The sequence below is a fragment of the Hydrogenophaga sp. FW305-3-2-15-A-LB1 genome (assembly GCF_058787875.1).
On record NZ_JBYTAE010000048.1, the window covers coordinates 1 to 46,597 of the forward strand.

The window sequence follows — 46,597 nt, forward strand, 5'->3', positions numbered from 1 at the left end:
GACCACCCCCATCAATTCCCCCGCCAGCCCCTTGGAGCTGATCCAGCCCGACATGCAGCGGGTGGACCAAGTCATCAGCGAACGCCTGACCACCGAGGTACCGCTGGTCCGGGAAGTTGCCCAGTACATCATCTCGGCGGGCGGCAAGCGCTTGCGCCCGGCCTTGCTGCTGCTGGTCAGCGGCGCGATCAACAGCCAGAACCCTCAGCGCCACACGCTGGCGGCCGTGGTGGAGTTCATTCACACCGCGACCCTGCTGCACGACGACGTGGTGGACGAGTCCACCTTGCGCCGGGGGCGCGAGACCGCCAACGAGCGGTTTGGCAATGCCGCCAGTGTGCTGGTGGGTGACTTTCTTTACTCCCGCGCCTTTCAGATGATGGTGGACATCAACGACATGCGCGTGATGCAGGTGCTGTCCGACGCCACCAACGTGATCGCCGAAGGCGAAGTGCTTCAACTCATGAACATGCACGACGCCACCATCGACGAGGCCGCGTACCTGCGCGTGATCCGCTCCAAAACGGCCAAGCTGTTCGAAGCCAGCGCCCGCTTGGCGCCCATCCTGGCGGGCGCGGATGCCCATACCGAGGCCCTGTGCGCGGAGTACGGGCAGGCCCTGGGCACCGCCTTTCAGGTGATCGATGACGTGCTCGACTACGAGGGCAGCGCAGACGAATTGGGCAAGAACCTGGGGGACGACCTGCGCGAAGGCAAGGTCACCCTGCCCATCATTTGCGCCCTGCGTTCCGGCTCCGAGGCGCAGAAGGCGCTGCTGCGTCAGGCCATCGAACAGGGCGACGTGGCGCACCTCGATGCCATCAGGGACATCATTCTTCAAACGGGTGCCCTGGATGCGGCTCGGGTCAGTGCACACGCGGAGGCCCAACGGGCGATCGAGGCCGCCAAGCAACTGCCGGTCAATGCCTACAGCGCAGCTTTGCTACAATTGGCGGCTGGCCTGCTTGAGCGACGATCTTGAGCAGCCACGGAAGGCCAACGGCCTTCAGACGATCGACCACTTTCGGTCCATCGGGGTGTAGCTTAGCCAGGTAGAGCGCTACGTTCGGGACGTAGAGGCCGGAGGTTCGAATCCTCTCACCCCGACCAGTTTCCCCCTTTCAGACATTGCCGTTCAGACCGGGCCAACGACCGGCCGGTCGGATTTCGCGTCCTCGATACAACGGCCAGCGGGGGAATCCGCATTTCCGACACAAGTTGCCTCAATAATGGCGGGCAAGTCCTTGATTTACGATAAATAGAAATCTATGGCGTCCGTCGAAACCGTCCCCCAGGAGACCCCGTCCATGGCCTTGCCAGGCCTGGGCCGTGCGCTCGTGTCTGCGGGGAAGCTTGGCCAGAAGGCGGCTGAAGATCTTTATCGCAAAGCACAAAGCGGCCGCTCCAGCTTCATCGCAGAGCTGACCGGCTCAGGGGCTGTGTCCGCTTCGGATCTGGCCCACACCATGTCGGTGGCTTTTGCCGCGCCACTGCTCGATCTGGACGCGATCGACGTGCAACGCCTGCCCGCCGGCCTGCTCGATCCCAAGATCTGCAGCGACTACCGCATCGTCGTCCTGAGCAAACGCAACAACCGCTTGATGGTGGCCACGGCCGATCCAGCCGACCAACAGGCCGCCGAGAAGATCAAGTTCGCGACCCAGATGGGCGTGGACTGGGTGATTGCCGAGTACGACAAGCTCAGCAAACTGGTGGAGACCCAGACCACCAGCGTCAACGACACGATGGACAACATCATCGGTGGCGAGTTCGAGTTCGACGAGGCGGCCACCGAGACGAGTGTGAGCGACGTGACCGACAAGGCGTCGGAGGTCGACGACGCGCCCGTGGTCAAGTTCCTGCACAAGATGCTGATCGACGCATTCAACATGCGGGCATCCGACTTGCACTTTGAGCCTTACGAGCACAACTACCGGGTCCGTTTTCGGGTGGACGGCGAACTGCGTGAAATTGCGTCGCCGCCGATCGTGATCAAGGACAAGCTGGCGTCGCGGATCAAGGTGATCTCCCGCATGGACATCTCGGAGAAACGTGTGCCCCAGGACGGGCGCATGAAACTCAAGATCGGACCGGACCGCGTGATCGACTTTCGGGTCAGCACCCTGCCCACCTTGTTCGGCGAGAAGATCGTGATCCGTATTCTGGACCCGAGCAGCGCCAAGGTCGGCATCGATGCCCTAGGCTACGAACCCGAGGAAAAAGAGCGGCTGTTGAACGCGATCAGCCGGCCATACGGCATGGTGCTGGTCACCGGCCCCACGGGGTCGGGGAAAACTGTGTCGCTGTACACCTGCCTGAACATCCTGAACAAGCCAGGCATCAACATTTCCACGGCGGAAGATCCGTCGGAAATCAACCTGCCGGGTGTCAATCAGGTCAACGTCAACGAGAAGGCGGGCCTGACCTTCGCGGCGGCCCTCAAGGCATTTCTGCGCCAGGATCCCGACGTGATCATGGTGGGTGAGATTCGCGATCTCGAAACGGCTGACATCTCGATCAAGGCCGCACAAACCGGTCACATGGTGCTGTCCACCCTGCACACGAACGACGCGCCGACCACACTGACGCGGATGATGAACATGGGCATTCCCACGTTCAACATCGCCTCCAGCGTGATCCTGATCACCGCCCAGCGGCTGGCCCGCCGCCTGTGCGCCACCTGCAAGGCGCCGCTGGACGTACCGCGCAAGGCCCTGGTGGACGCAGGATTCAAGCCGGAAGACCTTGATGGCACCTGGACGCCCTACAAGCCCGTGGGGTGCTCGGCCTGCAACAACGGCTACAAGGGCCGCGTCGGCATCTACCAGGTGATGCCCATTTCGGAAGAAATCCAACGCATCATCCTGCGTGGTGGCAGCGCGCTCGACATTGCCCAGCAGGCCGGCAAGGAGGGCGTTCGCACGCTGCGCGAATCGGGTCTGCTCAAGGTGAAGCTGGGCATGACTTCGCTGGAAGAAGTGCTCAGCGTGACCAACGAGTGATGCAGTTCCAGACACAAGGCTCAGAGGGATAGAGGGACACCATGGCAACCGCAGTATCCAAGAACGTCAAGGACGCCGTCTTCGAGTGGGAGGGCAAAGACCGCAACGGCAAGACCGTGCGTGGAGAAACACGGGCCGCGGGAGAAAACCAGGTATTGGCTGCGCTGCGGCGCCAGGGCATCGTGCCCGGCAAGGTCAAGAAGCGCCGCATGAGTTCGGGCAAGCGCATCAAGCCCAAGGACATTGCCATCTTCACGCGCCAGCTGGCCACCATGATGAAAGCCGGTGTGCCCCTGCTCCAGGCGTTCGACATCGTCGGCCGGGGCAACGCCAACCCCAGCGTCACCAAGCTGCTCAACGACATCCGCACCGATGTGGAAACCGGCACTTCGCTGAGTTCGGCGTTTCGCAAACACCCGCTGTACTTTGACAGCCTGTACTGCAACCTCGTGGAAGCCGGTGAAGCCGCAGGTATTCTGGAGGAGTTGCTGGACCGCCTGGCCACTTACATGGAGAAGACCGAGGCGCTCAAGTCCAAGATCAAGTCGGCGCTGATGTACCCGATCGCCGTGATCATCGTGGCCTTCGTGGTGGTGACCATCATCATGATCTTCGTGATCCCCTCGTTCAAGGAGGTGTTCTCCTCCTTCGGCGCCGATCTGCCCGCGCCGACCCTGTTCGTGATCGCGATAAGCGAGTTCTTCACCGAGTACTGGTGGTTGATCTTTGGCGTCCTCGGTGGCGGCTTCTACTTTTTCATGCAGGCCTGGCGGCGCAATGAGAAGGTGCAGCGGTTCATGGACCGCCTGCTGCTCAAGCTGCCGATCTTTGGTCCATTGATCGAAAAATCGGTCATCGCCCGCTGGACGCGCACGCTGGCGACAATGTTCGCGGCGGGCGTGCCCCTGGTGGAAGCGCTGGACTCGGTGGGTGGTGCATCGGGCAACTCGGTCTACGCCATCGCCACCGAACGGATCCAGCAGGAGGTGTCGACCGGCACCAGCCTGACCAACGCCATGACCAATGCCAACATCTTCCCATCCATGGTGCTGCAGATGTGCGCCATCGGTGAGGAGTCGGGCTCCATCGACCACATGCTGGGCAAGGCCGCCGACTTCTATGAAGCCGAGGTCGACGACATGGTGGCGGGCATCTCCAGCCTGATGGAGCCCATCATCATCGTTGTGCTGGGGACCGTCATTGGCGGTATCGTGGTGTCGATGTACCTTCCCATCTTCAAGCTGGGCCAGGTGGTTTGATGCTGGCGGAAGCGGGCGTGCCGGGCGCGGCGCTGCTGGGCTTGCTCGGCTTGTTGGTGGGCAGCTTTCTCAATGTGGTGATTCACCGCCTGCCCAAGATGATGGAACTGCGCTGGGCGGCCGAATGCGCGGATCTTCAGAACACGGTAGAGAATCCGGCAGCGGCCTCACCAGAAGCTGAAACATTCAACCTGATGGTGCCGCGCTCGCGCTGCCCGCATTGCGGACATCAGATCCGCTGGTTCGAGAACATCCCGGTGTTCAGCTACCTCGCGTTGCGCGGCCAATGCAGCCAGTGCAACGCGCCGATCAGCGCACGCTATCCGGCGGTAGAGTTGACGGCCGCGGTCCTGTTCGCCTGGTGCGGGTGGCAATGGGGGCTGGGCTGGGAGGCCCTGGCCTGGTGCGGCTTTTCTGCGGCGGTGCTAGCACTCGCGTGCATCGACTGGGACACCACGCTGCTGCCCGACGACATCACCCTTCCCTTGCTGTGGGCCGGCCTGTGCGCAGCAGGTCTGCGACTGACAGACACCGCGCTCCCGGACGCTCTCTGGGGGGCTGTGGCAGGCTACCTGTCGCTCTGGCTGGTGTACTGGGCCTTCAAGCTGATCACGGGCAAGGAAGGCATGGGCTACGGTGACTTCAAGCTCTTCGCCGCCTTCGGCGCGTGGTTCGGCTGGCAAGCGTTGATCCCGGTGATCCTGATGGCCTCGGTGATCGGTGCCGTGGTGGGCATCGCCATCAAACTCAAAGGCAACCTGCGCGAGGGAGGCTATGTGCCTTTCGGCCCCTTCCTGGCATTGGCCGGCTTGACCTCGATGGTCTTTGGCCCTTCGGCCATTCTGGCCGCCATCGGCCTGTGAGCCAGACGCCTCACAGGCCGCCCCTGCGGCTGGGACTCACCGGTGGCATTGGCAGTGGCAAGAGCACGCTGGCGCGCCTGCTGCAGGCCCGTGGCGCCGGTGTGATCGATGCCGACGCCATCTCCCGCCGCAGCACCGAAGCCGGCGGCGCCGCGATGCCCGCCATCGCACACACCTTTGGCCCGGCATTCCTGGCTCCAGATGGCGCCCTCGACCGGCAGCGCATGCGCGATCACGTGTTCGCACACCCCGAAGCCCGCCACACGTTGGAGCACATCATCCATCCGCTGGTGGGCGCGGAAATCCAGCGCCAGGCCCAGGCATCGGCCTCTGCCTGTCTGGTGTTCGATGTGCCTCTGCTCGTCGAGTCCCCACGCTGGCGGCCTCAGCTGGACCGCGTGCTGGTGGTCGACTGCTCGCCCACCACGCAGATCCGCCGCGTGAACGCTCGCAGTGGATGGGACGCCACCACCACCGAAGCCGTGATGCGCAACCAGAGTCCGCGTGCCTTGCGCCTGGCCGCGGCCGACCTCGTGGTCTTCAACGACGCCGACGACCTGGCCCTGCTGGAGCGCGCCGCTGAGGCCCTGGCCAAGCGGTTCGGGCTATGATGAACCCCCACCCGCCGCTCCGTCCCGCGACCGCCCCGCTGCCGTGATCCTGTACGACTACCCCTTCAACGAACGCATTCGCACCTACCTGCGGCTTGAACAGCTGTTTCGTCGCATGGTGGAACTGGTGCCCCGCAGCCACCCGCTGGATCACCACTATGCGATCCAGACCATCTTCGAGATCATGGACGTGGCGGCCCGGGCCGACATGAAGTCGGATGTGCTCAAGGATCTGGACCGGCACAAGCAGCAACTCATCGGTTTTCGCGGCAATCCGATGATCGCGGAGCAGGCCCTGGAAGAGGTCATCCAGAAGCTGGAAGACTGCTTCACGCAACTGAGCGAAATGACCGGCAAGACCGGCCAGGCCCTGACTGAGAACGACTGGCTGATGAGCATCCGCAGCCGCATCGGCATTCCAGGCGGCACCTGCGAGTTTGATCTGCCCGGCTACTACCACTGGCAGCACCGGAGCGCGGAGGAACGCCGGGCCGATCTGCATCGCTGGTCGGTACCGCTGGCGCCCTTGGCCGAGTCCATCGTGCAGTTGCTCAAGATGCTGCGCGAATCGGGTTCGGCCCAGAAGGTGGTCGCGCCGGGTGGCCAGTTCCAGCTGACCCTGCCGCAGGGCCGCAGCTTCCAGCTGCTGCGCTTGCGCATCGACCCGTCCACGGGGCTCATCCCCGAAATCAGCGGCAACCGGCTGATGCTGTCGGTGCGCCTGATGCGCCACGGCGAAGACGACCGCCTGCATCCAGCGCAGGAGGACGCCGCGTTTGAACTGACCCTGTGCGCCTGAGGTCGGCCGTGAGCGACAAAGCCACCCACACATCCGTCAGAACCGTCCGCTGCCCGAATTGCGGCGGGCCCAGCATCTACGCGCCGAGCAACGCGTACCGTCCGTTCTGCAGCGAGCGCTGCAAGCAGATGGATCTGGGTGCCTGGGCGAACGAGGAATTCGGCCTGCCGGAAAAGGAAGGTCAGAGCGACCCCGGCTTCGAACAAAGCTGAAACCGCCTCCCGCGGTTCAGCAGACCGACCTCAAACCGTCTGTTCGGCCGCCAGCCATTCCAGCACAGGCACGGTACCGGCCAGCACAGGGGCACACGACACCGGCAGGGTTTGCCAGCCAAACTGCTGGCCTTCGCGCATCTGCAGCTCACCGGTCCAGTCGCGCACCTTGCAGAAATGCAGCCGCACCAGTCCATGCGGGTAGTCCACCATCGACACTTTCCAGATGTGCGCGGTGCCGATGGTCAGGCCGATCTCTTCCTGAAGTTCGCGCCGCAGCGCCTGCTCCACGGTTTCACCCGCCTCCAGCTTGCCGCCCGGAAACTCCCAGTACCCAGCATACACCTTGCCCGGTGGACGGGATGTCAGCAGGAAAGCACCATCGGGAGCGATCAGCACGCCAACGGCCACGTCCACCACGGGCCGATCGGCAGGACGCGGCGCGTCCTGGTCGGCATCGACCACCAACACCGGCGCGCTCATGCCTGGATGGCGTGGGTGCCCGCGTAGTCGCGCGCGAACTGGTAGGCCACCCGACCGCTGCGCGAACCGCGCTCCAGTGCCCAGACCAGTGCCAAGGGCCGCGCCGCCGCAATGTCAGCGGCAGGCACACCCATCGAGCTGAGCCACTGCGCGACGATGGTGAGGTACTCGTCTTGGCTAAACGGGTAGAAGCTCACCCAGAGGCCGAAGCGCTCCGACAGGGAAATCTTTTCCTCCACCACCTCGCCCGGGTGCACCTCGCCATCCGCCGTGTGCGTGTAGGTGAGGTTTTCCTTCATGTACTCGGGCAGCAGGTGGCGGCGGTTGCTGGTGGCATAGATCAGCACGTTGGGGCTCGCGGCCGAAACCGAGCCATCCAGGATGGACTTGAGCGCCTTGTAGCCTGGCTCGCCATCCTCGAAACTGAGGTCGTCGCAGAACACGATGAAACGCTCCGGCCGCTCAGCCACCACTTCGACGATGTCGGGCAAATCCACCAGGTCGGACTTGTCCACCTCGATCAGCCGCAGGCCTTGCGGCGCGTATTCGTTAAGGCAGGCGCGCACCAGCGAGGACTTGCCGGTACCGCGCGCACCGGTCAACAACACGTTATTGGCCGGCAGCCCCTGCACGAACTGCAGGGTGTTGCGCTGGATTTTTTCCTTCTGCCCGTCGATCTCCTGCAGATCGTCCAGGCGCATCGCACCCACGTGTCGCACCGGCTCCAGCACGCCATGGCCGCTGCTGCGCTTGCGGTAACGCCAGGCCACGGCGGCGGCCCAGTCGGGCGCCGACATGGGCTGCGGCAGCACCGCCTCGATCCGGGTGATGAGCTGCTCGGCGCGCTGCAGCAGGCGTTCGAAGTGCTCGTTCATGACCGGTAGTCGGCGTTGATGGTCACGTACTCGTGGCTGAAGTCGCAGGTCCACACGGTCTCGCTCGCCGTACCCCGGCCCAGCCCGATTCGCACCAGGATCTCGGCTTGCTTCATGACACGCTGGCCGTCCTCTTCCTTGTAGGCCGGGTGGCGCCCACCGGCGCTGACCACATGCACGTCACCAAGGTGCAGATCGATGCCGTTGACATCCAGGTCGTGAATGCCCGCGTAGCCCACCGCTGCCAGGATGCGGCCCAGGTTCGGGTCGCTGGCGAAGAACGCCGTCTTCACCAGGGGCGAGTGAGCGACCGCGTACGCGGCCAGCAGACATTCCGAGGCGTCGCGGCCACCGTCCACCTGCACGGTGATGAACTTGGTGGCGCCTTCGCCGTCGCGCACGATGGCATGCGCCAACTGCCGCGCCACCGGGGTGAGTGCCGCCAGCAGCGCACGCCCTGCGAGGCTCTCCAGATCGGTGATGGGTGTGTTGCCCGCCCGCCCGGTGGCCACCACGACAAAGGAGTCGTTGGTGCTGGTGTCGCCGTCCACGGTGACGCGGTTGAAGGAAGCATCGGCCAGGCGGCGCGCCAGCGCATTCATCAGCTCGGGCGCGACGGCGGCGTCCGTGGCCAGGAAACCCAGCATGGTGGCCATATTGGGCCGGATCATGCCCGCGCCCTTGGCAATGCCGGTGGCGCTGAGGGTCCGCCCGTCCAGCTCGAAGCGCTGGCTGAAGGCCTTGGGCAAGGTGTCGGTGGTCATGATGCCCTGAGCCGCGGAGAGCCATTGCGCGCCGCCCTCGGTCTGAGGCTGTGCCGCGTCAGCCAGCGCCAGCGGCAGGCCGGCCAGCAGACGGTCCAGCGGCAGCGGCTCCATGATCACGCCCGTCGAGAACGGCAGCACCTGTTCGTGGTGCAGACCGAGCGAGCGCGCCAGCGCGGTGCAGGTCTGGCGTGCGTTGGCCAGGCCCGGTTCACCGGTGCCGGCGTTCGCGTTTCCGGTGTTGATCACCAGCGCGCGGATCGACTGCCCGGACGCCAGGTGGTCCCGGCACACCTGAATCGGTGCGGCCGCATAGCGGTTCTGCGTGAACACCGCGCCCACGGCGCAGCCTTCATCGAGCAGGAACACCGTGAGGTCTTTGCGGTTGGCCTTGCGGATACCCGCCTGCGCCACACCGATGCGCACACCCGCGACGGGCAGCAGATCGGTGGCCAAGGGGGCGTTGAGTTGAACAGGCATGTGAACTCCGTGGATGTACCGTGATGTCCGACGGCCGCGCGACGGCGGGCACCCTGGGGGGCCGCCCTCACGCCACCGTCAGTCCAGCTTGCCGTGGCAGTGCTTGTATTTCTTGCCGCTGCCACAGGGGCAGGGATCGTTGCGCCCCACGCGCGGCACGTCGCCCGCAGGGCGCGCGGCCGCGGCAATGGCCGCATCGGCGATGGTCTCGGCCTCGCCCGTTTCGGTCGGGGCGGTGTAGGTCACGTTGGCGATCTGCTCGGCGCGCTCTTCCAGCCGCTCGGCCGCCTCGGCCATCTGTTCGGCCGATTGCACGCGCACGTTCATGAGCACGCGGGTGACGTCGTTTTTGACGCTGTCGAGCAGTTGGCCGAACAGCATGAAAGCCTCGCGCTTGTACTCCTGTTTCGGCTGCTTCTGCGCATAGCCCCGCAGGTGGATGCCCTGACGCAGGTAGTCCAGGGCCGAGAGGTGTTCGCGCCATTGGCTGTCGATGGTCTGAAGGAGCACCACGCGCTCGAACTGGGTGAAGTTCTCCTCGCCCACCAGCGCCACCTTGCCCTCGAAGACCGTCTTGGCCGCCGCCTGCACGCGCTCGACGATTTCCTCGACATCGATGGCTTCCGCATCGGCCACCCAGCTGGACACGGGCGCTTCCACGGCCCATTCCTCGCGCAGCACACGCTCGAGCGTGGGCAGGTCCCATTGCTCTTCCACACTGCCCTCGGGCACGTACTGGTGCACCAGGTCGGTGAAGCAGCCTTCACGCAAGGCATCGATCTGCGCGCGCAGCGAGGTGGCGTCCAGAATGTCGTTGCGCTGCTGGTAGATCACCTTGCGCTGGTCGTTGGAAACGTCGTCGTACTCCAGTAGCTGCTTGCGGATGTCGAAGTTGCGCGCCTCGACCTTGCGCTGCGCGCTCTCGATGCTGCGTGTGACGATGCCGGCTTCGATCGCCTCGCCCTCGGGCATCTTCAGGCGGTCCATGATCGCGCGCACGCGGTCGCCCGCGAAGATGCGCATGAGCGAGTCGTCCAGGCTCAGATAGAAACGCGAGGAGCCAGGGTCGCCCTGGCGGCCCGAACGGCCGCGCAGCTGGTTGTCGATGCGGCGCGATTCGTGGCGCTCGGTCGCGATGATGCGCAGACCGCCCAGCGCCTTGACCTTCTCGTGGTCCTGTTGCCATTGCTGGCGGATCGTCTCGATGCGGGCCGCCTTGGTCGCGTCGTCGAGTGACTCGTCGTTCTGCACCGCATCGACCATCTTCTCGAGGTTGCCGCCGAGCACGATGTCGGTACCGCGACCGGCCATGTTGGTGGCGATGGTGATCGCGCCAGGCCGGCCGGCCTGGATGATGATGTCGGCCTCACGGGCGTGCTGCTTGGCGTTGAGCACCTCGTGCGGCAGCTTTTCGGCCTGCAGCAGGCTGGCGATGATCTCGGAGTTCTCGATCGACGAAGTGCCCACCAGCACCGGCTGGCCGCGCTCGTGGCACTCGCGGATGTCCTCGATCGCCGCGACGTACTTTTCCTTGGTGGTCTTGTAGACCCGGTCCAGCTGGTCGTTGCGCTTGCTCGGCCGGTTGGGCGGGATCACCACCGTCTCCAGGCCATAGATCTCCTGGAATTCGTAGGCCTCGGTGTCGGCCGTGCCGGTCATGCCCGAGAGTTTGCTGTAGAGACGGAAATAGTTCTGGAAGGTGATGGATGCCAGCGTCTGGTTCTCTGGCTGGATGGCCACGCCTTCCTTCGCTTCCACGGCCTGGTGCAGACCGTCGCTCCAGCGGCGGCCCGACATCAGGCGGCCCGTGAACTCGTCGACGATGACGATCTCGCCGTTCTGGTTCACATAGTGCTGATCGCGGTGGTAGAGGTGGTGCGCCTTCAGCGAGGTCACCAGGTGGTGCAGCAGCGCGATGTTGGCGGGGTCGTACAGCGAAGCCCCTTCGGGCAACAGGCCGGCCCGGCTCAGCAGGCGCTCGGCATTCTCATGGCCCTGCTCGGTCATGTGGATGGAATGCGCCTTCTCGTCCACGGTGAAGTCGCCGGGTTTGATCACCCCTTCACCCGTGCGCGGATCGGCCTCGCCCTCCTGTCGCACCAGGTGGGGCACCAGCTGCTTGATCGCCAGGTAGACCTGGGTCTGGTCTTCGGCCTGGCCACTGATGATCAGGGGTGTGCGGGCCTCGTCGATCAGGATGGAATCCACCTCGTCCACGATCGCGTAGTTCAGGCCCCGTTGCACGCGGTCGGCGGCCTCGTAGACCATGTTGTCGCGCAGGTAGTCGAAGCCGTATTCGTTGTTGGTGCCGTAAGTAATGTCGGCGCGGTAGGCGGCCTGCTTGTCCTCGCGCGGCGCCTGAGGCAGGTTGATGCCCACGGTCAGGCCGAGGAAGTTGTACAGCCGGCCCATCCACTGGGCATCGCGGCTGGCCAGGTAGTCGTTGACGGTGACGACGTGAACACCCTTGCCGGTCAGTGCGTTGAGATAGACCGGCAGCGTGGCGGTCAGCGTCTTGCCTTCGCCGGTGCGCATCTCGGCCACCTTGCCATGGTGCAGCGCCAGGCCCCCCATCAGTTGCACGTCGAAGTGGCGCATTTTCATGACGCGCTTGCTCGCTTCGCGCACCACGGCAAACGCCTCGGGCAACAAGGCCTCCAGGGCTTCGCCCTGGGCGATGCGTTGCTTGAACGCCTCTGTCTGCGCCTTCAACTCGTCGTCGCTGAGCTGCTCGAACTTCGACTCCAGTCCATTGATGCGCTCCACCGTCTTGCGATAGGTCTTCAGAAGACGGTCATTGCGGCTACCAAAGATTTTGGTGAGGAAGTTTGTGGCCATACGTGCGGGCCTGCGCCGGACACCCTGTGGATTCCGGGCAGGCAATTGGAGGTAGGAGGGCTCTCGCGAACCCGGGAGAGCAAACGACGGGAAACTACCCGTGATGTGCCGACGGACGCAGGGCTTTCAAGAGCAAAGCGCGCATTTTACCCGCCGCACCTGCCCCGCGCTCAGGGCCTGCGGGGTCCGGGCCCTGTGGCCTTGGCCACGGCCATGTTTTCGCCCGCGGCCAGGAAGCGCTGCGGATCCTGGGGCACGCCCGAGACCCAGACTTCGAAGTGCAGATGCGGCCCGGTGGAGCGTCCCGTGGAGCCCACTTCCGCGATCTTCTGGCCCCGCTTCACGATATCGCCCTTCTTGACCAGCACCTTCGAGGCGTGGGCATAGCGGGTGATGAGGTCGTTGCCATGGTCCACTTCCACCATGTTGCCGTAGGCAGGGTGGTATTCCTGCACCACCACCATCCCGCCCGCGGCGGCCAGGATGGGGGTGCCCGGATCGGACGGGAAATCCAGGCCCGTGTGCAGGGCGGAGCGCCCGGTGATGGGGTCGATGCGAAAGCCAAACGGCGACCCCACCTGCACGCCCGCCACCGGTTGCTCGGTCGGCACCATCGTGCGCTGGATCTTCTGGTCGAACAGGCGCGACTCCACCACCGTCAACCAGTCCACCCTCGAACCGCTGGTCTGGTCGATCCGCTCCAGCGCACCCATCAATTCGTCCATGCTCAGGTCACGCCCCCCCACCAGCGCGCCGCCGGCACCCGGCTTGGGCTTGAACTCCGCCGGGCTCAGGCCCGCCAGGCCTGCGACCCGCTCACCCAGCGAGTCGATCTGCACCATGCGCGCCTGCATTTCGCCCAGCTTGCGGGCCATGGCGTCGAGGTTGGCGCGCATGTAGGCGTTCTGGGTATTGGCTTCGTCCTGGTGCACCAACCGCGCCACCGGCGCAAACCCGGGCCAGCCCTGGCGCACCCCCTCCAGAAACACCCAGTGGTACGTGGTGATCGCCCCCAGCATCAGCAGCACCGACGCGAGCACGCCGACACCGACGAGCTTGAGTCCACTGAGGTGCATGGCGCGGCTCTTGGCCAGCCAGGCGTCCGTGATAATGATGTGCACTGCTCTACCTTTCCAGGCTGCCCAGATTCAACCAGGCCACCTTCATCGCATGTCTACCGCCCCCCGATCCCACAACACCATGCTCAGCCTGGAGCAGGCCGTGGGAGCTGCGCCCACGCTCGCCGCGCTGCAGGAGCGCATCCGGGAGTCCCGTTGGTGCCTGGATCAGGTGCAACACCTGATCCCCGCCAGCTTGCGTCCGCATGTGCTGGCCGGCCCCTTGCAAGATCAGGAGTGGTGCCTGCTGGTGGCCAGTTCCGCCGCGTCGACCAAACTGCGCCATTTGCTGCCTTCGCTGCAACTGGCTTTGACCCAAAGGGGTGCGCAGGTTAACGCAATCCGCATCAAAGTCCAAACGCCGGGACGATGAGCGCGCCCTGAGCCTGCGCGGGCGGTGCCTGGTGCCGCTTGTCTGACTCGAACAGACGACCTATCGCTTACAAGGCGATTGCTCTACCAACTGAGCTAAAGCGGCGGGTTGAACGAAAAATTCTACTTGACGCGCTTGAGCTGGGGCCTGCCGCCCGGCCGACCAGGGCCTGCCGGTGGATCGGGCAGATCACCCGACGCGGGCGCGCCATCGCTGGGAACGGACCGCAGCGGGCCACGGGCGGGACCGTCGGAGGCCTCTTCGACACCCGAAGGTGCATCGGGCACCACAGCGGCGTCCACGGCGGGCCGGGAGGAAACGGCCGCCGCGGGCGGCGCTGGAAAGGCCATGCCTTGGCCGTTCTCGCGCGCATAAATGGCGATCACATGGCTGATCGGCACAATGATCTCGCGCGCCACCCCGCCGAACCGGGCCTTGAATTCGATGAATTCATTGCCCAGCTTGAGCGAGCTGGTGGCTTCCATGCTCACGTTGAGCACGATCTCACCGTTCTTCACGAACTCCATGGGCACCCGCACCGACGCATCGACCTGGACGGCGATGTAGGGCGAGAACCCATTGTCGGCACACCATTCGTGCAAGGCACGGATCAGGTACGGCCGCGTGGAGGGGATTTCCGGTTCGAAGGTACTCATGAAGTTTCTGGCTTGGTCCCCTGCGGGACCGCGTGCCGTTTACTTGCGCATCACCTTTTCGGACGGCGTGAGCGCCTCGATGTAGGCCGGGCGCGAGAAGATGCGCTCGGCGTACTTGAGCAGGGGAGCGGCGTTCTTGCTGAGTTCGATGCCGTAGAAATCCAGGCGCCACAGCAGGGGGGCGATGGCCACGTCCAGCATGGAGAAATTGTCACCCAGCATGAACTTGTTCTTCAGAAACACCGGTGCGAGCTGGGTCAGGCGATCGCGGATGTGCGAACGGGCCTTCTCCAGCGCTTTCTCGTTGCCCTTGGTGCTGCGCGATTCGAGCATGGACACGTGCGTGAACAACTCTTTCTCGAAGTTCAGCAGGAACAGGCGCACGCGCGCGCGGTCCACCGGGTCGCCGGGCATCAGCTGGGGATGCGGGAAGCGTTCGTCGATGTACTCGTTGATGATGTTCGATTCGTACAGGATGAGATCGCGTTCGACCAGGATAGGCACCTGGCCATACGGGTTCATCACGCTGATGTCTTCAGGCTTGTTGTACAGGTCGACGTCCCGGATCTCGAAATCCATGCCTTTTTCAAACAGCACGAAACGGCAGCGGTGGGAGTAAGGGCAGGTGGTGCCCGAATACAAGACCATCATGTGGGAGTCTCCTTAAAGCAAAAAACAGTGGCTTGCGAACATGCCCGTCGGGCATTGCAAACCACTGTGGAACGGTCGGGCCGGCCTCCCATGAGACCGCCCCAGCCGGATCGGATTATTTGACGTCTTTCCAGAAGGCCGCATTCAAGCGCCAGGCCACGATGGTGAAAGCCGCCAGGAACAGCATCACCCACACGCCGATGCGCACGCGGGAGTTCTGGGAAGGCTCGGCCATCCACTGCAGGTAGGCCACCAGGTCGCCAACGTTTTCTTCGTAGCGCGCATCGCTCAGGGTGCCGGGTTTGACCTGCTCCCAGCCTTTGACGCGGTCCACCTCGTGGCCGTGGCTCATCACCTTCTCGTGCACCGGGCGGCGCTCGCCTTGCAGCTCCCACAGCGGGTGGGGCATGCCGATGTTCGGGAACACCAGGTTGTTCCAGCCGGTCGGCTTGGTGTCGTCGCGGTAGTAAGTGCGCAGCAGGGTGTAGACGTAGTCGGCACCGGTGCCCGCGCTGCTGGAGCGCGAACGGGCGATCAGGCTGAGGTCGGGGGGGTTCACGCCGAAGAACTGCTTGGCCTGCTTCGGATCGATGGCGGCCTTCATCGTGTCACCGATCTTGTCGGTCGTGAAGGTCAGGTTCTCAGCGATCTGCTTGTCGTTCAGGCCGATGTCACGCAGGCGGTTGTAGCGCATGAACGCCGCCGAGTGGCAGCTCAGGCAGTAGTTGACGAACAGTTTGGCGCCGTTCTGCAGGGCGGCCATGTCGTTGGTGCGCTGAGGCGCCTTGTCCAGCGGGAAGTTTCCACCAGCGGCCAGCGCCGCGCCCGACAAGCCCAGGGCCAGCATGAAGCCCAAGAGGATTTTTTTCATTTGCTTGACTCTCCGGATTGGCTCTGTGGGTTCAGTGGGGCTGGAACGTGACGCGCTGGGGCACCGGCTTGAATTCGCCGATGCGGCTCCACCAGGGCATCAGCAGGAAGAAGCCGAAGTAGAACAGCGTACCCAACTGGGACACCCGCTCGCCAATGGGCGACGGCGGTTGCACCCCGAGATAACCGAGGATCAGGAAGTTGATCACGAACACCGTGTACAGCCAGATGTTCCAGTTCGGGCGGTAGCGGATGGACTTGACCGGGCTGTGATCGAGCCAGGGCAGGAAGAACAGGATGATGACGGCGCCGCCCATGGCGACCACGCCCCAGAACTTGGCATCGATGGACAACATCAGCGCCACCAGCACCAGTGCGGCGATCACGATGCCACCCTTGATCGCGCCGGACACCTTGGCCTTGAGCGCACCCAGGACCGCCGCGATGACGACGATGGCCACCAGGGCGTACATCATTTCGGTGGTGATGGCACGCAGCATCGAGTAGAACGGCGTGAAGTACCAGACCGGCGCGATGTGCAGGGGCGTCACCAGCGGGTCGGCCGGGATGAAGTTGTTGTACTCGAGGAAGTAGCCGCCAAACTCGGGGGCGAAGAAGATGATCGCCGAGAACACCATCAGGAAGACCGAGACGCCCAGGATGTCGTGCACGGTGTAGTACGGGTGGAACGGGATGCCGTCCAGCGGCTTGCCCGATGCGTCCTTGGTGGCCTTGATCTCCACACCGTCGGGGTTGTTGGAGCCCACTTCGTGCAGGGCGATCAGGTGAGCGACCACCAGACCCAGCAGCACCAACGGCACAGCGATCACGTGGAAGCTGAAGAAGCGGTTCAGCGTGGCGTCGCCCACCACGAAGTCGCCGCGGATCAGCAGCGCCAGGTCGGGACCGACGAAGGGAATGGCGGAGAACAGGTTGACGATCACCTGGGCGCCCCAGTAGGACATCTGGCCCCAGGGCAGCAGGTAGCCCATGAAGGCCTCGGCCATCAGGCACAGGAAGATCGCGCAGCCGAACACCCAGACCAGCTCGCGCGGCTTGCGGTAGCTGCCGTAGATGAGGCCGCGGAACATGTGCAGGTACACCACCACGAAGAACGCCGAGGCGCCGGTGGAGTGCATGTAGCGGATCAGCCAGCCCCAGGGCACGTCGCGCATGATGTACTCGACCGACGCGAAGGCGAGATTGGCGTCGGGCTTGTAGTGCATCACCAGGAAGATGCCGGTGACGATCTGGATCACGAGCACCAGCAGGGCCAGCGAGCCGAAGAAGTACCAGAAGTTGAAGTTCTTGGGCGCGTAGTACTCGGAGAGGTGCTCCTTGTACAGCTTGGATGCCGGGAACCGGTTGTCGATCCAGTTCAGCGCTTTCTGACCGATCGGCGCGTCGGGGGAAATTTCTTTGAATTCAGCCATGGGGATGCCTCTGTGATCCGTTGTCTGTCAGTGCCGCTCAGGCCTGCTTCTCTTCACCCACCAGCAAGGTGGTGTCGGACAGGTAGTAGTGCGGCGGCACTTCCAGGTTGTCGGGCGCCGGCTTGTTCTTGAACACGCGGCCGGCCACGTCGAAGGTGGAGCCGTGGCAGGCGCACAGGAAGCCGCCCTTCCAGTCGTCCGGCAGCGAAGGCTGCGGGCCGGGGGTGAGCTTGTCGCCGGGGGAACAACCGAGGTGGGTGCAAATGCCCACGGTCACGAGGAATTCGGGCTTGATGGAACGGTGGCGGTTCTTGGCATAGGCCGGCGTCGGGTAGGCCGTGCGGTCCGAGTTCGGATCGGCCAGTTGCCCTTCGATGGCCTCGAGCGCGGCGAGCTGCTCGGGCGTGCGGCGCAGGATCCACACCGGCTTGCCGCGCCACTCGACGACGAGCTTCTCGCCCGGCTGAATGCCGGAAATGTCCACTTCCACGGCGGCCCCGGCGGCCTTGGCCCGCTCGGACGGCTGGAAGGTGCTCACGAAGGGAACGGCGACGGCGGCTGCACCAGCACCACCCATGGCGCAGGAGGTGATCAGCCAGGTTCTGCGGCTGCGATCAACAGTCGCACCGGCGGTTGCTTCACTCATGGGGATCTTTCAATGGGGTCGAGACGGGACACTAGGGACAACCCGGCATTGTACTGGAGCAGTCAAGGGGCTTTACCGCTTGTCGGGGTGTGGGACTTGGCTATTGCCCGGGAGCGCTCGATACCAGCGGACGCCATGCACGACTGTGTGAGAATGCCTCTCGACTTTCCGCCATCCATTTCAATCACTCGCCAACCGGAGGACCTCATGGGCATGTTGCAAGAGTTCAAGGAATTTGCCGTCAAGGGCAACGTGATCGACCTCGCCGTGGGCGTGATCATCGGCGGGGCTTTCGGCAAGATCGTCACCTCCATGGTCGACGACGTGATCATGCCCATCGTGGGCGCCATCTTCGGCAGCCTGGATTTCACCAACCTGTACCTCGCGCTCGGCAAAGTGCCCGAGGGCACGCCCGCGACGCTGGCCGGCCTGAAAGCGGCCGGCGTGCCGACCCTGGCCTACGGCAACTTCATCACGGTGGCGCTGAACTTCACCATCATGGCGTTCATCATCTTCATCATGGTCAAGCAGATCAACCGCCTCAAGCGCGAAGCGCCCGCCGCCCCGGCCGAGCCGCCCGCAACGCCCGAAGACATCGCCCTGCTGCGCGAGATCCGCGACAGCCTGCGCAAGTAAGCGTCAGCCGCTTCCGACCACGCCGCACCCCTCACGGGGCTGCGGCGTTTTTCATGCCTCAGACGCCCGTGGCTGCCAGGGCCGCGTCGATGGCCGCCAGCAGGCTGGTGGCGCTGGCCTGGCCGGTGCCGGCGATGTCGAACGCCGTGCCGTGGTCGGGGCTGGTGCGCACGAAAGGCAGGCCCAGCGTGGTGTTCACGCCGTGCTCCAGACCCAGCAGCTTGACGGGAATGAGTCCCTGGTCGTGGTACATCGCCACCACCACGTCAAAAGCCCCCTGGCGGGCGCGCATGAACACCGTGTCGGGTGCATGCGGCCCACTGGCCTGCACACCTTCCTGTTGCGCCTGTGCCACCGCCGGCGCAATGGTCTCGATTTCTTCCCGACCGAACAATCCCCCCTCCCCCGCGTGCGGGTTCAGCCCGGCCACCGCGATGCGTGGCGCGGCCAGCCCGGTTCGCCGGAAATGCGCGTCGGTGATGCGGATGGTCTGCAGCACCTGGGCCTGCGTCACGGCTTGCAGCGCCTGCTGCAAGGACACATGAATGCTCACCAGCACGGTGCTCAACCCGGGGCAGCTGAGCATCATGCGCACCGGCAGCGCAGAGATCGGCACGCCGACGTGCGCCGCCGCGAGCGCCTGCAGCAACTCGGTGTGACCCGGGTGGTGGACACCGGCAGCCGCCAGCGCTTCCTTGTGGATGGGCGCGGTCACCAGGGCCCGGGCTCGTCCCGACAGGGTCGCCTGTGCGGCCCACCGAATGCAGTCGGCTGCCGCCAGCCCGGCCTCGGCGCTCACACGCCCCGTGGGCACCGGTCGGGCCAGCGAACACGCCTGCACCACCGCCATGCATCCCGGAGGCACCGCGTCAAGGTCCGACAACGCCTCGATTTCGGCCAGCATCAGCGCTTCGGCGGCCGAGCCCCGCTCCGCCGCCGTGGCGCGCAAGGCCTGGTGCATCGTCGCCACGTCGCCGGCCACCACCACCTGGCGCTGCAGCGCCGGCCGTTCACGAAACGCTTTGGCGATGATCTCGGGCCCGATGCCCGCGGGATCGCCCATGCTCAGAATCAGCGGAGGGGGTGGGAACGGCGGCATGTGGCGCCTCAGGCGGGGTTGTCGATGTCGATGAACACGTGCGCCAGCCCCAGCTGCGCGGCCACATGGGCACCGACGGCAGGCGCGCCATAGCGCTCGGACGCGTGGTGGCCGCAGGCGATGTAGGCGACGCCACATTCGCGGGCATAGTGCGCCTGCGGCTCGGAAATCTCGCCGGTGATGAACACATCCGCACCGGCCGCGATGGCCGCCTCGAAGTAGCCCTGCGCGCCGCCCGTGCACAGCGCCACATGGCGCACCGGACGATCGGGCTCGGCGACCAAGGTCACTGCGCGACCCAGGCACCGGGCCACATGATCGGCCAGCGCGGCGGCCGACTCGCTGCGGCGCTCGCCCATGAAGCCCAGGGCCTGCTCGCCGAAGCGGCCCCGCGCGTCGTCGTACACGGCCACCCCCAGTTGGCGTGCAAGCTGCGCGTTGTTGCCCAGCTCGGGGTGCGCATCCAGCGGCAGGTGGTAGGCCAGCAAATTGATGTCATGCGCCAGCAGCAGCGCCAGACGCTGCTTCATCCAGCCGGTCACGCGGCCGTCCTGGCCGCGCCAGAACAGGCCGTGGTGCACCAGGATGGCATCGGCGCCCTCCTTCACCGCGGCCTCGATCAGCGCCCTGCTGGCGGTCACCCCGCTCACCAGCTTGCGCACTTCTGCCCGGCCCTCGACCTGCAACCCGTTCGGCCCGTAGTCCTTGAACTGGGTTGGCTGCAGCAGCGTGTCAAGGGCATCGGTCAGGGCGGCGCGGGAAACGGTGGGGTGGTCGGTGCGCGGATCGGGCATGGGCAGTCGGCGTGGGGCAAGGCGGAGCCCTCCATTCTGACACCCCCTCCTCCACCGACCGGGTCGCCCGCCTCTTGAAGCCGTCGCCGTTCACGCCCATATGCGGGACAATATCGGCGGACGCGGCCGAGGCCGCGGCCCCTCCTCAACCCGCTCGACATCCCCATGAAACGACTCTGGCTCCTGTTCGCCCAAACCGTCACTGTGCTCGTGGCGGCGTTGTTCGTGGTGGGCACCTTGCAGCCCCAATGGCTGGGCCGCCAGACCGCCGTGGTGCCCGTGTTCGAGGCCCCATCGGGCACGCCAGTGGCGACGGTCGAGGGCACCGGGAGCTTTCGCGCCGCCGCCCGCACCGCATCGCCGGCCGTGGTGAGCATCAACACCAGCAAGGCGCCAGCCCACAACCCGCAAAGCGCGGATCCCTGGTTCCGGTTTTTCTTTGGCGACCAGGCCCCCTCGCAGCAGCAAAGTGGCCTGGGATCGGGCGTGATCGTCAGTCCTGCCGGCTACGTGCTCACCAACAACCACGTCATCGAAGAAGCCGACGAGATCGAGGTCATCCTCAACGACGGCCGCAAGGCCGTGGCGGAGGTGATCGGTACCGACCCGGAAACCGATCTGGCGATCCTGAAGATCAACCTGACCGACCTGCCCGTGATCACCCTGGGCAACTCCGATGCGCTGGAAATCGGCGACCAGGTGCTGGCCATCGGCAACCCGTTTGGCGTGGGCCAGACCGTCACCAGCGGCATCGTCAGCGCGCTTGGCCGCACCCAGCTGGGCATCAACACCTTCGAGAACTTCATCCAGACCGATGCCGCCATCAACCCGGGCAATTCGGGCGGCGCACTGGTGGACGTGAGCGGTCAGCTGATGGGCATCAACACCGCGATCTACTCACGCTCCGGCGGCTCGATGGGCATCGGCTTTGCCATCCCCACCTCCACCGCGCGCAGCGTGATGGAAGCCATCGTGAAGGACGGACAGGTCACGCGCGGCTGGATCGGCGTGGAGCCCCAGGACCTGAGCCCCGAACTCGCCGAGAACTTCGGCATGCAGCCGGGCACGGGCGTCATCATCAGCGGCGTGCTGCAGAACGGGCCCGCCGCCCAGGCCGGCATTCGTCCAGGCGATGTGATCACCGCCGTGGCCGGCCGCTCGGTGAACAATGTGGCGCAACTGCTGTCGGCCGTGGCCAACCTGTCGCCGGGCACGCCCGCGTCGCTCGATGTGGTGCGGCGCGAGGGCAAGACGAAGATCGAGGTCACACCGGGCCGGCGCAACCTGCCGCGTCAGCAAGCCACCCCACGCTGAAGCGCGGGATCGATCAAGCCGCCGGCTTTTCTTCTTCCTTGGCTTCTTCGTCGGTCTTGGCCGACGCCTTGATGAACCACTGCGCGCCCCAGATGCCCAGTTCGTAGAGCAGGCACATGGGCACGGCCAGCGCCAGCTGGGAGATCACGTCCGGCGGCGTCACGACGGCCGCGATGACGAAGGCCACGACGATGAAGTAGCCCCGGAACTCCTTGAGCTTCTGCACCGTCACCATGTTCATCTTGACCAGCAGCACCACGACGATGGGCACCTGGAACGCCAGGCCAAAGGCGAGGTACAGCGACAGAATGGCCTCCACGTATGAGGCGATATCGGGCGTGGCGGCCACGCTCGCCGGCGTGAACTTCTGGATGAAGCCGAACATCTTGTCCAGCACGAAGAACTGCACGAACGCGATGCCGATGTAAGCCAGCAAGCTGCCCAGCACGATCAGGGGCACGGCGAAGCGCTTCTCGTGGCTGTACAGACCGGGCGCCACGAAGGCCCATACCTGGTACATCCACCAGGGCAGGGACAGCAGCAGCGCCGCCATGGCCAGCACCTTGATCGGCACGAAGAAGGGCGAGAACACGCCCACGGCGATCAGCTTGGCGTCGGGCGGCATGTGGGCCCGGATAGGCACCGCGATCAGGTCGATCAGCCCGCTGGGGCCGGGCCAGACGGCCAACAGGGCCATGCAGATGGCCAGGCCGATGATGCCGTACAGAAGCCGGTCGCGCAGCTCCATCAGGTGCTGGACAAACGGCTGCTCGGAACCGGCGAGTTCGTCGGTGGAATCTTTGGGATCGGACATCAACGGGGAGCGGAAGAGGAGCGGGGCCGGAACCGGGCCACGCGGGCCGCACCCGACTGGGTGCGGGTGCGCACGCCGGTGCGGGCCTTGAACCACTGGGGCATCGCCTTCTGCTTCAGGCGCCAGTTCTTCTTGGGGTGTTTGTAAACCGGTGGGGTTTCGAGTGAGCCGTTGGAACCATAGGTGGTGGACGTGCCATCCAGGCCAGCGGTCGCGTCCGACCACGATTTCTCGAAATCGTTGGCACCGCTCTGCACCGAGGCCTCCACGTCGCGCGCCGCCTCGGTCACCGAGTCCTTCATCTTCTTGAGCTCTTCGAGCTCCATGGAGCGGCTGACCTCGGCCTTGACGTCCGACACGTAGCGCTGCGCCTTGCCCAGCAGGGCGCCCACCGTGCGGGCGACGCGAGGCAGCTTTTCGGGGCCGATGACGATCAACGCCACCGCCCCGATGAGGGCGAGCTTGGAAATGCCCAGATCAATCATGTGTCGGCCATCCTGCGGGCAATGTTGGGCGGGAGGTCCGCCCGGAAACGGTGCTGCCTAGGGTATTCAAACCCACCGCGGGCAGCAGGAGCATCAGCTTTTGTGCTTGGCTTCGACGTCGATCGTGTTCTTGTCGGTGCGGGTGTCCTGCGTCACCTGCCCTGCGGGGGCCGCCGCCGTGTTGTCGGCGGGGGTCTGGCCACCTTCCTTGATGCCGTCCTTGAAACCCTTGACCGCACCGCCCAGATCGGAACCGATGTTCTTGAGCTTCTTGGTGCCGAACACCATCACCACGATCAGCAGCACGATCAACCAGTGCCAGATGGAAAACGAACCCATGAGTTACTCCAGATAAGGAAATAGGGAAGCGAGAGCCGCTATGCGTGGGATTCTAAGCCCCGGTGGGAGTTCAGCCGCCCTCGCGGCGCAATACCAGGGCCCGCCGGACGGCACTTATCCACGCAACCAGGGCCGGGGACCACCCATCACGTGCACGTGAAGGTGGTGCACCTCCTGCCCGCCTTCCCCACCGTTGTTGCACACGATGCGAAATCCGCCTTCGGGGTATGGATTGCAACCCTGCTCCAGCGCCAGGCGCGGGGCCAGGGTCATGATGCGGCCCATCAGCCGCTCGTGCTCAGGGCCCAACTGGGCCATGGAGGGGATGTGCGCCTTCGGTACCATGAGGAAATGCACCGGTGCCCAGGGGTGGATGTCGTGAAAGACGTAAAGGTCTTCGTCTTCGTAGACCTTTTTCGACGGGATCTGGCCGGCAATGATCTTGCAAAAGATGCAATTCGGGTCGTGAGCGCTCATGGGATCGGAGGTGTTAGTCGGGCATAGCCTGGCTGGCGTTCATGCGCACCATGCCCTTGACGATGCGGTAGAGGAACCAGATGGAGATCAGGCACCAGGCAATCCAGCCGGGCGCCAGGAACAGCAGCCACAGCGGCAGGGTCACCAGGTACAGCACGGCGGCCCAGATGACGGTGCGGATGCGCCAGGAGAAATGGCTCGCTTGCCAGGTGCCCTCGGCATCGCTTTTTTTCACGAGGTCGACGATCAAGGCGATGATGAGCAACACCGGGCTGGCCTGCGCGCCGGGCAACACCGCCGCCACGGCCACGATCAGGTGCAAGAGGTAGCTGACCCAGCCCACCGTCTTGAGAGACTGGGCCTTCTCGCTGTCGACCGCCTTGACGTCAATGATGTCGCTCATCACAAGCTCCTTTCAGCCAGCTTCCGGACCGGCTGCAGCCTCTCGCTGCAGCACTTTGCGCATCGCCTTTTCCTCCAGGCCGCTCAGGCCCTCGCGGCGCACCAGTTCGGCCACCACGTCGGCCGGGCTCAGGTTGTAGTGCGCCAGCGCGATCATGCTGTGGAACCAAAGGTCGGCGATTTCGTTGACCAGCTTCTGGGGGTCGCCGCCATGGTCGGCGTCCTTGGCCGCCATCACCGCCTCGGTGGCCTCTTCGCCGATTTTTTTCAGGAAGGTGTCGGGCCCCTTGTGCAACAGGCGAGCCACGTAGCTTTTTTCGGGATCGCCCCCGTTGGCCGGTTTGCGGCTTTCGATCACGGCGGCCAGGCGCGCCAGGTCATCGGTGGTGGACATGTCGGTTCACTTGTAGATCGATTCGGGGTCTTTAAGCACGGGCTCGACGGCGTGCCATTGGCCGCCCTCGAAACGCTGGAAGAAGCAGCTGTGGCGGCCGGTGTGACAGGCAATGCCGGGTTCGTGCCCCAGTTGCGTGACCTTGAGCAGCACCACGTCGTTGTCGCAGTCCATGCGGATGTCGTGCACGGTCTGCACGTGGCCCGACTCCTCCCCCTTGAACCACAGCCGTTCGCGTGAGCGGCTGTAATAGACCGCACGGCCCAGTTCGGCCGTCTTCTGCAGCGCCTCGCGGTTCATCCAGGCGAACATCAACACGTCGCCCGAGGCGGCTTCCTGCGCGATCACAGGCACCAGGCCTTGCGCGTCCCACTTCACTTCATCGAGCCAGTTCATGGCAGGAATCTACCATGGGGCCCGGGCTTGACGCCCCTGGCGGCCGGAATGCCGTTAGGATGGTCCAGGCACCGGTCCGAGGCACACCGCCCCGTCCCCAACCATGACAAGGAACACCATGAAACTCCGCACCCTGCTCCTGGTCCTCTTCATCCTGTTCATCGCGGGCTTCGTGGCCCTGAACTTCGAACAGATCCTGCAACCCACCGCGCTCAATTTCGGTTTCACCCAGGTGCAAGCGCCCATGGGCCTGGTGTTGCTGGGCATGCTGGCCCTGGTGCTCGTGGTGTTTCTGGTCGCGCTGGTGTACTACCAGACGCTGCATCTGATGGAGGTCCGCCGCATCACCCGCGAGGCGGCCGACCAGCGCCTGCTGGCCGACAAGGCCGAAGCTTCGCGCTTCACCGAGCTGCGGCAATACCTGCAGACCGAACTGCAGGCCACCACGGCACGCGAACAGGCGTTGTCGGAGAAGGTGCACACCAAGCTGGACCAGGTCCAGTCCGCGCTGACCCAGGTGATCGAGCAGACCGGCAACAGCGTGAGTGCGAGCGTGGGCGAGCTGGAAGACCGGCTGGAGCGCCAGCTTCCACCCCGCCACAGCGGCGACCACCTCTGAAGAAACGCCTCAGCGCCGGACCGGGATGCCGCGTTCGGCCATGCGCGCCTTGGCCTGCGCCACGGTGAACTCGCCGTAGTGGAAGATGCTGGCGGCCAGCACGGCATCCGCCCCACCCTGTTGCACGCCATCGGCCAGGTGGTCAAGGTTGCCCACGCCCCCCGAAGCGATCACCGGCACGCTCACCGCGTCGGCCACCGCGCGGGTCAGCGCCAGATCGAAGCCGGACTTGGTGCCATCGCGGTCCATGCTGGTGAGCAGGATTTCGCCGGCACCGAAGTCAGCCATCTTCGAGGCCCAGGCCACGGCGTCCAGGCCGGTGTTCTTGCGCCCACCGTGGCTGTAGACGTCCCAGCCTTCGCCGCGCTGGGCCAGGTCGTCGCCCTGGCGGCGCTTGGCGTCGATCGCGACCACGATGCACTGCGCACCGTACTTGTCCGACGCGTCGCGGATCACCTGCGGGTTGGCGATCGCAGCCGAGTTGAAGCTGGTCTTGTCGGCGCCGGCATTGAGCAGGCGGCGGACGTCTTCCACCGTGCGCACGCCACCACCCACCGTGAGCGGAATGAAGACCTGCGAAGCGACGGCCTCGATGATGTGCAGGATCAGGTCCCGGCCATCGGAGGTGGCGGTGATGTCCAGGAAAGTGAGTTCGTCGGCACCCTGCTCGTTGTAGCGGGCGGCGATTTCCACCGGGTCGCCCGCATCGCGCAATTCCACGAAGTTGACGCCCTTGACGACGCGGCCGCCGGTGACGTCCAGGCAGGGAATGATGCGCTTGGCAAGCATGGGCTGCGTTATCCGTTGAGGTCGTCGGCCAGCTGCTGCGCGGCCTCGAAGTCGAGGTCGCCGCTGTAGATCGAGCGGCCACAGATCACGCCTTCGACGCCTTCGTCTTCCACGGCGCACAGCGCGCGGATGTCTTCCAGGTTGGACAGGCCGCCCGAGGCGATCACGGGAATCGACAGCGCCTGCGCCAGCTTGACGGTGGCCTCGATGTTGATGCCCGAAAGCATGCCGTCGCGGCCGATGTCGGTGTAGATGATGCCTTCGACGCCGTAGTCCTCGAACTTCTTGCCCAGGTCCACCACCTCGTGGCCGGTGAGCTTGCTCCAGCCATCGGTGGCAACCTTGCCGTCCTTGGCGTCCAGGCCCACGATGATGTGGCCGCCGAACGCCGTGCAGGCGTCCTGCAGGAAGCCTGGGTTCTTCACCGCCGCCGTGCCGATGATCACGTAGCGCAGGCCGGCGTCCAGGTAACGCTCGATGGTGTCGAGGTCGCGGATGCCACCGCCCAGCTGCACGTCCACTTCCGAACCCACCTCCTTGAGGATGGCGCGGATCGCCTGCTCGTTCTTGGGCTTGCCAGCAAAGGCACCGTTGAGGTCCACCAGGTGCACACGGCGCGCGCCCTTGTTGACCCAGCTGCGGGCGATGGCCGCCGGGTCTTCGCCGAACACCGTGGATTGGTCCATGTCGCCCTGTTTGAGGCGAACGCACTGGCCGTCTTTCAGATCAATGGCAGGAATCAGCAGCATGATGGTGTGGGTGAAGGGCGGATGGACTCAGGGATTCCAGGACAGGAAATTGCGGTAGAGCGCCAGCCCCTGATCGGCGCTTTTTTCCGGGTGAAACTGGGTGGCAAAAATATTATCGCGGGCAATGGCCGCCGCAAAGCGCCCGCCGTAGTCCGCTTCACCCACGCTGTGCACTGCCTGGGCAGGGCGGGCGTAGAAGCTGTGCACAAAATAGAAATAGGCGCCGTCCGCGATGCCCGACCACAGCGGGTGGGCCGGGCCCCGGCCCAGTTCGTGAGACACCGAGTTCCACCCCATCTGGGGCACCTTGAAACGGCTGCCATCGGCCTGCAAACGCCCTTCCAGCTGGAAACGCACGACTTCGCCGGGGATCAGGCCCAGGCCGTCGGTCGGTCCTTCCTCGCTGCGGTCCAGCAACATCTGCATGCCCACGCAGACACCGAACAGCGGTTTGTGGGCGGCAGCGTGCAGCACGGCCTCCAGCAAACCGGACGCGGCAAGCTCACGCATGCAATCGCCCATGTGGCCCTGGCCGGGCAGCACCACGCGGTCGGCGTCCAGCACCTCCTGGGCCTGGGCGGTGACGCGCACCTCCACGTCCTGCGCGCGCGCCACGTGTTGCACCGCCTGCGATACCGAGCGCAGGTTCCCGCTGCCGTAGTCCACCACGGCGACCGTCTTGCGTTTCATCGGGGTGAAGAACTCAGAGCGAGCCTTTGGTCGAGGGAATCACGTCGCCCATGCGCGGGTCGCGCTCCAGGGCCATGCGCAGTGCACGGGCGAAAGCCTTGAACACGGTTTCGGCCTGGTGGTGGGCGTTTTCGCCGTGCAGGTTGTCGATGTGCAGGGTCACGCCGGCGTGGTTGACGAAGCCCTGGAAGAACTCGAAGGCGAGCTGCGTGTCGAAGCCACCGACCATGCCGCTCTTGAACGGCACGCGCATGTGCAGGCCCGGGCGGCCCGAGAAATCGATCACGACGCGCGACAGGGCCTCGTCCAGCGGCACGTAGGCGTGGCCGTAGCGGCGGATGCCCTTCTTGTCGCCCACGGCCTGCGCAAAGGCCTGGCCCAGCGTGATGCCCACGTCTTCCACCGTGTGGTGGCCGTCGATGTGCAGGTCGCCCTTGGCCTGCACGTCGAGGTCGATCAACCCGTGGCGGGCGATCTGGTCCAGCATGTGGTCGAAGAAACCGATGCCGGTGGACAGGCTGGCCTGTCCCGTGCCGTCGAGGTTGATGCGCACGCCGATCTGCGTCTCCGAGGTGTTGCGTTGCACTTGGGCCACGCGGTCGGACACGGCGGGGGCGGGAGGCGTCTGGGTCATAGGGCGGTCTGGAGGGCTCGGATCAGCTGGGCGTTTTCCGACGGTGTACCCACCGTCAGGCGCAGACAATGGGTCAGCAAAGGATGCATTCTAGAAACATTCTTCACCAGAATCCCCTGGGCCTTGAGCGCATCGAAGCAGCGTTGTGCATCGGGCACACGCACCAGCACCATGTTGGCCTCGCTCGGGAAGGGCGTGACGCCCGGCATGGCTGCCAGCGCGTCGATCAGCAAAGCGCGCTGTTCGCGGATCTGCGCGGCCTGGTCGGCGAACACTTCGGCGTGCTCCAGCGCGAACAGGGCGCACTCGGCGTTGAGCACGCTCACGTTGTACGGCGGGCGCAGTTTGTCGATCTCGTGCACCAGCGCCTGCGCACCCACCATGTAGCCGATGCGCACGCCGGCCAGGCCGAACTTGGAGAGGGTGCGCATGAGCAGCACGTGCGCATGGGCCGCCGGCTGGGCGCGGATCTCGTCCAGCCAGCTGTGGCTGGAGAACGGCTGGTAGGCCTCGTCCATCACCACCAGGCCACCGAAACCGGCCGCCTCGGCGATCAGGCGGCGGATGGTGTCCGCGTTCCAGAGGTTGGCGGTGGGGTTGTTGGGGTAGGCGATGTAGGTGATGGCCGGCTTGTGCTCGCGCATCGCGGCCAGCATGGCCGGCTCGTCCAGCTCGAAATCGGCCGTGAGCGGCACGCCCACGAACTTCAGGCCCTGCAGCTGGGCGCTCATGGCGTACATGACGAAACCCGGCAGGGGGGCCAGGATGGTGGCGCCCGGCAGGTCGCAGCCCATGGCCAGCAGCGAAATCAGTTCATCCGAGCCATTGCCCAGCATAAGGCCGCAGCCCGCAGGCAGGTCCACGTGACGGGCCAGTGCCTGCTTGAGCTCGTCGATGCGGGCGCCGGGGTAGCGGTGGATGGCCACCGCGCCCAGGCGCGCGCCCAACTCGGCCTGCAGGGCGGGCGGCAGGGCGAACGGGTTCTCCATCGCATCGAGCTTGACCATGCCGGTCGAGTCCTGGACGGCGTAGGCGTGCATGGACTGCACGTCCTGGCGGATCGTGTTCAAAGGGTTCTGGCTCATGAGGCACCCCGCATCGGCGGCACGTCCTTGAGCCGCATTTCGGCCGCGCGCGCATGCGCCTGCAGGCCCTCGCCATAGGCCATTTCGGCCGCGATGGCGCCCAGGCTCTGCGCGCCGGCCTGGCTCACCTCGATCAGGCTGCTGCGTTTCTGGAAGTCGTACACGCCCAAAGGCGAGGAAAAACGCGCGGTGCCGCTGGTGGGCAACACGTGGTTGGGGCCGGCGCAGTAGTCGCCCAGGCTTTCGCTGGTGTACGCGCCGAGGAAGATGGCACCCGCGTGCCGCAGCAGAGGCTCCCAGCGGTGCGGCTCGCCGCTGGACACCTCCAGGTGCTCGGGAGCGATGCGGTTGCTGATCGCGCAGGCCTCTTCCATGTCGCGGGTGTGGATCAGCGCTCCCCGGTCGTTCAAGCTCTTGGCAATGATGGCCGCGCGCGGCATGCTGGGCAGCAGGCGGTCGATCTCGCGCTGCACCGCGTCGATGTAGGCAGCGTCCGGGCACAGCAGGATGCTCTGGGCCAACTCGTCGTGCTCGGCCTGGCTGAAGAGGTCCATCGCCACCCATTCGGCTGGCGTGCTGCCGTCGGCCAGCACCAGGATTTCGCTCGGGCCGGCGATCATGTCGATGCCCACGGTGCCGAACACGCGCTTCTTGGCGCTGGCCACGTAGGCGTTGCCGGGGCCGGTGATCTTGTCGACCTTGGGCACGGTGGCCGTGCCGTAGGCCAGCGCGGCCACGGCCTGCGCGCCGCCGATGGTGAAGGCGCGGGTGACGCCGGCCACGTAGGCCGCCGCGAGCACCAGGTCGTTGCGCTCGCCGCGCGCCGAGGTGTCCGAACCACTGCCGCCGGTGGCCACACTGCCGCGCACCGGCGTGGGCACCACCATGATGATTTCCTGCACGCCGGCCACGTGCGCGGGCACGGCGTTCATGATCAGGCTGGACGGGTAGGCCGCCTTGCCGCCGGGCACGTAGATGCCCACGCGGTCCAGCGGCGTCACTTTCTGGCCCAGCAAGGTGCCGTCCTCGTCGCGGTAGCTCCAGCTTTCGCCGCCGGCCTTCTTCTGCGCTTCGTGGTAGCTGCGCACGCGGCGCGTGGCGGCCTGCAGGGCCTCGCGCTGGGCCGCTGGCAGGCCATCGAACGCGGCCTTGAAGTCGGCTTGCGTCAACTCCAGGTCGGCCATGCCGTCCGCCGTCAGGCCGTCGAAGCGCGCCGTGTATTCCAGCACCGCCGCATCGCCGCGCTCGCGCACATCGGCCAGGATGTCGGCCACGCGCTGCTCGATCGCCCCGTCGGTCTCGGCCGACCAATGCAGGCGGGCCGCGAACTGCGCCTCGAAATCCGCGGCGGTGGTGGACAGGCGGGCTGGGCGGGCGAAGAGGCTCATGAGGAGACGGGGTCCTTTTCGATGGCTTGCGCGAAGGCGTCGATGATGGGGCGGATGGCCGCCTGCTTGAGCTTGAGCGAGGCCTGGTTGACCACCAGGCGAGCGCTGATGTCCATGATGCGTTCGACCTCGACCAGGTGGTTGGCCTTGAGCGTGTTGCCGGTGGAGACCAGGTCGACGATGGCGTCGGCCAGGCCGGTCAGCGGCGCCAGCTCCATGCTGCCGTAGAGCTTGATCAGGTCCACGTGCACGCCCTTGCCCGCGAAGAACTCGCGCGCGATGGTGGTGTATTTGGTGGCGACCTTCAGGCGCGAACCCTGGCGCACGGCCGAGGCGTAGTCGAAGTCGGCGCGCACCGCCACGCTCACGCGGCAGCGCGAGATGTGGAGGTCCAGCGGCTGGTACAGGCCCTGGCCACCGTGTTCGATCAGCGTGTCCTTGCCGGTCACGCCGATGTCGGCACCGCCATATTCCACATAGGTGGGCACATCGGTCGCACGCACCAGCACCACACGCACCTCGGGGTTGCTGGTCGGCAGGATGAGCTTGCGCGACTTCTCGGGGTCTTCCAGCACCTCGATGCCCGCGGCCTTGAGCAGCGGCAGGGTCTCGTCGAAGATGCGGCCTTTGGAGAGGGCGAGAGTGATCATTTGATGCGTTCGATGTCCGCGCCGATGCCGCGCAGTTTGGCTTCCATCTGGTCGTAACCGCGGTCCAGGTGGTAGATGCGGTCGACGATGGTTTCACCGTCGGCCACGAGGCCGGCGATCACCAGGCTGGCCGAAGCGCGCAGGTCGGTGGCCATCACGGTGGCACCCGACAGGCGAGGAATGCCCTCGATGATCGCCACCTTGCCGTCCGTCTGGATGCGCGCGCCCAGCCGCACCAGCTCGTTGACGTGCATGAAGCGGTTTTCGAAGATGGTCTCGGTCACCTTGCTCGCGCCGTCGGCGATGCAGTTGAGCGTCATGAACTGGGCCTGCATGTCGGTCGGGAAGCCCGGGTACTCGGTGGTGCGGAAGCTCTGCGCCTTCAGGCGGCCGGAGGCGCACACGCGGATGAAGTCACCACGCGCGTCTTTGCCGGCCTCGATCTGGGCCCCCGCCTCGCGCAGCTTGTCGATCACGGCGTCGAGGTGGTCGGCGCGGCCATGGCGCAGCACCACGTCGCCACCCGCGGCGGCCACGGCGCACAGGAAAGTGCCGGTCTCGATGCGGTCGGCCACCACCTGGTGCGTGCAGCCCTGCAGGCGGTCCACGCCCTGCACGTGGATGCGGCTGGTGCCGTGGCCCTCGATCTTCGCGCCCATGGCGATCAGCATTTCCGCCAGGTCACCGATCTCGGGTTCCTGCGCCGCGTTCTCCAGCACCGTCTCGCCCTGGGCGAGCGCGGCGGCCATGAGGAAGTTCTCGGTGCCGGTGACGGTCACCATGTCGGTGGCGATGCGCGCGCCGTGCAGACGCGTCTTGCCCGCGGGCAGCTTCGCGACCATGTAGCCGTGCTCGACCACGATCTCCGCGCCCATGGCCTGCATGCCCTTGATGTGCTGGTCCACCGGCCGGGAGCCGATGGCACAGCCGCCCGGCAGCGACACGCGGGCGTGACCAAAGCGCGCCAGCAGCGGGCCAAGGACCAGCACCGACGCGCGCATGGTCTTGACCAGCTCGTACGGCGCCTCGGCCTTGATCGGGTCGGCCGCCTGCAGGGTGATGCCGCTGCGGTCCTCCCGGGTCTGCGTCTGCACGCCCATGTTGTCGAGCAGCTTGCGCATGGTGACCACATCCTGCAGACGCGGCAGGTTGTTCAGCGTCACCGGCTCGGACGTGAGCAGCGCGGCGCACAGTTCGGGCAGCGCGGCGTTCTTGGCGCCGGAGATGGTCACCTCACCCTGCAGGGTGCGGCCGCCGTTGATTCGCAGTTTGTCCATGGGGCGCGTCAGTTACGGGGTTGTGTGGCCCATTCGGCGGGCGTGAAGGTCTTCATCGACAGGGCATGCACCTCGTCGGTCTGGATGCGTCCGCCCAGCGTGCCGTAGACGGCCTGGTGGCGCTTGATCAGCCGCTGGCCCTCGAACGCGGGCGAGACGATGACCGCCGCCCAGTGGCGGCCGTCACCGGTGACTTCGAGGTGCTCGCAGGGCAGGCCGGCGGCGATGAGGGATTGCAGTTCTTCAGCGGTCATGGGGTTTCGTCAGTGCCGGATCTTGTAGCCGGTCTTGAGCAGGTGCAGCGCGATCGCGCTCACCACGGCCAGCGCGCTGCCCACCAGGGCCAGGCTGATCCAGGGCGACACGTCGCTCACCCCGAAGAAGCCATAGCGGAAGCCGTCGATCATGTAGAAGAACGGGTTGAGGTGGCTCACGCGCTGCCAGAAAGCGGGCAGGGAATGGATGGAGTAGAACACGCCCGAGAGGAAGGTCATGGGCATGATGATGAAGTTCTGGAACGCGGCCATCTGGTCGAATTTCTCGGCCCAGAGCCCGGCAATCAGCCCCAGCGTGCCCAGCAGCGCCGCGCCCATGAAGCCGAAGGCCAGGATCCACAGCGGCGCCACCAGCGAGGGCTGCGCGAACCACCAGGTGACCAGCATCACGCCCAGGCCCACGGCCAGGCCACGCACGATGGACGAGCCCACGTAGGCCACGAACCAGGCGCGGTGCGACAGCGGCGTGAGCAGCAGGAACACCAGATTGCCCATGATCTTGCTCTGGATCAGCGAGGACGAGCTGTTGGCAAAGGCGTTCTGCAGCACGCTCATCATCACCAGGCCGGGCAGCAGGAAGGCGGTGTAGCTCACCGAGTCGTAGACCTGCACCCGGTCTTCGAGCACGTGGCCAAAGATCATGAGGTAGAGGATGGCCGTGATGACGGGCGCGGCCACGGTCTGGAAGCCGACCTTCCAGAAGCGCAGCACTTCCTTGTAGAACAGGGTTTGCCAGCCGGTCATGCTGCGACCTCCGCGGGCGAGCTGGCGCGCGGTTGCGCACCAGTGAGGTCCAGGAACACGTCTTCCAGATCGGCCTTGCGGATCTCGATGTCCTCGGGGGAGACACCCACCTCGCGCAGGCGCGCCAGGATGCGCTCGACCGCCAACGCGTCGTTGGCCGGCAGTTGCACCACGCGGCCGGTGATGCGGGCCTGCACGGCGAGATCGATCGGCAGGGCCGCGTCGGTCTTGAAGCGCAGCACGTTGGAGGCTGCACGCGCCAGCAGCGCGGAGGTGGATTCGAGCGCCACCACCCTGCCCTGCTTGAGCATGGCGATGCGACCGCACAGGGCCTCGGCCTCTTCCAGGTAGTGCGTGGTCAGCAGCACCGTGCTGCCCAGGCGCTTGTTGAGGTCCGAGACGAACTGCCAAAGGGTCTGACGCAGCTCCACGTCCACGCCAGCGGTGGGCTCGTCGAGCACGATCACCGGCGGCTTGTGCACCAGCGCCTGCGCGATCAGCACGCGGCGCTTCATGCCGCCCGAGAGCTGGCGCATGTTGGCCGTGGCCTTGTCGGCCAGGCCCAGGCCTTCGAGCAGTTCGTCGATCCAGGCGTCGTTGCGCTGGATGCCGAAGTAACCGGACTGGATGCGCAAGGCCTCGCGCACGTTGAAGAAGGGGTCGAACACCAGTTCCTGCGGCACCACGCCGAGCTGGCGGCGGGCGGTGGCGTAGTCGGCCTGCACGTCGGCGCCGTGCACCAGCACGCGGCCCGAGGTGGCGCGCGCCAGGCCCGCGAGCACGCTGATGAGGGTGGTCTTGCCCGCACCGTTGGGGCCGAGCAGGCCGAAGAACTCGCCGGGTTCGATGTCGAAGGACACCGATTGCAGCGCGTGCAGGTCACCGCGCGGGGTCGAGTAGGTCTTGGAAACGTGCTGGAAGGAGACGGCTGGCATGCGCGGGCGGGACCCATGGGTCACCGGCCACGGGGCAGGACATCTGGCGCCCGCCGGTGAACCGGGTATTTTATGCGCGCCCCTCCCGCCGCGCTGGCGCGGGGTCGCTTGGCCGCGCCTCAGGCCGCGAGCAGTTCGTGCACGCCGTAGAGCGAGGCGAGGTCTTCCAGCCGCCGGGGCCAGCCGCTGACCTGCAAGGCCTTGCCCTGGGTCAACAGGCGGCGGCGCAGCTCCAGCAGCACCGACAGCGCCGAGGAGTCGAACACCTGCAACGGGCGGGCGTTGACCACCACCGTGGCCTCCGACTGGCCGGCCAGCTCACCGCCGAGGCGCGCCAGGGTCTGGTCCGCCTCGGCCAAAGTCAGCCGCTCGGGCAATTCAAGCGTGGTAGGCATGGCGTCAGCTGGCCTTGGGGGCCGCACCGCTCTTGTTGCGCTGCGCCAGCGACGCGATCAGGCCGTCGATGCCCTTGCTGCTGATTTCCTGGGCGAACTGGGTGCGGTAGGTTTCGACCAGCCAGACGCCGAGCACGTTCAGGTCATAGATCTTCCAGCCACTGGGCGTCTTTTCCATGCGGTAGTCGAGCTGGATCGGATCGCCCTTGCCCCGCACCTCGGAGCGCACCACCACCTCGGTGTCCTCGGGCTTGGAGCGCATCGGGCGGAAGCTCAGGGTCTGGTCCCGGACCTCGCCCAACGCGCCCGAATAGGTACGCACCAGCAGGGTCTTGAACTCGTCCTGCAGCTGCTTCTGCTGTTCGGGCGTGGCCTGGCGCCAGTAGCGGCCCACCACGGAAGCGGTCATGCGCGAGAAATTCACGTTGGGCATGATCTTGCTGTCCACCAGCGCGATGATGCGGTTCACGTCACCCGCCTGGATGGCCGGGTCGGCCTTGATGGTGGCCAACACCTCGGCGGACAGGCGCTTGACCATGGCGTCCGGCGCCTCGTCCTGTGCGAGCGCGGGAAGCGAGACAACACCCGCCGCGGCAGACATCAACAGGGCGGCGAGCCAGGAGCGGCGTTTCATCATGTGGTTCCTTTCGAGGCCAAGCGGCCTTGCTGCAGACACCGCAGCGTAGTTCATCCGAGGGTCCGGATTGTGAAGCGGTTCCCCCTCAATCGTTGCGATTCGTATCCGTGTGGCCGTCCTCACTGCTCACCGTCGCCCAGCCCGATGCCCTTGTCGATCAGGTCTTCGATCTGGTTTTGCCGGCGGTTGAGGTAGAAATCGCGCATGAAGCTGTATTTGTCCAGTGCGGCGTCGTCCAGCAGGGTGCCGGCGCGCAGCAGCCCGGCGCGGGTGTCGACCACGCGCAGCGCCATCAGGAAGTTGCGCGTGGGCACATGGTCCACACCCGTCACGGGGTCGCCGACCACGTCCACGATCAAGCCCGTGCCGTCGCGCACCGACGAGGGCCCCAGGAGCGGCAGCACCAGGTAAGGGCCCGACGGCGCGCCCCAGCGACCCATCGTCTGGCCAAAATCCAGGCGCGTGCGGGGGATGCCCATTTCACTGGCGATGTCGAGCAAGCCGGCCAGGCCGAACACCGTGTTCACGCTGAAACGCATGAGGTTTTCGGTCGCCTCGCGCGGGCGCAGTTGCAGGCCGGCATTCACCGAGGACCAGAGGTCGCCCAGGTTGCCGAAGAAGTTGCCCACGCCGGTGCGCACCGGGCTGGGCGTGACCTTCTGGTAGGCGGTGGCGACGGGCTTGAGCACCGCCGTGTCCACGGCATCGTTGAACTGGTAGACGCCACGGTTGAACGGTTCGAGCGGATCGCGCGGGTTGGCGTCCGGGCCCGTGGCGCAGCCGGCCATCAATGAAAACGTCAGCGCCAGCATGGCGCCTTTGCAGACCGCCCCGATGGGGCTGTGGAGGTGTGTCATGTTGTGGGTTCCCCTGGGTTGTGCACCCGGCTGTTGTTTTTGCGAACAGCCTGCATTTTCGGCGCCCCTGGAATGCCTTCGTGAGGGGCGTTGCAAAGCCCCCACAGCGCTATTTCGCCGTTTCGACTTCCTTGTTGTTGCTGCCATCGGCGGCGCGGCTGAAGAGAAACTGGCTGATCAGGTTCTCCAGGACGATGGCCGATTGCGTCTGGGTCACCACGTCGCCGTCGGCGAAGTTGCGCTCGTCGCCACCCGGCTCGATGCCGATGTACTGCTCGCCGAGCAGGCCACTGGTGAGGATCTTGAGCGAGCTGTCCTTGGGGAAGGCGTAGCGCGATTGCAGCTCCAGCCGGATGTTGGCCTGGAAGGTCTTGTCGTCGAAGGTGATGGACTCGACACGACCGACCAGCACGCCGGCGCTGCGCACGGCCGCCTTGGGCTTGAGGCCGCCGATGTTGTCGAAGCGGCCGACCACGTGGTAGGTCTTCTCGAAATTCAGGCTGAGCAGGTTGGCCGACTGCAGCGCGAGAAACAGGATGGCGGCCGCGCCGATCAGCACGAACAGCCCCACCCAGACGTCATTTTTGGAAGTTTGCATGTCCGTCCACTCCAATCAGATGCTGAACATCATGGCGGTGAGGACAAAGTCCAGCGCCAGCACGCTCAGCGAAGCCACCACCACCGTGCGGGTGGTGGCGCGAGAAACCCCTTCGGGCGTGGGATGCGCATCGAAGCCCTGCAGCAGGGCCACGAAGGTGACGGCGAAGCCGAACACCACGCTCTTGATGATGCCGTTGCCCACATCGGCCCAGACGTCCACCCCGCCTTGCATCTGGCTCCAGAAGGCGCCGCCGTCCAGGCCGATGAGCAGCACGCCCACCACCCAGCCACCCACGATGCCCACGGCGCTGAACACCGCAGCGAGCAGGGGCATGGTGATGACGCCGGCCACGAAACGCGGCGCCAGCACGCGGCGCACCGGGTCCACGGCCATCATTTCCATGGCGCTGAGCTGCTCGCCGGCCTTCATGAGGCCGATCTCGGCCGTGAGCGAGGTGCCGGCACGGCCCGCGAACAGCAGGGCCGTGACCACCGGACCGAGCTCGCGCATGAGCGAGAGCGCCACCAGCAGGCCCAGCGCTTCGGTGGCGCCGTAGCGCTGCAGCGTGTAGTAACCCTGCAGGCTGAGCACGAAGCCGACGAACAGGCCGGAGACGCTGATGATGGCCAGTGAGTGGTTGCCCAGGAAATGGATCTGGTCTCGCACCAGCGAGGGCCGGCGCAGCGCGGCGCCCATCAGCCACACCAGGCGCCCGAACAGGCGGGTGCCATGACCGATGCCGGCGAGTTGCAGGCGCACCGCACGGCCCACGCGGGCGGGATGCAGGGCATTCATGGGCGTGCTCCCCGGCGGGTGGGGCCGAAATCTTCCAGGAGTTCCGGGCCCGGGTGGTGGAAACGCACCGGCCCGTCGGGCAGGGCGTTGACGAACTGGTGCACCAGCGGATCCTGACTGTGCCGCACTTCCTCGGGCGTGCCCTGGGCGGCGATCTTGCCGTTGGCCAGCACGATCACTTGGTCGGCGATATGGAAGGTTTCGTCGAGGTCGTGCGAGACCACGATGCTGGTCAGCCCCATGGCATCGTTGAGCTGGCGAATCAGGCGCGCGGCGGTGCCGAGCGAAATCGGGTCCAGGCCGGCGAAGGGCTCGTCGTACATCACGAGTTCGGGGTCCAGCGCGATCGCGCGCGCCAGCGCCACGCGCCGGGCCATGCCGCCGGAGAGCTCGCTGGGCATGAGGTCGCGTGCACCGCGCAGGCCGACCGCGTTGAGCTTCATCAACACGATGTCGCGCACCATGGCTTCGGGCAACTGCGTGTGCTCGCGCAACGGGAAGGCCACGTTGTCGAACACACTCATGTCGGTGAACAAGGCGCCGAACTGGAACAGCATGCCCATGCGCCGACGCGCTTCGTACAGCGCCTTCGGGCCCATGGTGGTGACGTCCTGTCCGTCGAACAGGGTCTGGCCGGACTGGCCGCGGATCTGACCACCGATCAACTTCAGCACCGTGGTCTTGCCGCCGCCGGACGCACCCATGAGCGCCGTGACCTTGCCACGCGGCACGGTCAGCGAGATGTTGTCGAGGATGGCGCGCTCGCCGTAACCGAAGGTCAGGTTGCGCAGTTCGACCAGAGGGGAGGTGGAGTCGGTGGGCATCAAACAAAAACCGGGCAGTTCAGCGCCCGGTTTTTGGATGATACGGGATTCAGGGGTAAACCCTCGACGCCGTTTTGTTTCGATAAATGTCAGCGAGGCAGGTCGGAGAAGCCCATCAGGAATTCGTCCACCGCGCGCGCGGCCTGGCGGCCTTCGCGGATCGCCCACACCACCAGACTCTGGCCACGGCGCATGTCGCCAGCGGCGAACACCTTGGGCACGTTGGTCGCGTAGCCACCCGTGAAGTCGGTGCTGGCCTTGGCGTTGCCGCGCGCGTCCTTCTCGACACCGAAGCCGTCCAGGATGGTGGCGACCGGGTTCACGAAGCCCATGGCGAGCAGCACCATGTCGGCCTTGTAGGTCTTTTCCGTGCCGGGGATCTCGACCAGCTTGCCGTCCTTCATCTCGACGTGCACGGTCGTGAGGCCGGTGACCTTGCCTTTTTCGCCGATGAATTCCTTGGTGGAGATGGCGAACTCGCGCACGCAGCCTTCCTCGTGGCTGGAGCTGGTGCGCAGCTTGAGCGGCCAGTAGGGCCACACCAGGGGCTTGTTCTCTTCTTCCGGCGGCTGCGGCATCACCTCGAACTGCGTGACGCTGACCGCGCCGTGGCGGTTGCTGGTGCCCACGCAGTCGCTGCCGGTGTCGCCGCCGCCGATCACGATGACGTGCTTGCCGTCGGCGCGCAGCTGGCCCTTGAGCTTGTCGCCGGCGTTGACCTTGTTCTGCTGCGGCAGGAACTCCATCGCGAAATGGATGCCGTCGAGATCGCGGCCGGGCACGGGCAGGTCGCGGCTCTGCTCGGAGCCGCCGGTCAGCAGCACGGCATCGAAGTCCTTCTGCAGCTGCTCGGGCGTGACGGTTTCCTTGGCCCAGTTCGTGACCTTGCTGCCCTTGGGCAGGGTGCCGACCATGACGCCGGTGCGGAACACCACGCCTTCGGCTTCCATCTGCTTGACGCGCAGGTCAATGTGGCTCTTCTCCATCTTGAAGTCGGGAATGCCGTAGCGCAGCAGGCCACCGACGCGGTCGTTCTTCTCGAACAGGGTCACGTCATGACCGGCGCGCGCGAGCTGCTGTGCCGCGGCCATGCCGGCCGGGCCCGAACCCACCACGGCGATCTTCTTGCCGGTCTTGTGGCGCGGCGGCTGCGGCTGCACCCAGCCTTCGGCCCAGGCGCGGTCGATGATGGCGTGCTCGATCGACTTGATGCCCACGGCGTCGTCGTTCACGTTCAGCGTGCAGGCAGCCTCGCAGGGCGCGGGGCAGATGCGGCCGGTGAACTCCGGGAAGTTGTTGGTGCTGTGCAGCACGGTGATGGCGTTCTGCCAATCGCCCTGGTACACGAGATCGTTGAAGTCCGGAATGATGTTGTTGACCGGGCAGCCGCTGTTGCAGAACGGCGTGCCGCAGTCCATGCAACGCGCGGCCTGGACCTTGGATTGCGGCTCATTGAGGCCGACGACAAATTCCTTGTAGTGCTTCAGGCGCTCGGGCACGGGCTTGTAGCCCTCTTCCAGACGCTCGTATTCCATGAAGCCGGTGACTTTTCCCATGATGCGATTCCTTCGTGTTCGTGCGTGCGGCGGGCTTACTTGGCGGGCGCCGTGGCTGTTTTCGCCGTGGTCTGGGCCTTGGTGGTGACGACGGCGGCGGCCTTGCGGGCGTGGATCTCGCCCAGGGCGCGCTTGTATTCGTTCGGGAACACCTTCACGAACTTGCCGCGCGACTGCGCCCAGGTGTCGAGCAGTTCGCGCGCGCGCTTGCTGCCGGTCCAGCGGTTGTGCTCCTCCAGCAACTTCTTCAGCTGCGCTTCGTCGCTCAGGTCGCGGTGCCAGATGGCGCGGTCCAGCGTGGTTTCCTGCTCGGTGGCGGACAGCACCTTTTCCAGGCTGACCATGGCCGTGTTGCAGCGCTTGGCGAAGTCGCCGTCCTCGTCGTACACGTAGGCAATGCCGCCGCTCATGCCGGCGGCGAAGTTGCGGCCGGTCTTGCCCAGCACCACCACGGTGCCGCCGGTCATGTATTCACAACCGTGGTCGCCCGTGCCTTCCACCACCGCGGTGGCGCCCGACAGGCGCACCGCGAACCGCTCGCCGGCCACGCCGCTGAAGAAGGCTTCACCGGTGGTGGCGCCGTACATCACGGTGTTGCCCACGATGATGTTGCGCGTGGCTTCGCCGCGGAAGTCGATGCTGGGGCGCACCACCACGCGGCCGCCGGAGAGGCCCTTGCCGGTGTAGTCGTTGGCGTCGCCGATCAGGTACAGCGTGATGCCGCGCGTGAGGAAGGCGCCGAACGACTGGCCGCCCGTGCCTTCGAGCTGGATGCGAATGGTGTCGTCCGGCAGGCCTTCGGGGTGCACCTTCGTCACGGCGCCCGAGAGCATCGCGCCCACCGAGCGGTTGACGTTGCGCGCCACCTCGATGAACTGCACGCGCTCGCCCTTGTCGATCGCCGCGCGCGACTTCTGGATCAGGATGTTGTCGAGCGACTTCTCCAGCCCGTGCTCCTGCTGCTGGGTGTGGAAACGCGGCACGTCGGCCGGCACGATCGGCTGCGCCAGCAGGCGGCCGAAGTCCAGGCCGCGCGCCTTCCAGTGTTCGATGCCCAGCTTCATGTCCAGCAGGTCGGCGCGGCCAATCAGATCGTCGAACTTGCGGATGCCCAATTGCGCCATGATCTGGCGCGCCTCTTCCGCGATGAAGAAGAAGTAGTTCACGACGTGCTCGGGCTTGCCGCTGAACTTCTTGCGCAGCACCGGGTCCTGCGTGGCCACGCCCACCGGGCAGGTGTTGAGGTGGCACTTGCGCATCATGATGCAGCCCTCGACCACCAGCGGCGCGGTGGCGAAGCCGAATTCGTCGGCGCCGAGCAGGGCACCGATCACCACGTCGCGGCCGGTTTTCATCTGGCCGTCGGCCTGCACGCGGATGCGGCTGCGCAGGCGGTTGAGCACCAGCGTCTGCTGCGTTTCGGCCAGGCCGATTTCCCAGGGGCTGCCGGCGTGCTTGATCGACGACCAGGGCGAGGCCCCCGTGCCGCCGTCGTGGCCCGCGATCACCACGTGGTCGGCCTTGCACTTGGCCACGCCCGCGGCGATGGTGCCCACGCCGATCTCGGACACCAGCTTGACGCTGATGCTGGAGTGGGGCGCGACGTTCTTCAGGTCGTGGATCAGCTGCGCCAGATCCTCGATGGAATAGATGTCGTGGTGCGGAGGCGGCGAGATCAGGCCCACGCCCGGCACGCTGTGGCGCAGCTTGCCGATGTAGTCGCTCACCTTGCCACCGGGCAGTTGGCCGCCCTCGCCGGGCTTGGCGCCCTGCGCCATCTTGATCTGGATCTGATCGGCGCTGTTGAGGTACTCGGCCGTGACGCCGAAGCGGCCCGAGGCCACCTGCTTGATCTTGGAGCGCATGGAGTCGCCCGCCTGCAGCTCGTAGTCCACCTCGAAGGTGTCCTTGCCCAGCAGGTCCGACATGGTCTGGCCCTGCTTGATCGGGATGCCCTTGAGCTCGCTGCGGTAACGCAGGGCGTCCTCGCCACCTTCACCGGTGTTGCTCTTGCCGCCGATGCGGTTCATGGCCACGGCCAGCGTCGCGTGAGCCTCGGTCGAGATGGAGCCCAGCGACATGGCGCCGGTGGCGAAGCGCTTGACGATCTCCGCCGCCGGCTCGACCTCGTCGATCGAGATCGCGGTGCTGGGGTTGATCTTGAACTCGAACAGGCCGCGCAGCGTCATGTGGCGGCGGCTCTGGTCGTTGATGAGCTGCGCGTACTCCTTGTACGTGTTCCAGTTGTTCGCTCGCGTGCTGTGCTGCAGCTTGGCGATGGCGTCGGGCGTCCACATGTGCTCTTCGCCCCGGGCGCGCCAGGCGTATTCGCCGCCGGTCTCCAGCATCGTGGCCAGCACCGGGTCGTCGCCGAAGGCGGCCTTGTGCATGCGAATGCCTTCTTCGGCGATCTCGAACACGCCGATGCCACCCACACGGCTGGCGGTGCCGGTGAAGTACTTGTCCACGGTCTCGCTGTTGAGGCCGATCGCCTCGAACAGCTGCGCGCCGCAGTAGGACATGTAGGTCGACACGCCCATCTTGGACATGATCTTGGACAGGCCCTTGCCGATCGCCTTGACGTAGTTGTAGATCGCCTTGTCCGCGCTCAGGTCGCCCGGCAGGCCCTGGCTGATCGCGGCCAGGGTTTCCATGGCCAGGTAGGGGTGCACGGCCTCGGCGCCATAGCCGGCGAGCACGGCGAAGTGGTGCACTTCGCGCGCCGTGCCGGTTTCGACCACCAGGCCGGCGGTGGTGCGCAGGCCTTCACGCACCAGATGCTGGTGGATCGCGGACAGCGCCAGCAGCGCGGGAATGGCGATCTGCGTGGCGCTGACGGCGCGGTCGCTGATGATCAGGATGTTCTTGCCACCCTTGATCGCGTCCACCGCGCTCGCGCACAGCGAGGCCAGCTTGGCTTCCACGCCTTCGCGGCCCCAGGCCGCGGGGTAGGTGATGTCCAGCGTGTGGCTGCGGAACTTGCCCTGCGTCACGGCATCGATGTCGCGCAGCTTGGCCATGTCGGCGAAGTCGAGCACCGGCTGGCTCACCTCGAGGCGCATCGGCGGGTTGACCTGGTTGATGTCCAGCAGGTTGGGCTTGGGGCCGATGAAGGACACCAGCGACATCACGATCGCTTCGCGGATCGGGTCGATCGGCGGGTTGGTCACCTGCGCGAACAGCTGCTTGAAGTAGTTGTAGAGCGGCTTGTTCTTGTCGGAGAGCACGGCCAGCGGGCTGTCGTTGCCCATGGAGCCGATGCCCTCTTCGCCGTTGGCGGCCATCGGGCTCATCAGGAACTTGATGTCTTCCTGCGTGTAGCCGAAGGCCTGCTGGCGGTCCAGCAGCTCGGGCGCCACGCGCTCGACGCCAGCGGACTGCGGCTCGGTGGCGGTGATGCGCTGCTCTTGCGCGGACTCGCCGGCCACCGGCGTTTCCACATCATCGAGGCGGATGCGCAGGTTGTCGATCCACTGCTTGTAGGGCTTGCTGTTGGCGAGGTTGGCCTTGAGCTCCTCGTCATCGATCATGCGGCCCTGTTCCAGGTCGATCAGGAACATCTTGCCGGGCTGCAGGCGCCACTTGCGCACGATCTTGTTTTCCGGCACGGGCAGCACGCCCGACTCGGAGCCCATGATCACGAAGTCGTCGTCGGTGATGCAGTAGCGCGACGGGCGCAGGCCGTTGCGGTCCAGCGTGGCGCCGATCTGGCGGCCGTCGGTGAACACGATGGAGGCCGGGCCGTCCCAGGGCTCCATCATCGCGGCGTGGTACTCGTAGAAGGCCTTGCGGCGACCGTCCATGGTGGTGTGCTGCTCCCAGGGCTCGGGAATCATCATCATCACGGCCTGGGCCAGCGGGTAACCCGCCATGGTGAGCAGCTCGAGGCAGTTGTCGAAGGTGGCGGTGTCGGACTGGCTGGCGAAGCTGATCGGGTACAGCTTCTGCAGGTCGGCCCCCAGCACCGGCGAGGACATCACGCCCTCGCGCGCCTTCATCCAGTTGTAGTTGCCCTTGACGGTGTTGATCTCGCCGTTGTGCGCGACATAGCGGTACGGGTGGGCGAGCGGCCATTCGGGAAAGGTGTTGGTCGAGAAACGCTGGTGCACCAGACCCAGGGCCGAAACGCAGCGCTCGTCTTCCAGATCACGGAAGTAGGTGCCCACCTGATCGGCCAGCAGCAGACCCTTGTAGACCACCGTGCGGCTGCTCATGCTGACCACGTAATACTCTTTGCTGTGGGTCAGCTTGAGGCGCTGGATGTTGGCGCTGGCCGTCTTGCGGATCACGTACAGCTTGCGCTCCAGCGCGTCCTGCACGATCACGTCGTTGCCGCGGCCGATGAAGACCTGGCGGATGATCGGCTCCTTCTCGCGCACCGTGGGCGACATGGGCATGTCGCGGTTGACCGGCACGTCGCGCCAGCCCAGCAGCACCTGGCCTTCGGCGGCGATCGCACGCTCCATCTCCTGCTCGCAGGCCAGGCGGCTGGCGTGCTCCTTGGGCATGAAGATCATGCCCACGCCGTACTCCCCCGCCAGCGGCAGCACCACGCCCTGGGCCGCCATCTCCTCGCGGTACAGCGCGTCGGGCAGCTGGATCAACAGCCCTGCCCCGTCGCCCATGAGCTTGTCGGCGCCGACCGCGCCCCGGTGATCCAGGTTCTCCAGGATCTTCAGACCCTGCTTCACGATGGCGTGGCTCTTCTCGCCTTTGATGTGGGCCACGAAACCCACGCCACAAGCGTCGTGCTCGTGGGAAGGGTCGTACAGACCGTGTTGCTGGAGGTGCTGTTGTTCGGCTGCCGTGGTCATGGCGCTTCCTTCTCGGTTCGTGGGCGTGAATGCAAAAACGGGACTGCGAGCTTATTGCATTGCAACAACAATGCCAAGCAGATTAAATGGGGTCAGATTCCATTCAAATCCCGACAAATTTGATCGACGTTTTATTGGGGACAGATTAAAAACGCTTTGATGACGCCGTTCCAGGCCTTTGGAGCCTTGCGTCAGGTTTCCTTGGAGAAGGTGGACGCGGGACGGCCCGGGCGGCCGCGTGCAATCCGGCGCGGGGTGCGCTTTTGCAACTCCGCGGCAAAGTCCGCATCCCCGAGCGCCCAGCCGTGCAACGTGGCGTCGGTGATGGCGCCCTGCTGCGCCACCGATTGCCCCGCATGCACCAACTCGGTGTACGCCGCTTCGCGGGCGAAGGGGGTGTTGCCCAGCCCCCAATACACGGCGGGCGGTGCGATCCGCCGGTCCGGCGTCTGCCCGATGTAGTGGCGATGGCTTGACCAGGGATGGTTTTTCGGGTCCACGACCAAGCCAGCGCGCACGGGGTTCAAGTCCAGATAAACCATGCAAGCCAGCAGGTAGCGTTCGGTCTGAACCAGCGTGGATTTGTAACGCCCTTCCCACAACGTGCCAGTGCGGTGGTACAGGTCGTTGAAGTAACGCACGTAGCGCCGCCCCACCGCCTGCATCATGAGCGGTACACCCTCCGCCGTTTCGGGCGTGAGCAGCAGATGGAAATGGTTGTCCATCAGCACATAGGCGTTGAGTGCCACCTGGTGCTTGCGCGCGTTGTCGCCCAGCAGCTCCAGCAGGAACTCGCGGTCGGCGTCGCTGCGCACGATGTCCTGGCGGTTGTTGCCGCGCTGGATCACATGGTGCGGGTAACCGGCGACGGTCAGGCGGGGAAGACGGGCCATGGTGCGGTCAGGTGGGCGTCGCCGCGAAGCGGCTCCGAAGGGAATCCGACCCCGATTATGGTCGGGCGCGCCACGCGGCCTGCAGCCGCCCCGCCAGCAGCACACCGAGCAAGGAGGAAGCGCCTGTCACGGTCCAGGTCCATTGCCAGCCGCCGACCAGGGTGGCCACCCAGGCCACCAGCGGCGGCCCGAGAAATTGACCCATGGCAGAGAACTGCTGCATCCAGCCCACCGTGGTGGACACCGTCTCGTTGTCGGGAGCGAGTTTGACCGCCAGGCCAAACAGCGTCCCGGGAATCAGCCCACC

General features: G+C 65.7%; 50 protein-coding genes, 2 tRNA genes and 1 pseudogene. 12 read left to right on the forward strand and 41 right to left on the reverse strand.

The genetic code is table 11. The features are described from left to right. Nucleotides 1-10 precede the first annotated feature (10 nt). From AC3WPZ_RS15680 to AC3WPZ_RS15715, 8 genes are all read left to right on the forward strand, one after another. The gene (locus AC3WPZ_RS15680) at nt 11-982 is read left to right on the forward strand and encodes a polyprenyl synthetase family protein (protein WP_492440503.1); all 972 of its coding nucleotides are present in this window, start codon (nt 11-13) and stop codon (nt 980-982) included. A 51-nt stretch (nt 983-1,033) separates the two neighbouring features. After that, nucleotides 1,034-1,110: transfer RNA gene (locus AC3WPZ_RS15685), tRNA-Pro, on the forward strand. A gap of 158 nt (nt 1,111-1,268) precedes the next feature. After that, nucleotides 1,269-3,002 (forward strand): type IV-A pilus assembly ATPase PilB, encoded by a 1,734-nt coding sequence (gene pilB / locus AC3WPZ_RS15690; protein ID WP_382161347.1) that lies wholly within the window; start codon nt 1,269-1,271, stop codon nt 3,000-3,002. 41 nt (nt 3,003-3,043) lie between these two features. Continuing rightward, nucleotides 3,044-4,261, forward strand: a complete 1,218-nt coding sequence (locus tag AC3WPZ_RS15695; protein WP_291121454.1) for a type II secretion system F family protein — start codon at nt 3,044-3,046, stop codon at nt 4,259-4,261. Next, nucleotides 4,261-5,124: a prepilin peptidase gene (locus AC3WPZ_RS15700; RefSeq protein ID WP_492432984.1), complete on the forward strand. Its 864-nt coding sequence runs from the start codon at nt 4,261-4,263 to the stop codon at nt 5,122-5,124. The genes AC3WPZ_RS15695 and AC3WPZ_RS15700 overlap by 1 nt, the downstream gene beginning before the upstream one ends. Then, nucleotides 5,121-5,735, forward strand: a complete 615-nt coding sequence (coaE, locus tag AC3WPZ_RS15705) for a dephospho-CoA kinase (protein WP_382323374.1) — start codon at nt 5,121-5,123, stop codon at nt 5,733-5,735. Before AC3WPZ_RS15700 ends, coaE begins: the two co-directional genes overlap by 4 nt. A gap of 43 nt (nt 5,736-5,778) precedes the next feature. After that, a complete protein-coding gene (gene zapD / locus AC3WPZ_RS15710; RefSeq protein ID WP_291121446.1) occupies nt 5,779-6,534 on the forward strand; it encodes a cell division protein ZapD in 756 nt (251 codons plus the stop codon). A gap of 8 nt (nt 6,535-6,542) precedes the next feature. Beyond that, complete coding sequence (locus AC3WPZ_RS15715) at nt 6,543-6,746, forward strand: DNA gyrase inhibitor YacG (RefSeq protein ID WP_382323373.1); 204 nt, start codon at nt 6,543-6,545, stop codon at nt 6,744-6,746. Nucleotides 6,747-6,776: 30 nt separating this feature from the next. On the opposite strand, the gene AC3WPZ_RS15720 is transcribed toward AC3WPZ_RS15715, so the two are convergent. From AC3WPZ_RS15720 to AC3WPZ_RS15740, 5 genes are all read right to left on the reverse strand, one after another. After that, a complete protein-coding gene (locus AC3WPZ_RS15720) occupies nt 6,777-7,229 on the reverse strand; it encodes an NUDIX domain-containing protein (protein ID WP_382323372.1) in 453 nt (150 codons plus the stop codon). Beyond that, nucleotides 7,226-8,104 (reverse strand): ATP-binding protein, encoded by an 879-nt coding sequence (locus tag AC3WPZ_RS15725; protein ID WP_382161360.1) that lies wholly within the window; start codon nt 8,102-8,104, stop codon nt 7,226-7,228. The genes AC3WPZ_RS15720 and AC3WPZ_RS15725 overlap by 4 nt, the downstream gene beginning before the upstream one ends. After that, a complete protein-coding gene (argJ, locus tag AC3WPZ_RS15730; protein WP_444688432.1) occupies nt 8,101-9,348 on the reverse strand; it encodes a bifunctional glutamate N-acetyltransferase/amino-acid acetyltransferase ArgJ in 1,248 nt (415 codons plus the stop codon). The genes AC3WPZ_RS15725 and argJ overlap by 4 nt, the downstream gene beginning before the upstream one ends. Before the next feature lie 78 nt (nt 9,349-9,426). Next, a complete protein-coding gene (secA, locus tag AC3WPZ_RS15735) occupies nt 9,427-12,186 on the reverse strand; it encodes a preprotein translocase subunit SecA (RefSeq protein WP_492440474.1) in 2,760 nt (919 codons plus the stop codon). Nucleotides 12,187-12,356: 170 nt separating this feature from the next. Further along, nucleotides 12,357-13,307, reverse strand: coding sequence for a M23 family metallopeptidase (locus AC3WPZ_RS15740; RefSeq protein WP_444688434.1), 951 nt, complete (start codon nt 13,305-13,307; stop codon nt 12,357-12,359). 49 nt (nt 13,308-13,356) lie between these two features. Here AC3WPZ_RS15740 and AC3WPZ_RS15745 point away from each other — a divergent pair, with 49 nt between their 5' ends. After that, complete coding sequence (locus AC3WPZ_RS15745; RefSeq protein WP_492440476.1) at nt 13,357-13,677, forward strand: DciA family protein; 321 nt, start codon at nt 13,357-13,359, stop codon at nt 13,675-13,677. Between the two features lie 29 nt (nt 13,678-13,706). Here AC3WPZ_RS15745 and AC3WPZ_RS15750 read toward each other — a convergent pair. From AC3WPZ_RS15750 to petA, 6 genes are all read right to left on the reverse strand, one after another. Then, nucleotides 13,707-13,782 (reverse strand) — tRNA-Thr (locus AC3WPZ_RS15750). A 17-nt stretch (nt 13,783-13,799) separates the two neighbouring features. Beyond that, nucleotides 13,800-14,333 (reverse strand): ClpXP protease specificity-enhancing factor, encoded by a 534-nt coding sequence (locus AC3WPZ_RS15755; RefSeq protein ID WP_492432976.1) that lies wholly within the window; start codon nt 14,331-14,333, stop codon nt 13,800-13,802. Between the two features lie 39 nt (nt 14,334-14,372). Then, the gene (locus AC3WPZ_RS15760; protein WP_291121425.1) at nt 14,373-14,984 is read right to left on the reverse strand and encodes a glutathione S-transferase N-terminal domain-containing protein; all 612 of its coding nucleotides are present in this window, start codon (nt 14,982-14,984) and stop codon (nt 14,373-14,375) included. Between the two features lie 115 nt (nt 14,985-15,099). Further along, nucleotides 15,100-15,855, reverse strand: coding sequence for a cytochrome c1 (locus AC3WPZ_RS15765; protein WP_382161371.1), 756 nt, complete (start codon nt 15,853-15,855; stop codon nt 15,100-15,102). Nucleotides 15,856-15,886: 31 nt separating this feature from the next. Continuing rightward, complete coding sequence (locus AC3WPZ_RS15770) at nt 15,887-17,287, reverse strand: cytochrome b (protein ID WP_291121420.1); 1,401 nt, start codon at nt 17,285-17,287, stop codon at nt 15,887-15,889. Nucleotides 17,288-17,324: 37 nt separating this feature from the next. Beyond that, on the reverse strand, nt 17,325-17,933 hold the full coding sequence (petA, locus tag AC3WPZ_RS15775) for a ubiquinol-cytochrome c reductase iron-sulfur subunit (protein ID WP_492440477.1): 609 nt from the start codon (nt 17,931-17,933) through the stop codon (nt 17,325-17,327). A gap of 207 nt (nt 17,934-18,140) precedes the next feature. Between petA and mscL the strand changes: the two genes are divergently transcribed. Beyond that, nucleotides 18,141-18,569 carry a large conductance mechanosensitive channel protein MscL gene (gene mscL / locus AC3WPZ_RS15780; RefSeq protein WP_382161377.1) on the forward strand — a complete coding sequence of 143 codons (429 nt, stop codon included), beginning with the start codon at nt 18,141-18,143 and terminating at the stop codon, nt 18,567-18,569. Between the two features lie 58 nt (nt 18,570-18,627). Here mscL and pdxA read toward each other — a convergent pair whose 3' ends face one another. Continuing rightward, nucleotides 18,628-19,632, reverse strand: coding sequence for a 4-hydroxythreonine-4-phosphate dehydrogenase PdxA (gene pdxA / locus AC3WPZ_RS15785; RefSeq protein ID WP_492440478.1), 1,005 nt, complete (start codon nt 19,630-19,632; stop codon nt 18,628-18,630). Nucleotides 19,633-19,676: 44 nt separating this feature from the next. Continuing rightward, nucleotides 19,677-20,462: a Nif3-like dinuclear metal center hexameric protein gene (locus AC3WPZ_RS15790; protein ID WP_492440479.1), complete on the reverse strand. Its 786-nt coding sequence runs from the start codon at nt 20,460-20,462 to the stop codon at nt 19,677-19,679. A 165-nt stretch (nt 20,463-20,627) separates the two neighbouring features. On the opposite strand from AC3WPZ_RS15790, the gene AC3WPZ_RS15795 reads away from it, so the two are divergent. Further along, nucleotides 20,628-21,776, forward strand: a complete 1,149-nt coding sequence (locus AC3WPZ_RS15795; RefSeq protein WP_382161384.1) for a Do family serine endopeptidase — start codon at nt 20,628-20,630, stop codon at nt 21,774-21,776. A 13-nt stretch (nt 21,777-21,789) separates the two neighbouring features. Here the strand turns inward: AC3WPZ_RS15795 and tatC are convergent, their stop codons facing one another. The 7 genes from tatC to hisI form a co-directional block, all read right to left on the reverse strand. Beyond that, nucleotides 21,790-22,590, reverse strand: a complete 801-nt coding sequence (gene tatC / locus AC3WPZ_RS15800) for a twin-arginine translocase subunit TatC (protein WP_382161387.1) — start codon at nt 22,588-22,590, stop codon at nt 21,790-21,792. After that, nucleotides 22,590-23,075 (reverse strand): Sec-independent protein translocase protein TatB, encoded by a 486-nt coding sequence (gene tatB / locus AC3WPZ_RS15805; RefSeq protein ID WP_382323366.1) that lies wholly within the window; start codon nt 23,073-23,075, stop codon nt 22,590-22,592. Before tatB ends, tatC begins: the two co-directional genes overlap by 1 nt. A gap of 93 nt (nt 23,076-23,168) precedes the next feature. After that, nucleotides 23,169-23,414 carry a Sec-independent protein translocase subunit TatA gene (gene tatA / locus AC3WPZ_RS15810; RefSeq protein ID WP_444688436.1) on the reverse strand — a complete coding sequence of 82 codons (246 nt, stop codon included), beginning with the start codon at nt 23,412-23,414 and terminating at the stop codon, nt 23,169-23,171. A gap of 114 nt (nt 23,415-23,528) precedes the next feature. Beyond that, nucleotides 23,529-23,891: a histidine triad nucleotide-binding protein gene (locus tag AC3WPZ_RS15815; protein ID WP_382323365.1), complete on the reverse strand. Its 363-nt coding sequence runs from the start codon at nt 23,889-23,891 to the stop codon at nt 23,529-23,531. Nucleotides 23,892-23,904: 13 nt separating this feature from the next. Beyond that, complete coding sequence (locus AC3WPZ_RS15820) at nt 23,905-24,294, reverse strand: DUF4870 family protein (RefSeq protein WP_291121402.1); 390 nt, start codon at nt 24,292-24,294, stop codon at nt 23,905-23,907. A gap of 12 nt (nt 24,295-24,306) precedes the next feature. After that, entirely contained in the window at nt 24,307-24,687 is a 381-nt protein-coding gene (locus tag AC3WPZ_RS15825; protein WP_382323364.1) for a phosphoribosyl-ATP diphosphatase, read from the reverse strand. Nucleotides 24,688-24,693: 6 nt separating this feature from the next. Continuing rightward, nucleotides 24,694-25,092, reverse strand: coding sequence for a phosphoribosyl-AMP cyclohydrolase (hisI, locus tag AC3WPZ_RS15830; RefSeq protein ID WP_382163743.1), 399 nt, complete (start codon nt 25,090-25,092; stop codon nt 24,694-24,696). A 109-nt stretch (nt 25,093-25,201) separates the two neighbouring features. Here hisI and AC3WPZ_RS15835 point away from each other — a divergent pair, with 109 nt between their 5' ends. Continuing rightward, on the forward strand, nt 25,202-25,702 hold the full coding sequence (locus tag AC3WPZ_RS15835) for a LapA family protein (protein WP_382323363.1): 501 nt from the start codon (nt 25,202-25,204) through the stop codon (nt 25,700-25,702). A gap of 9 nt (nt 25,703-25,711) precedes the next feature. Here the strand turns inward: AC3WPZ_RS15835 and hisF are convergent, their stop codons facing one another. From hisF to AC3WPZ_RS15940, 21 genes and pseudogenes are all read right to left on the reverse strand, one after another. Continuing rightward, the gene (gene hisF / locus AC3WPZ_RS15840; protein ID WP_382323362.1) at nt 25,712-26,491 is read right to left on the reverse strand and encodes an imidazole glycerol phosphate synthase subunit HisF; all 780 of its coding nucleotides are present in this window, start codon (nt 26,489-26,491) and stop codon (nt 25,712-25,714) included. Nucleotides 26,492-26,499: 8 nt separating this feature from the next. After that, nucleotides 26,500-27,240, reverse strand: a complete 741-nt coding sequence (gene hisA / locus AC3WPZ_RS15845; protein ID WP_291121393.1) for a 1-(5-phosphoribosyl)-5-[(5-phosphoribosylamino)methylideneamino]imidazole-4-carboxamide isomerase — start codon at nt 27,238-27,240, stop codon at nt 26,500-26,502. 27 nt (nt 27,241-27,267) lie between these two features. Beyond that, a complete protein-coding gene (gene hisH, locus AC3WPZ_RS15850) occupies nt 27,268-27,930 on the reverse strand; it encodes an imidazole glycerol phosphate synthase subunit HisH (protein ID WP_492440482.1) in 663 nt (220 codons plus the stop codon). Between the two features lie 13 nt (nt 27,931-27,943). Further along, entirely contained in the window at nt 27,944-28,564 is a 621-nt protein-coding gene (hisB, locus tag AC3WPZ_RS15855) for an imidazoleglycerol-phosphate dehydratase HisB (protein WP_382161405.1), read from the reverse strand. Then, on the reverse strand, nt 28,561-29,649 hold the full coding sequence (hisC, locus tag AC3WPZ_RS15860) for a histidinol-phosphate transaminase (RefSeq protein WP_492440484.1): 1,089 nt from the start codon (nt 29,647-29,649) through the stop codon (nt 28,561-28,563). The genes hisB and hisC overlap by 4 nt, the downstream gene beginning before the upstream one ends. Beyond that, a complete protein-coding gene (gene hisD, locus AC3WPZ_RS15865; RefSeq protein WP_492440486.1) occupies nt 29,646-31,037 on the reverse strand; it encodes a histidinol dehydrogenase in 1,392 nt (463 codons plus the stop codon). The genes hisC and hisD overlap by 4 nt, the downstream gene beginning before the upstream one ends. Next, complete coding sequence (gene hisG, locus AC3WPZ_RS15870; protein WP_444688440.1) at nt 31,034-31,687, reverse strand: ATP phosphoribosyltransferase; 654 nt, start codon at nt 31,685-31,687, stop codon at nt 31,034-31,036. Before hisG ends, hisD begins: the two co-directional genes overlap by 4 nt. Then, on the reverse strand, nt 31,684-32,964 hold the full coding sequence (gene murA / locus AC3WPZ_RS15875; RefSeq protein ID WP_492440489.1) for a UDP-N-acetylglucosamine 1-carboxyvinyltransferase: 1,281 nt from the start codon (nt 32,962-32,964) through the stop codon (nt 31,684-31,686). Before murA ends, hisG begins: the two co-directional genes overlap by 4 nt. Nucleotides 32,965-32,972: 8 nt before the next feature. Beyond that, nucleotides 32,973-33,218: a BolA family protein gene (locus AC3WPZ_RS15880; protein ID WP_291118478.1), complete on the reverse strand. Its 246-nt coding sequence runs from the start codon at nt 33,216-33,218 to the stop codon at nt 32,973-32,975. A 9-nt stretch (nt 33,219-33,227) separates the two neighbouring features. Beyond that, nucleotides 33,228-33,983 carry an ABC transporter permease gene (locus AC3WPZ_RS15885; protein ID WP_492440491.1) on the reverse strand — a complete coding sequence of 252 codons (756 nt, stop codon included), beginning with the start codon at nt 33,981-33,983 and terminating at the stop codon, nt 33,228-33,230. Then, entirely contained in the window at nt 33,980-34,918 is a 939-nt protein-coding gene (locus tag AC3WPZ_RS15890) for an ABC transporter ATP-binding protein (protein ID WP_382161421.1), read from the reverse strand. The genes AC3WPZ_RS15885 and AC3WPZ_RS15890 overlap by 4 nt, the downstream gene beginning before the upstream one ends. Nucleotides 34,919-35,037: 119 nt before the next feature. Then, nucleotides 35,038-35,313, reverse strand: coding sequence for an STAS domain-containing protein (locus tag AC3WPZ_RS15895; protein ID WP_382161423.1), 276 nt, complete (start codon nt 35,311-35,313; stop codon nt 35,038-35,040). Between the two features lie 4 nt (nt 35,314-35,317). Next, entirely contained in the window at nt 35,318-35,947 is a 630-nt protein-coding gene (locus tag AC3WPZ_RS15900; protein ID WP_492440493.1) for an MlaC/ttg2D family ABC transporter substrate-binding protein, read from the reverse strand. A gap of 122 nt (nt 35,948-36,069) precedes the next feature. Further along, nucleotides 36,070-36,807 (reverse strand): MlaA family lipoprotein, encoded by a 738-nt coding sequence (locus tag AC3WPZ_RS15905; RefSeq protein WP_492440495.1) that lies wholly within the window; start codon nt 36,805-36,807, stop codon nt 36,070-36,072. Nucleotides 36,808-36,916: 109 nt separating this feature from the next. Further along, nucleotides 36,917-37,405 (reverse strand): outer membrane lipid asymmetry maintenance protein MlaD, encoded by a 489-nt coding sequence (mlaD, locus tag AC3WPZ_RS15910; protein ID WP_492440497.1) that lies wholly within the window; start codon nt 37,403-37,405, stop codon nt 36,917-36,919. Between the two features lie 15 nt (nt 37,406-37,420). Continuing rightward, nucleotides 37,421-38,203, reverse strand: coding sequence for a lipid asymmetry maintenance ABC transporter permease subunit MlaE (mlaE, locus tag AC3WPZ_RS15915; protein ID WP_297397875.1), 783 nt, complete (start codon nt 38,201-38,203; stop codon nt 37,421-37,423). Beyond that, on the reverse strand, nt 38,200-39,027 hold the full coding sequence (locus AC3WPZ_RS15920) for an ABC transporter ATP-binding protein (RefSeq protein WP_382323351.1): 828 nt from the start codon (nt 39,025-39,027) through the stop codon (nt 38,200-38,202). The genes mlaE and AC3WPZ_RS15920 overlap by 4 nt, the downstream gene beginning before the upstream one ends. 89 nt (nt 39,028-39,116) lie before the next feature. Beyond that, nucleotides 39,117-40,583 carry a glutamate synthase subunit beta gene (locus AC3WPZ_RS15925; protein ID WP_382323350.1) on the reverse strand — a complete coding sequence of 489 codons (1,467 nt, stop codon included), beginning with the start codon at nt 40,581-40,583 and terminating at the stop codon, nt 39,117-39,119. Nucleotides 40,584-40,618: 35 nt separating this feature from the next. Beyond that, nucleotides 40,619-45,397, reverse strand: a complete 4,779-nt coding sequence (locus AC3WPZ_RS15930; RefSeq protein ID WP_492440499.1) for a glutamate synthase-related protein — start codon at nt 45,395-45,397, stop codon at nt 40,619-40,621. Between the two features lie 191 nt (nt 45,398-45,588). After that, nucleotides 45,589-46,290 carry a transposase gene (locus tag AC3WPZ_RS15935; protein WP_492440501.1) on the reverse strand — a complete coding sequence of 234 codons (702 nt, stop codon included), beginning with the start codon at nt 46,288-46,290 and terminating at the stop codon, nt 45,589-45,591. Between the two features lie 55 nt (nt 46,291-46,345). Continuing rightward, a pseudogene (locus AC3WPZ_RS15940) lies at nt 46,346-46,597 on the reverse strand (MFS transporter); the annotation flags it as partial.

Bases quoted from the DNA above. Each gene is read 5' to 3' on its own strand.
- pilB (WP_382161347.1), top strand. From the start codon at position 1,269: ATGGCGTCCGTCGAAACCGTCCCCCAGGAGACCCCGTCCATGGCCTTG.
- AC3WPZ_RS15695 (WP_291121454.1), top strand. From the start codon at position 3,044: ATGGCAACCGCAGTATCCAAGAACGTCAAGGACGCCGTCTTCGAGTGG.
- AC3WPZ_RS15700 (WP_492432984.1), top strand. From the start codon at position 4,261: ATGCTGGCGGAAGCGGGCGTGCCGGGCGCGGCGCTGCTGGGCTTGCTC.
- AC3WPZ_RS15720 (WP_382323372.1), bottom strand. From the start codon at position 7,229: ATGAGCGCGCCGGTGTTGGTGGTCGATGCCGACCAGGACGCGCCGCGT.
- AC3WPZ_RS15725 (WP_382161360.1), bottom strand. From the start codon at position 8,104: ATGAACGAGCACTTCGAACGCCTGCTGCAGCGCGCCGAGCAGCTCATC.
- argJ (WP_444688432.1), bottom strand. From the start codon at position 9,348: ATGCCTGTTCAACTCAACGCCCCCTTGGCCACCGATCTGCTGCCCGTC.
- secA (WP_492440474.1), bottom strand. From the start codon at position 12,186: ATGGCCACAAACTTCCTCACCAAAATCTTTGGTAGCCGCAATGACCGT.
- AC3WPZ_RS15745 (WP_492440476.1), top strand. From the start codon at position 13,357: ATGTCTACCGCCCCCCGATCCCACAACACCATGCTCAGCCTGGAGCAG.
- AC3WPZ_RS15755 (WP_492432976.1), bottom strand. From the start codon at position 14,333: ATGAGTACCTTCGAACCGGAAATCCCCTCCACGCGGCCGTACCTGATC.
- AC3WPZ_RS15760 (WP_291121425.1), bottom strand. From the start codon at position 14,984: ATGATGGTCTTGTATTCGGGCACCACCTGCCCTTACTCCCACCGCTGC.
- AC3WPZ_RS15765 (WP_382161371.1), bottom strand. From the start codon at position 15,855: ATGAAAAAAATCCTCTTGGGCTTCATGCTGGCCCTGGGCTTGTCGGGC.
- AC3WPZ_RS15770 (WP_291121420.1), bottom strand. From the start codon at position 17,287: ATGGCTGAATTCAAAGAAATTTCCCCCGACGCGCCGATCGGTCAGAAA.
- petA (WP_492440477.1), bottom strand. From the start codon at position 17,933: ATGAGTGAAGCAACCGCCGGTGCGACTGTTGATCGCAGCCGCAGAACC.
- mscL (WP_382161377.1), top strand. From the start codon at position 18,141: ATGGGCATGTTGCAAGAGTTCAAGGAATTTGCCGTCAAGGGCAACGTG.
- pdxA (WP_492440478.1), bottom strand. From the start codon at position 19,632: ATGGGCGATCCCGCGGGCATCGGGCCCGAGATCATCGCCAAAGCGTTT.
- AC3WPZ_RS15790 (WP_492440479.1), bottom strand. From the start codon at position 20,462: ATGCCCGATCCGCGCACCGACCACCCCACCGTTTCCCGCGCCGCCCTG.
- AC3WPZ_RS15795 (WP_382161384.1), top strand. From the start codon at position 20,628: ATGAAACGACTCTGGCTCCTGTTCGCCCAAACCGTCACTGTGCTCGTG.
- tatC (WP_382161387.1), bottom strand. From the start codon at position 22,590: ATGTCCGATCCCAAAGATTCCACCGACGAACTCGCCGGTTCCGAGCAG.
- tatB (WP_382323366.1), bottom strand. From the start codon at position 23,075: ATGATTGATCTGGGCATTTCCAAGCTCGCCCTCATCGGGGCGGTGGCG.
- tatA (WP_444688436.1), bottom strand. From the start codon at position 23,414: ATGGGTTCGTTTTCCATCTGGCACTGGTTGATCGTGCTGCTGATCGTG.
- AC3WPZ_RS15815 (WP_382323365.1), bottom strand. From the start codon at position 23,891: ATGAGCGCTCACGACCCGAATTGCATCTTTTGCAAGATCATTGCCGGC.
- AC3WPZ_RS15820 (WP_291121402.1), bottom strand. From the start codon at position 24,294: ATGAGCGACATCATTGACGTCAAGGCGGTCGACAGCGAGAAGGCCCAG.
- AC3WPZ_RS15825 (WP_382323364.1), bottom strand. From the start codon at position 24,687: ATGTCCACCACCGATGACCTGGCGCGCCTGGCCGCCGTGATCGAAAGC.
- AC3WPZ_RS15835 (WP_382323363.1), top strand. From the start codon at position 25,202: ATGAAACTCCGCACCCTGCTCCTGGTCCTCTTCATCCTGTTCATCGCG.
- hisF (WP_382323362.1), bottom strand. From the start codon at position 26,491: ATGCTTGCCAAGCGCATCATTCCCTGCCTGGACGTCACCGGCGGCCGC.
- hisA (WP_291121393.1), bottom strand. From the start codon at position 27,240: ATGCTGCTGATTCCTGCCATTGATCTGAAAGACGGCCAGTGCGTTCGC.
- hisH (WP_492440482.1), bottom strand. From the start codon at position 27,930: ATGAAACGCAAGACGGTCGCCGTGGTGGACTACGGCAGCGGGAACCTG.
- hisB (WP_382161405.1), bottom strand. From the start codon at position 28,564: ATGACCCAGACGCCTCCCGCCCCCGCCGTGTCCGACCGCGTGGCCCAA.
- hisC (WP_492440484.1), bottom strand. From the start codon at position 29,649: ATGAGCCAGAACCCTTTGAACACGATCCGCCAGGACGTGCAGTCCATG.
- hisD (WP_492440486.1), bottom strand. From the start codon at position 31,037: ATGAGCCTCTTCGCCCGCCCAGCCCGCCTGTCCACCACCGCCGCGGAT.
- hisG (WP_444688440.1), bottom strand. From the start codon at position 31,687: ATGATCACTCTCGCCCTCTCCAAAGGCCGCATCTTCGACGAGACCCTG.
- murA (WP_492440489.1), bottom strand. From the start codon at position 32,964: ATGGACAAACTGCGAATCAACGGCGGCCGCACCCTGCAGGGTGAGGTG.
- AC3WPZ_RS15880 (WP_291118478.1), bottom strand. From the start codon at position 33,218: ATGACCGCTGAAGAACTGCAATCCCTCATCGCCGCCGGCCTGCCCTGC.
- AC3WPZ_RS15885 (WP_492440491.1), bottom strand. From the start codon at position 33,983: ATGACCGGCTGGCAAACCCTGTTCTACAAGGAAGTGCTGCGCTTCTGG.
- AC3WPZ_RS15890 (WP_382161421.1), bottom strand. From the start codon at position 34,918: ATGCCAGCCGTCTCCTTCCAGCACGTTTCCAAGACCTACTCGACCCCG.
- AC3WPZ_RS15895 (WP_382161423.1), bottom strand. From the start codon at position 35,313: ATGCCTACCACGCTTGAATTGCCCGAGCGGCTGACTTTGGCCGAGGCG.
- AC3WPZ_RS15900 (WP_492440493.1), bottom strand. From the start codon at position 35,947: ATGAAACGCCGCTCCTGGCTCGCCGCCCTGTTGATGTCTGCCGCGGCG.
- AC3WPZ_RS15905 (WP_492440495.1), bottom strand. From the start codon at position 36,807: ATGACACACCTCCACAGCCCCATCGGGGCGGTCTGCAAAGGCGCCATG.
- mlaD (WP_492440497.1), bottom strand. From the start codon at position 37,405: ATGCAAACTTCCAAAAATGACGTCTGGGTGGGGCTGTTCGTGCTGATC.
- mlaE (WP_297397875.1), bottom strand. From the start codon at position 38,203: ATGAATGCCCTGCATCCCGCCCGCGTGGGCCGTGCGGTGCGCCTGCAA.
- AC3WPZ_RS15920 (WP_382323351.1), bottom strand. From the start codon at position 39,027: ATGCCCACCGACTCCACCTCCCCTCTGGTCGAACTGCGCAACCTGACC.
- AC3WPZ_RS15925 (WP_382323350.1), bottom strand. From the start codon at position 40,583: ATGGGAAAAGTCACCGGCTTCATGGAATACGAGCGTCTGGAAGAGGGC.
- AC3WPZ_RS15930 (WP_492440499.1), bottom strand. From the start codon at position 45,397: ATGACCACGGCAGCCGAACAACAGCACCTCCAGCAACACGGTCTGTAC.
- AC3WPZ_RS15935 (WP_492440501.1), bottom strand. From the start codon at position 46,290: ATGGCCCGTCTTCCCCGCCTGACCGTCGCCGGTTACCCGCACCATGTG.